Annotated in this window: 53 protein-coding genes and 2 pseudogenes (2 of these 55 only partly in view); 31 read left to right on the forward strand and 24 right to left on the reverse strand. The window is 46.6% G+C overall.

The window, feature by feature from the left end; genetic code table 11:
• From ACH5Y9_RS01510 to ACH5Y9_RS01605, 20 genes are all read left to right on the forward strand, one after another.
• A protein-coding gene (locus ACH5Y9_RS01510; protein ID WP_445368262.1) for an XrtA-associated tyrosine autokinase crosses the window boundary here: on the forward strand, positions 1 to 877 show its 3' portion. Its footprint begins 23 nt before the window's first position; 877 of the gene's 900 nt are visible here — the last part of the coding sequence; its start codon lies off the left edge, out of view; the stop codon is at positions 875 to 877.
• Entirely contained in the window at positions 864 to 2534 is a 1671-nt protein-coding gene (locus ACH5Y9_RS01515; RefSeq protein WP_445368263.1) for a TIGR03016 family PEP-CTERM system-associated outer membrane protein, read from the forward strand. The genes ACH5Y9_RS01510 and ACH5Y9_RS01515 overlap by 14 nt, the downstream gene beginning before the upstream one ends.
• A gap of 11 nt (positions 2535 to 2545) precedes the next feature.
• The gene (locus ACH5Y9_RS01520) at positions 2546 to 3580 is read left to right on the forward strand and encodes an XrtA/PEP-CTERM system-associated ATPase (protein WP_033155687.1); all 1035 of its coding nucleotides are present in this window, start codon (positions 2546 to 2548) and stop codon (positions 3578 to 3580) included.
• A 3-nt stretch (positions 3581 to 3583) separates the two neighbouring features.
• The gene (gene wecB / locus ACH5Y9_RS01525; protein WP_445368264.1) at positions 3584 to 4711 is read left to right on the forward strand and encodes a non-hydrolyzing UDP-N-acetylglucosamine 2-epimerase; all 1128 of its coding nucleotides are present in this window, start codon (positions 3584 to 3586) and stop codon (positions 4709 to 4711) included.
• 33 nt (positions 4712 to 4744) lie between these two features.
• Entirely contained in the window at positions 4745 to 5587 is an 843-nt protein-coding gene (locus ACH5Y9_RS01530) for an XrtA system polysaccharide deacetylase (protein WP_445369865.1), read from the forward strand.
• Positions 5584 to 6603 carry a FemAB family XrtA/PEP-CTERM system-associated protein gene (locus ACH5Y9_RS01535; RefSeq protein ID WP_445368265.1) on the forward strand — a complete coding sequence of 340 codons (1020 nt, stop codon included), beginning with the start codon at positions 5584 to 5586 and terminating at the stop codon, positions 6601 to 6603. The genes ACH5Y9_RS01530 and ACH5Y9_RS01535 overlap by 4 nt, the downstream gene beginning before the upstream one ends.
• The gene (locus ACH5Y9_RS01540) at positions 6603 to 7808 is read left to right on the forward strand and encodes a TIGR03087 family PEP-CTERM/XrtA system glycosyltransferase (RefSeq protein WP_445368266.1); all 1206 of its coding nucleotides are present in this window, start codon (positions 6603 to 6605) and stop codon (positions 7806 to 7808) included. Before ACH5Y9_RS01535 ends, ACH5Y9_RS01540 begins: the two co-directional genes overlap by 1 nt.
• A complete protein-coding gene (locus ACH5Y9_RS01545; protein ID WP_445368267.1) occupies positions 7809 to 8945 on the forward strand; it encodes a TIGR03088 family PEP-CTERM/XrtA system glycosyltransferase in 1137 nt (378 codons plus the stop codon). It begins immediately after the preceding gene.
• A 20-nt stretch (positions 8946 to 8965) separates the two neighbouring features.
• Positions 8966 to 10849: an XrtA/PEP-CTERM system amidotransferase gene (locus tag ACH5Y9_RS01550; RefSeq protein WP_445368268.1), complete on the forward strand. Its 1884-nt coding sequence runs from the start codon at positions 8966 to 8968 to the stop codon at positions 10847 to 10849.
• A 106-nt stretch (positions 10850 to 10955) separates the two neighbouring features.
• Complete coding sequence (locus ACH5Y9_RS01555) at positions 10956 to 11744, forward strand: hypothetical protein (protein WP_445368269.1); 789 nt, start codon at positions 10956 to 10958, stop codon at positions 11742 to 11744.
• A gap of 3 nt (positions 11745 to 11747) precedes the next feature.
• The gene (locus ACH5Y9_RS01560; RefSeq protein ID WP_445368270.1) at positions 11748 to 12017 is read left to right on the forward strand and encodes a hypothetical protein; all 270 of its coding nucleotides are present in this window, start codon (positions 11748 to 11750) and stop codon (positions 12015 to 12017) included.
• Positions 12018 to 12022: 5 nt separating this feature from the next.
• Positions 12023 to 12928 carry an HprK-related kinase A gene (locus ACH5Y9_RS01565; RefSeq protein WP_445368271.1) on the forward strand — a complete coding sequence of 302 codons (906 nt, stop codon included), beginning with the start codon at positions 12023 to 12025 and terminating at the stop codon, positions 12926 to 12928.
• Positions 12929 to 12936: 8 nt separating this feature from the next.
• On the forward strand, positions 12937 to 14016 hold the full coding sequence (locus ACH5Y9_RS01570; protein ID WP_445368272.1) for a nucleotidyltransferase domain-containing protein: 1080 nt from the start codon (positions 12937 to 12939) through the stop codon (positions 14014 to 14016).
• A gap of 64 nt (positions 14017 to 14080) precedes the next feature.
• Positions 14081 to 15298: a TIGR04063 family PEP-CTERM/XrtA system glycosyltransferase gene (locus tag ACH5Y9_RS01575; RefSeq protein WP_445368273.1), complete on the forward strand. Its 1218-nt coding sequence runs from the start codon at positions 14081 to 14083 to the stop codon at positions 15296 to 15298.
• A gap of 79 nt (positions 15299 to 15377) precedes the next feature.
• Positions 15378 to 16493, forward strand: coding sequence for a glycosyltransferase (locus ACH5Y9_RS01580; RefSeq protein ID WP_445368274.1), 1116 nt, complete (start codon positions 15378 to 15380; stop codon positions 16491 to 16493).
• Positions 16490 to 17839 carry a phenylacetate--CoA ligase family protein gene (locus ACH5Y9_RS01585; RefSeq protein ID WP_445368275.1) on the forward strand — a complete coding sequence of 450 codons (1350 nt, stop codon included), beginning with the start codon at positions 16490 to 16492 and terminating at the stop codon, positions 17837 to 17839. The genes ACH5Y9_RS01580 and ACH5Y9_RS01585 overlap by 4 nt, the downstream gene beginning before the upstream one ends.
• A 35-nt stretch (positions 17840 to 17874) precedes the next feature.
• Complete coding sequence (locus tag ACH5Y9_RS01590) at positions 17875 to 19638, forward strand: asparagine synthetase B family protein (protein ID WP_445368276.1); 1764 nt, start codon at positions 17875 to 17877, stop codon at positions 19636 to 19638.
• 259 nt (positions 19639 to 19897) lie between these two features.
• Positions 19898 to 20371, forward strand: a complete 474-nt coding sequence (locus ACH5Y9_RS01595; protein WP_051669704.1) for a pilin — start codon at positions 19898 to 19900, stop codon at positions 20369 to 20371.
• Between the two features lie 79 nt (positions 20372 to 20450).
• Positions 20451 to 22508: a hypothetical protein gene (locus ACH5Y9_RS01600; RefSeq protein WP_336643843.1), complete on the forward strand. Its 2058-nt coding sequence runs from the start codon at positions 20451 to 20453 to the stop codon at positions 22506 to 22508.
• A gap of 111 nt (positions 22509 to 22619) precedes the next feature.
• Complete coding sequence (locus ACH5Y9_RS01605; protein WP_445368277.1) at positions 22620 to 26066, forward strand: SbcC/MukB-like Walker B domain-containing protein; 3447 nt, start codon at positions 22620 to 22622, stop codon at positions 26064 to 26066.
• A 44-nt stretch (positions 26067 to 26110) separates the two neighbouring features.
• Here the strand turns inward: ACH5Y9_RS01605 and ACH5Y9_RS01610 are convergent, their stop codons facing one another.
• The 4 genes from ACH5Y9_RS01610 to ACH5Y9_RS01625 all read right to left on the reverse strand — a co-directional run bounded on the left by ACH5Y9_RS01610 (position 26111) and on the right by ACH5Y9_RS01625 (position 29746).
• Complete coding sequence (locus ACH5Y9_RS01610) at positions 26111 to 26491, reverse strand: exosortase system-associated protein, TIGR04073 family (protein ID WP_033155672.1); 381 nt, start codon at positions 26489 to 26491, stop codon at positions 26111 to 26113.
• Positions 26492 to 26594: 103 nt separating this feature from the next.
• A complete protein-coding gene (locus ACH5Y9_RS01615) occupies positions 26595 to 28871 on the reverse strand; it encodes a Tex family protein (protein WP_445368278.1) in 2277 nt (758 codons plus the stop codon).
• Between the two features lie 152 nt (positions 28872 to 29023).
• On the reverse strand, positions 29024 to 29221 hold the full coding sequence (locus tag ACH5Y9_RS01620) for a hypothetical protein (protein ID WP_033155670.1): 198 nt from the start codon (positions 29219 to 29221) through the stop codon (positions 29024 to 29026).
• Positions 29222 to 29344: 123 nt separating this feature from the next.
• Complete coding sequence (locus ACH5Y9_RS01625) at positions 29345 to 29746, reverse strand: hypothetical protein (RefSeq protein WP_445368279.1); 402 nt, start codon at positions 29744 to 29746, stop codon at positions 29345 to 29347.
• Between ACH5Y9_RS01625 and ACH5Y9_RS01630 the strand changes: the two genes are divergently transcribed.
• On the forward strand, positions 29745 to 30107 hold the full coding sequence (locus tag ACH5Y9_RS01630) for a SirB2 family protein (RefSeq protein ID WP_033155669.1): 363 nt from the start codon (positions 29745 to 29747) through the stop codon (positions 30105 to 30107). The two genes, ACH5Y9_RS01625 and ACH5Y9_RS01630, sit on opposite strands and share 2 nt — an antisense overlap.
• A gap of 187 nt (positions 30108 to 30294) precedes the next feature.
• Positions 30295 to 30699: a septal ring lytic transglycosylase RlpA family protein gene (locus ACH5Y9_RS01635; protein WP_033155668.1), complete on the forward strand. Its 405-nt coding sequence runs from the start codon at positions 30295 to 30297 to the stop codon at positions 30697 to 30699.
• Between the two features lie 80 nt (positions 30700 to 30779).
• Here the strand turns inward: ACH5Y9_RS01635 and purD are convergent, their stop codons facing one another.
• From purD to dusB, 4 genes and pseudogenes are all read right to left on the reverse strand, one after another.
• Positions 30780 to 32063, reverse strand: a complete 1284-nt coding sequence (purD, locus tag ACH5Y9_RS01640) for a phosphoribosylamine--glycine ligase (RefSeq protein WP_445368280.1) — start codon at positions 32061 to 32063, stop codon at positions 30780 to 30782.
• A 16-nt stretch (positions 32064 to 32079) separates the two neighbouring features.
• A pseudogene (gene purH / locus ACH5Y9_RS01645) lies at positions 32080 to 33661 on the reverse strand (bifunctional phosphoribosylaminoimidazolecarboxamide formyltransferase/IMP cyclohydrolase).
• Between the two features lie 37 nt (positions 33662 to 33698).
• Entirely contained in the window at positions 33699 to 33962 is a 264-nt protein-coding gene (locus ACH5Y9_RS01650) for a helix-turn-helix domain-containing protein (RefSeq protein WP_445368281.1), read from the reverse strand.
• Positions 33940 to 34941: a tRNA dihydrouridine synthase DusB gene (gene dusB, locus ACH5Y9_RS01655; protein ID WP_445368282.1), complete on the reverse strand. Its 1002-nt coding sequence runs from the start codon at positions 34939 to 34941 to the stop codon at positions 33940 to 33942. The genes ACH5Y9_RS01650 and dusB overlap by 23 nt, the downstream gene beginning before the upstream one ends.
• Before the next feature lie 282 nt (positions 34942 to 35223).
• Between dusB and cysC the strand changes: the two genes are divergently transcribed.
• The 5 genes from cysC to ACH5Y9_RS01680 all read left to right on the forward strand — a co-directional run bounded on the left by cysC (position 35224) and on the right by ACH5Y9_RS01680 (position 40146).
• Entirely contained in the window at positions 35224 to 35847 is a 624-nt protein-coding gene (gene cysC, locus ACH5Y9_RS01660; RefSeq protein WP_445368283.1) for an adenylyl-sulfate kinase, read from the forward strand.
• 1 nt (position 35848) lies between these two features.
• Positions 35849 to 36802 carry a DHH family phosphoesterase gene (locus tag ACH5Y9_RS01665; RefSeq protein ID WP_445368284.1) on the forward strand — a complete coding sequence of 318 codons (954 nt, stop codon included), beginning with the start codon at positions 35849 to 35851 and terminating at the stop codon, positions 36800 to 36802.
• 12 nt (positions 36803 to 36814) lie between these two features.
• Positions 36815 to 38116 carry a VanZ family protein gene (locus ACH5Y9_RS01670; protein WP_445368285.1) on the forward strand — a complete coding sequence of 434 codons (1302 nt, stop codon included), beginning with the start codon at positions 36815 to 36817 and terminating at the stop codon, positions 38114 to 38116.
• A gap of 10 nt (positions 38117 to 38126) precedes the next feature.
• Positions 38127 to 39194, forward strand: coding sequence for a hypothetical protein (locus ACH5Y9_RS01675; protein WP_445368286.1), 1068 nt, complete (start codon positions 38127 to 38129; stop codon positions 39192 to 39194).
• A 73-nt stretch (positions 39195 to 39267) separates the two neighbouring features.
• A complete protein-coding gene (locus ACH5Y9_RS01680; protein ID WP_445368287.1) occupies positions 39268 to 40146 on the forward strand; it encodes a hypothetical protein in 879 nt (292 codons plus the stop codon).
• A 35-nt stretch (positions 40147 to 40181) separates the two neighbouring features.
• Here ACH5Y9_RS01680 and ACH5Y9_RS01685 read toward each other — a convergent pair whose 3' ends face one another.
• On the reverse strand, positions 40182 to 41531 hold the full coding sequence (locus ACH5Y9_RS01685; RefSeq protein WP_445368288.1) for an ISAzo13 family transposase: 1350 nt from the start codon (positions 41529 to 41531) through the stop codon (positions 40182 to 40184).
• Positions 41532 to 41682: 151 nt separating this feature from the next.
• Here ACH5Y9_RS01685 and ACH5Y9_RS01690 point away from each other — a divergent pair.
• Positions 41683 to 42071 (forward strand): annotated as a pseudogene (locus ACH5Y9_RS01690) (IS5 family transposase); the annotation flags it as partial.
• Positions 42072 to 42089: 18 nt separating this feature from the next.
• Here the strand turns inward: ACH5Y9_RS01690 and ACH5Y9_RS01695 are convergent.
• The 7 genes from ACH5Y9_RS01695 to ACH5Y9_RS01725 form a co-directional block, all read right to left on the reverse strand.
• Positions 42090 to 42884, reverse strand: coding sequence for a hypothetical protein (locus ACH5Y9_RS01695; protein ID WP_445368289.1), 795 nt, complete (start codon positions 42882 to 42884; stop codon positions 42090 to 42092).
• Positions 42885 to 43091: 207 nt separating this feature from the next.
• Positions 43092 to 43841, reverse strand: a complete 750-nt coding sequence (locus ACH5Y9_RS01700; protein WP_445368290.1) for a PEP-CTERM sorting domain-containing protein — start codon at positions 43839 to 43841, stop codon at positions 43092 to 43094.
• Between the two features lie 498 nt (positions 43842 to 44339).
• On the reverse strand, positions 44340 to 44579 hold the full coding sequence (locus tag ACH5Y9_RS01705) for an integrase core domain-containing protein (protein WP_445368291.1): 240 nt from the start codon (positions 44577 to 44579) through the stop codon (positions 44340 to 44342).
• Between the two features lie 5 nt (positions 44580 to 44584).
• Positions 44585 to 44728, reverse strand: a complete 144-nt coding sequence (locus ACH5Y9_RS01710; RefSeq protein ID WP_445368292.1) for a hypothetical protein — start codon at positions 44726 to 44728, stop codon at positions 44585 to 44587.
• Positions 44729 to 44833: 105 nt separating this feature from the next.
• A complete protein-coding gene (locus tag ACH5Y9_RS01715) occupies positions 44834 to 45874 on the reverse strand; it encodes an IS481 family transposase (RefSeq protein WP_445367679.1) in 1041 nt (346 codons plus the stop codon).
• A 96-nt stretch (positions 45875 to 45970) separates the two neighbouring features.
• Positions 45971 to 46354: an IS3 family transposase gene (locus ACH5Y9_RS01720; RefSeq protein ID WP_445368293.1), complete on the reverse strand. Its 384-nt coding sequence runs from the start codon at positions 46352 to 46354 to the stop codon at positions 45971 to 45973.
• Positions 46299 to 46745 carry a transposase gene (locus ACH5Y9_RS01725; RefSeq protein ID WP_445368294.1) on the reverse strand — a complete coding sequence of 149 codons (447 nt, stop codon included), beginning with the start codon at positions 46743 to 46745 and terminating at the stop codon, positions 46299 to 46301. Before ACH5Y9_RS01725 ends, ACH5Y9_RS01720 begins: the two co-directional genes overlap by 56 nt.
• A 422-nt stretch (positions 46746 to 47167) precedes the next feature.
• Between ACH5Y9_RS01725 and ACH5Y9_RS01730 the strand changes: the two genes are divergently transcribed.
• Positions 47168 to 48775 (forward strand): FAD-binding oxidoreductase, encoded by a 1608-nt coding sequence (locus ACH5Y9_RS01730; RefSeq protein WP_445368295.1) that lies wholly within the window; start codon positions 47168 to 47170, stop codon positions 48773 to 48775.
• Between the two features lie 58 nt (positions 48776 to 48833).
• Here the strand turns inward: ACH5Y9_RS01730 and ACH5Y9_RS01735 are convergent, their stop codons facing one another.
• From ACH5Y9_RS01735 to ACH5Y9_RS01760, 6 genes are all read right to left on the reverse strand, one after another.
• On the reverse strand, positions 48834 to 49826 hold the full coding sequence (locus tag ACH5Y9_RS01735) for an SGNH/GDSL hydrolase family protein (RefSeq protein WP_205451131.1): 993 nt from the start codon (positions 49824 to 49826) through the stop codon (positions 48834 to 48836).
• A gap of 73 nt (positions 49827 to 49899) precedes the next feature.
• Positions 49900 to 51288, reverse strand: coding sequence for a TIGR03013 family XrtA/PEP-CTERM system glycosyltransferase (locus ACH5Y9_RS01740; RefSeq protein ID WP_171694537.1), 1389 nt, complete (start codon positions 51286 to 51288; stop codon positions 49900 to 49902).
• Positions 51289 to 51319: 31 nt separating this feature from the next.
• Positions 51320 to 52096, reverse strand: coding sequence for a S1 family peptidase (locus tag ACH5Y9_RS01745; RefSeq protein WP_033155655.1), 777 nt, complete (start codon positions 52094 to 52096; stop codon positions 51320 to 51322).
• A 342-nt stretch (positions 52097 to 52438) separates the two neighbouring features.
• Positions 52439 to 52687 (reverse strand): hypothetical protein, encoded by a 249-nt coding sequence (locus ACH5Y9_RS01750; RefSeq protein WP_445368296.1) that lies wholly within the window; start codon positions 52685 to 52687, stop codon positions 52439 to 52441.
• Positions 52668 to 53165, reverse strand: coding sequence for a UDP-2,3-diacylglucosamine diphosphatase (gene lpxH / locus ACH5Y9_RS01755; RefSeq protein ID WP_445368297.1), 498 nt, complete (start codon positions 53163 to 53165; stop codon positions 52668 to 52670). Before lpxH ends, ACH5Y9_RS01750 begins: the two co-directional genes overlap by 20 nt.
• Positions 53166 to 53214: 49 nt before the next feature.
• On the reverse strand, positions 53215 to 53796 hold the full coding sequence (locus tag ACH5Y9_RS01760; RefSeq protein WP_171694539.1) for a peptidylprolyl isomerase: 582 nt from the start codon (positions 53794 to 53796) through the stop codon (positions 53215 to 53217).
• A 114-nt stretch (positions 53797 to 53910) separates the two neighbouring features.
• On the opposite strand from ACH5Y9_RS01760, the gene cysS reads away from it, so the two are divergent.
• Both cysS and fchA read left to right on the forward strand, forming a co-directional pair.
• Positions 53911 to 55284 (forward strand): cysteine--tRNA ligase, encoded by a 1374-nt coding sequence (gene cysS / locus ACH5Y9_RS01765; protein ID WP_445369866.1) that lies wholly within the window; start codon positions 53911 to 53913, stop codon positions 55282 to 55284.
• A gap of 9 nt (positions 55285 to 55293) precedes the next feature.
• Entirely contained in the window at positions 55294 to 55923 is a 630-nt protein-coding gene (gene fchA, locus ACH5Y9_RS01770; RefSeq protein WP_445368298.1) for a methenyltetrahydrofolate cyclohydrolase, read from the forward strand.
• Positions 55924 to 55987: 64 nt separating this feature from the next.
• Here the strand turns inward: fchA and nifA are convergent, their stop codons facing one another.
• A complete protein-coding gene (gene nifA, locus ACH5Y9_RS01775) occupies positions 55988 to 57514 on the reverse strand; it encodes a nif-specific transcriptional activator NifA (RefSeq protein ID WP_171694541.1) in 1527 nt (508 codons plus the stop codon).
• On the reverse strand, positions 57507 to 57671 hold the 3' portion of the coding sequence (gene nifL, locus ACH5Y9_RS01780; RefSeq protein ID WP_445368299.1) for a nitrogen fixation negative regulator NifL. It continues 1473 nt past the right edge of the window; the window shows 165 of its 1638 coding nt (coding positions 1474–1638); its start codon lies beyond the right edge, outside the window — the gene reads right to left on this strand; it ends in the stop codon at positions 57507 to 57509. The genes nifA and nifL overlap by 8 nt, the downstream gene beginning before the upstream one ends.

Genomic DNA, 57671 nt, shown 5'->3' on the forward strand with positions numbered 1-57671 from the left:
GAAAAAGGCAGGGAGCCAAGGGTTAGTTGTGGAAAATAATAGTCAAGAGTCGGCTACCACAGCTAAACCTGATAGGGGTTTCAGTGAAACCAATTTAGAATCGACTGGGTTGCGAGAATCTTCCGGGGCATTTTCGCCCGAACAACAGGTTGTTGTTGATTGGGCTGGTTTGGCGGAAAACGGTTTTATAGATAATAATAATGCAAAATCTCAGCTAGCTGAAGAATTTAGAGTTATTAAGAGGCCTTTGGTAAACAATATACAGGGCGCAGAAAATAATGGAATTAATCGTTCTAATTTAATTCTTATTTGCAGTAGTTTGCCTGGGGAAGGTAAGACATTTGTTTCAATTAATTTGGCTTTGAGTATTGCTAACGAAAGAGATAAAAAAGTTTTGCTTATAGATGCTGATGTGGAAAAGCCAAGTATATCAAAACAATTAGGGATTAATAGCCCTCGAGGCTTAATAGAGTATTTAGAAGATGATAAAGTAACTTTTTCAGATATTTTGTTAAAAACAGATCTTCCAAATCTTAGTTTAATTACAGCGGGTAAAAGACATAAATACTCAACAGAGTTGTTATCAAGTCAACGGATGTATTTGTTCGCGGAAGAAGTGAGTCGGCGATACAAAGATCGAATTGTGATTTTTGATTCACCTCCGTTGTTAGTTGCTACTCAAGCCCAAATACTTGCGGAACTTGTAGGTCAAGTAGTGCTGGTGATTGCGGCGGAAGTAACCCCTCAGAGCGTGGTTAATGAGTCGGTTGCGAAGCTTAGTAATTGCGATGTTGTTATGACCCTTCTGAATAAAACAAGAAAAGAGATAGATATATACGGTCACAATTATAGTTATGGGAAATATGGACATTTGTGACAGTAATCGTCTTTCCGGTTTATCTCTAGCTACCTTGCTTTCTGGTTTAAGTGTCGGCATGGTTTTACATTCTGGCGTCGCAATGGCGCTTGATTGGAGATTTAGTCCGAGTTTATCGGCGAGTGAAATATTTTCTGATAATTTGGCGCTTTCTGAAAATAACAAAAAGAGCGGTTTTGTAACCGAGATTAGTCCTGGAGTTTCGTTGTATGGGAATTCTCCGTGGAGTAATTTCAATTTAAATTATCGTATGCAAGGTCTCTATAATGCGGGTGGTAGAGATGCTATAGATATAAATCATCAGCTTAATATGAATTCTTTGTATCAAGCTGTTCGTAATACTCTTTTTCTGGAAACTGCAAGCTCAATTAGTCAGCAAAATATTAGTAATTCCTTTGTTACGACTGATAATATTTCTGGGAACGGAGGGCGGACTGAAGTAAAGACATTTAGTATTTCACCCTATTGGACGCCTCGTTTTGGCCAGTTTGCAACGGGTTTAGCTAAAGTCGGTTATAGTAAGTCTTCCTTTGAGAATTTAAATGGATCTGCGGTCACTCCGCAGTTGTCGAGTTTAGTGTCTGATTCAGATACTATTACGCGCCAGGCTAGATTGTCCAGCGGCAGTTATTTTAATAGAATTAATTGGGGATTAAATTATTCTTCGCAAGAACAGAGTAGGGTTGTCGGGCAAGATGTTCGATTTGAACAATATCAAGGTAATGCCCGGTATTATATCAATCACAAATTCAACCTTTTCGGGCAAGCGGGGTTTGAAAATAACGATTTTCAGACCTCGGCCAACAGCATAAGTAATGGTTTTTTTTATACTGTAGGTGGTCAATGGACGCCAAGCAAGTGGTATTCGCTTGAGGTCGGTATTGGTAATAACAAGCATGCTACGTTGCAATTTAATCCATCGGAAAATCTTAGTTCGACTATTACGTATCGTAATAAAGATGTTGGGTTAAACACTGGCGATTCCTGGGATGCAAACTTTAATTATCGAGCTAAGCAGGCCACTATTGCATTCAATTATTCCCAGGAGACAACTACACAGCAGCAATTGTTTGCTGAGCAGGGTTTTTTTCTTCGGGATGCATCGGGTAGTTTGACTCAGGTGGTTAATACTCAAGATTTAATTGCTCAGGGATTTCTCACGCCGGGCCCTACTGATCCTGTGACTGGAAGATCATCTTTAATTCGAGGCCCCAATTTTAACAATACTCAATTAGTTTTCAATCCGTTTGATTTGGTCAACGACGTGATTATTAGAAAACGTGGAAATCTTTCTTTCTCGTACCAAACGGGCAAGAGCAGTTATACCGCTTCGGTATTTAACGAACGTAGAACATATGAGGTTCGTTCTGGAGAAGACATGTCATATGGTGTTACGGGTAGTTGGCAATGGCAATTTGCTTCTAGAATGGATCTTTATTTGCGGCCGTCTTGGCAGCACACCGATGGAGAGTTGACCAGCAATTCTCGATATGATGTTGCTTTGGGGGTTAGTAGGGGGATTCCGATTAATCTTGGGAGGCCCTTATTAATGGATACTCGGCTCGAGTTTCGACATATCAATCAAATATCTGATTCGTCTCAATTTAACGGTTATGTTGAAAACAGGGCGACAGCCAATTTTAACGTACGATTCTAAATAGAAACTACATGTACGACGGATTTTATAATCTCACCCAAAAGCCTTTTCAGTTAAGCGCCGACCCAGATTTCTTTTTCCAGAGCTCCGTGCATAAGCGTGCTTTAGCTTATATGCATTACGGCTTGACGCAAGGTGAAGGCTTTGTGCTCGTTATCGGCTCACCTGGCACAGGTAAAACTATGCTGGTAAAGAGTTTGATAAAAAATTTGAATAAGGAGAAATTGTTAATTGGTGTGATGATGACTTCTCAAGTCGGTCCCGAAGACACCTTGCGGATGGCTGCATCGACATTTGGTTTTTCATTTTCCCTAACGGATAAAGCTAGTTTATTATCGGGATTCGAAAAATTTATCGCTGAAAAAGCCAGAGAGGGAAGGCGATTATTGTTAATCGTAGATGAAGCACAAAATTTGCCTAAACAGTCCTTGGAAGAGTTGCGCATGCTTACCAATTTGGATGTTAACGGCAATCCCGTTTTTCAGGTGTTTCTGGTTGGGCAAACCGAATTGAAACGTACTATATACTCCGCGGATATGGAGCAGCTGAAACAACGGATTGTATCCACATTTCAACTTGATCCATTGGATTTGGAAGAGACTAAAGAATATATACTTTTTAGGTTGCAAACTGCCGGTTGGACGGGAACTCCCGAGTTTACGCCCAGTGTTTTCGAGGTGATTCATGAGTTTAGCGGCGGTATTCCTAGGCGCATTAATTCCTTGTGTGATCGTCTGCTATTGTTCGGTTATTTGGAGGAGTTGAAGCTGCTGGATGAGCAGGCGGTCACCAAAGTGATTGTCGAGGTTAAGGAAGAAATGTTACTCGAAGCTGCTGACGAGGAGTATGAGAATTCCATGCCGCCTTTACATCGTTTCAGTGGTGTTGACTCAGAATCTCTTGAGCATCGGATTGCCAGACTAGAAGAAGTTGTCACCAATCTTCGAAACAGTCTGAATAAAGAAAAAGCGTTACTTAGAAAAGCTATTCTGCTGCAATTGGATATGGATGCCGTATATAGCGATACAACAACCTCCCTGGATTAAAAAATGTTCCCTAAAGTCTTGGTTTGCGTGGTTGGCGCGCGACCTAATTTCATGAAAATGGCGCCCATTATTAGGCAGTTGCAAGCGGTTAGGCATTTGATAATACCTTATCTGGTGCATACCGGTCAGCATTACGACCAAGCCATGAAAGATACTTTTTTCCAACAGCTCGGTATTCCGGAGCCGGACAAAGATTTGGGGGTCGGATCTGGTAGTCATGCCGTGCAGACTGCAAATGTCATGTTGCGCTTTGAGCCGGTTTTGGATGAGGTTAAGCCTTTTGCGGTATTGGTTGTCGGCGACGTCAATTCCACCATCGCCTGCGGGTTGGTCGCAGTGAAAAAGAACATCCCACTGATTCATGTTGAAGCCGGTTTAAGAAGTTATGATCGGCAAATGCCGGAAGAGATTAACCGGATTTTGACCGACCAGCTCTCTGACTTGCTATTCACTACGGAACGTGCGGCGGCGGATAATTTGACAAGGGAGGGGATTGCAGAACAGCGGATATGCTTTACTGGGAACGTGATGATCGACACACTTTTGGCTAACTGCCAGCAAGCCTCTTCTTTGGCGGAAACATTGCAGCGATACGGTTCTAAGCAGGTTGTTTCGGAAAAAGCTTACGCCTTATTAACATTACACCGACCTTCTAATGTTGACGACCCCGAAACACTGGAGCGCTTGGTTCGGGTAGTGGGTGATATTAGTGAAAAACTCCCTGTGATATTCCCGGTTCACCCACGCACACAGCAAAAAATTGCGGAAGCGGGTTTGCTGCAATTATTGCCGCAACAGCGAGTGATTATGTTGCCGCCGGTGGCATATCTGGAAATGCTTGGTTTGATGCAAGCTGCCCAATTGGTTTTGACTGATTCCGGTGGTTTACAGGAAGAAACCACCGCATTGGGTGTGCCTTGTGTGACTTTGCGGGAAAATACCGAAAGGCCGATTACGATCACCGAGGGCACGAATACTATTGTGGGAACCGATCCGGCCAAAATCATGCAATGTGTTGATGATATTTTGCACACTGGCGGTAAGAGTGGTCGAGTCCCGGAATATTGGGACGGTAAAGCGGCTGATCGCATCGTCGATGAAATTCTGCGTCGTTATGAGTTGGCAAGGTAAAAGTGTATGAATTTGCCTGTGCGGGTTAATGCCATGACAGTCGATGTCGAGGATTATTTTCAGGTCTCGGCTTTCGAGGCGAATATTCAGCGTGACCAGTGGGATAGATTGCCGCACCGGGTAGAGCGGAACACCCATAGAATTTTGGATTTGTTTGCTCAACATCAAGTAAAAGCAACGTTTTTTACCTTGGGCTGGGTGGCTGAGCGTTACCCGCAGTTGGTTACGCGGATTGTCGATGATGGGCATGAACTCGCATCGCATGGTTATCAACACACCCGGGTAACCGAACAAACACCGGAGCAATTCCGCCAAGACCTTAAAATTAGCCGGCAGATTCTTGAGGATATTGGTGGTAAGCCAATTGTGGGTTATCGGGCGGCTAGTTATTCAATTGGCGCCAAAAATCTTTGGGCCTTAGAAGTCCTTGAGGATGAAGGCTTTCACTACAGTTCCAGTATTTACCCGGTCAAGCATGATTTATACGGTATGCCTGGAGCTCCTCGCTTCGCCTATCGGCCCGACAACGCGCCGAAACTGTTGGAAATTCCGATTACTACATTGAAAATTCTGAATCGTAATATCCCCTGTGGTGGTGGTGGGTTTTTTCGATTATATCCGTATCAATTTTCAAAGTGGGCTTACCTCCACCTCAATAAATACGAAAACCAGTCTGGCATTTTTTATTTTCACCCTTGGGAAATAGATCCAGAGCAACCGCGGCAGCATGACCTGTCATTTAAAACCCGCTTTAGACATTATCTGAATCTGGGTCGAATGGAAAATCGCCTTAACAGCTTACTTGCTGATTTTGCTTGGGACACCATGCAGAGCGTGTTTCTAAGCAAACAGACACATCATCATAGTCAGTCATGATCAAATTACTTGAGCCTTCCCAAAGAGAGCGTTGGGATCACTATGTCATGGCTTCGGCCGATGGCAGCTTTTTTCATTTATCGGCCTGGCAGCAAGTGATAAAGCAGGCTTTCGGACATAACACCTATTATTACTATACAGAGCAAGATGGCGAAATTACCGGTATTTTGCCCTTGACCCATGTCAATAGTTTGCTATTTGGCAATTCTTTGGTTTCAAACGCGTTTTGCGTCTATGGCGGAATTATTGCCAGCAATGATGAAGCCTTCGTAGCGTTACAAAGCAAAGCGCAACAACTGGCTAGGGAATTGGGTGTGGATAGCCTGGAGATGAGAAGTCGACAACAGAATCACCCCGATTGGCCGCACAAAGAACTCTATGTCACCTTTAGAAAAGAACTCGATCCAGACGTTGAAAAAAATCTAAATGCGATTCCACGCAAGCAGCGGGCAATGGTCCGGGCTGGCATCAAAGCCGGTCTTACCAGTGTCATCGACGATAATGTCGAACGTTTGTATCGCGCCTATTCCGAAAGTGTCCGGAATCTAGGCACCCCCGTATTTCCGAAAAGATATTTTCAAATTTTGCAGGATGTATTTGGTGAGAGTTGCGAGGTGCTCACGATAGAGCACGAAGGTCAATTAGTGGCCAGCGTAATGAGTTTTTATTTCAAGGACGAGGTTTTGCCGTATTACGGCGGCGGCACCGACGCAGCCCGTGATTTGAAAGGCAACGATTTCATGTATTGGGAAGTGATGCGGCGTGCGGTGGAAAAGGGCTGCAAGATTTTCGATTATGGTCGCAGTAAAGTTGGCACGGGCTCTTATCGCTTTAAAAAGCACTGGGGTTTTGAACCGGAACCGCTCTATTACGAGGTTGATCTGGTTAAAGCCAAACAAATACCCGAAATCAATCCGCTAAATCCTAAATACCGCTTGTTTATTGCGGCTTGGAAGCGTTTGCCTTTGCCGCTTAGTCAGCTAATTGGCCCTTGGCTTGCCAAGGACTTAGGCTAATGGAAAAGCCTAAATTACTTTACTTGGTCCATCGTATTCCTTATCCGCCCAACAAGGGCGATAAGATTCGTTCATTTCATTTTTTGCAGGCGTTAGCCGCCGAATACCGGATATTCCTCGGTACCTTTATCGATGATCCTGATGACAGGTGGCATCTCGACGCCTTAAAGTCTTTCTGTGCGGATACTTGCTGTATCGAATTAAATCCCAAGATCGGTAAAATTAAAAGCTTGGCGGGCTTGTTGAGTGGCGAAGCCTTGAGTTTGCCGTATTATCGAAACCGTGGGTTGCAAGAGTGGGTGGATAAGACTATTCACGAACAGGGTATTGAGCGGGCGATGATTTTTTCATCGCCGATGGCGCAATACGTGGAGAAATATACCAACTTGTATTGTGTGGCCGATTTTGTCGATGTCGATTCCGATAAATGGCAGCAATATGCCTTCAGCAAGCGCTGGCCAGCCAATTGGGTTTACCGGCGTGAAGCCGAAAAGCTTTTGGCCTATGAGCGACGTATCGCAGCATGGGCTGATGCGACAATATTCGTATCCGAACAAGAAGCAGGTTTGTTCAAAGCTTTGGCGCCTGAATGGGCAAGCAAAATTGGTTTTGTGAACAACGGTGTGGATACGGATAGTTTCGATCCGGATTTGTCTTGGCAAACGCCCTTTCCGGCCAAGCAGCACGCTATAGTTTTCACGGGAGCGATGGATTATTGGGCCAATGTCGATGCGGTCAAATGGTTTGCCGAGCAGGTTTTTCCAATTATTAAAAGCCGCGTCCCCGACATACATTTTTACATAGTGGGTTCCAAGCCTGCCAAAGAAGTGTCGCAACTGGCGGGTAAAGACTCAGGCGTCATTGTGACCGGTCGGGTTGACGATGTCAGGCCCTATTTAGCTTATGCTGACGTTGTCGTCGCACCCTTGCGAATTGCCAGAGGGATTCAAAACAAGGTGTTGGAAGCGATGGCGATGGCGAAGCCGATAGTGGCTACTACGGCGGCTATGGAAGGTATACCTGGTGGGGCGGATCTGCAGGTGGCGATAACCGACGCTCCCGAAGACTTTGCCTGCCAAGTTTTACGGTTTTTGAGTCAGCCGGTCGAATCAGCTAACATCAATCGCCGCTATGTGGAAAGCGATTTCAGTTGGGAGCAGAACGGCCAACGCTTGTGCCGATTGATAGCGGGCGAGTCTGCATAAATGTCCAAGCCGTTACCGCCGTTAATCGTGCACATCATTTATCGGTTAGGAATTGGCGGTCTGGAGAACGGCCTGGTCAATATCATCAACAACCTACCTGAACACAGTTACCGGCATGCCATTATCTGTTTGGCGGATAGTACCGAATTCAGCCAACGTATCAAACGGCAAGATGTGATCGTTCACCAGTTGCATAAACGGCCAGGGCAGGATTGGGAGTCGTTTTATACAGTTTATCGCTTGTTGAAACAATTGCAGCCCGCTATCGTGCATACCCGTAATTTAGCGGCAATCGAATATCAGGTTTGCGCGTTGTTAGCTGGTGTGTCTTATCGCGTACATGGCGAGCATGGCTGGGATGTCTTCGATCCGGATGGCAGTAATGTCAAATATCAATGGCTAAGGCGGGGTTTAGGTTTAATCATTCATCGCTTCATTCCTTTGTCGCAGCATTTACAGGATTATCTGCTGAATCGAGTGGGCATTTCTTCAGATAAAATCACGCGAATCTGTAACGGTGTCGATACCAAAACGTTTTATCCTCGTGCCGGAAGTAGACAAATACCGGACGGTTGCTCACTGAATTTGCATGAAAAGCTGGTGATCGGTACGGTCGGGCGCATGCACGGCGTGAAAGATCAATTGACGCTGGTTAGGGGGTTTATCGATGCTTGTCAAAAATCCCCAGAATTTGCCCAAATAACCCGATTGTTTTTGATTGGTGACGGGCCTTTGCGAGCCGAAGCGCTTGAGTTATTGAGTGCCGCCAGCCTTACAGATAAAGCCTGGTTGCCCGGCGAACGTAACGACATCGCCGAAATCCTGCGTAGTCTGGATATTTTTGTATTGCCGTCAAAAGCCGAAGGTATTTCCAATACCATATTGGAAGCGATGGCTAGCGGTTTGCCGGTTATAGCGACTCGTGTAGGCGGTAACCCCGAGTTGGTGTTGGATGGAAAGACTGGATGTCTGGTAGAAAAAGAGGATGTAGCGGGATTGTCATTCGCGATGCGTGATTTGGCGCTGGATGATAGCAAACGGCAGCAACGGGGCGCAGCTTCGCTGAGGCGGGTTCAGGCGGAATTTTCAATCGATAGCATGGTGAATCGCTATCGGCAGGTTTATGACAAACAGTAAATGATCCAGAGAGAACTCATATGTGCGGCATAGTCGGTATTTTCGATATTACAGGTGCTAGTGAAATAGACCGCAACTTGTTGTCGCGGATGAACGAATCCCAGTTTCACCGGGGGCCCGACGAAGGCGGTTTGCATACCGAGCCTGGTTTGGGTTTTGGGCACCGCAGACTGTCTATTATTGACTTGTCCAGCGGTCAACAACCCATGCATAGTCAGGATGGCAATGTAGTGTTGACTTATAACGGCGAGGTCTACAATTTTCCGGAATTGCGAGAAGAATTGGAGGCATTGGGCTTTAGTTTCAGGACGCATTGCGATACAGAAGTCATTCTCTATGCTTGGCAGGCTTGGGGTGAGTTGTGCGTGGAACGCTTGCGCGGCATGTTTGCATTTGGAATTTGGGATAGGCCGCGGCAGACCTTATTTTTGGCTAGAGATCGTCTCGGCGTAAAACCGCTGTTTTATGCTGAATTAAGTAACGGTCAGTTCATTTTCGGTTCCGAACTGAAAGCATTAAAACAACACCCTTTACTGCCAAAAAATGTTGACCCTACTGCGGTAGAGGACTATTTCGGCTTTGGCTATATTCCCGATCCAAAAACCATATATAAAGGTGTTTACAAGCTTGAGCCTGGATATTGTTTAACGATTAAACGAGGACAGAACGGTTTTCGACCTAAACAATATTGGGATGTTAAATTTCAGACGGCCTCTGTGGGCAACGCAGTAGAAGCCGGTGAAGAGTTAATCGAGCGCTTGCGCGAGGCTGTGAAAATTAGAATGGTCGCTGACGTGCCATTGGGGGCATTTCTGTCTGGCGGCGTCGATTCCAGTGGTGTCGTGGCATTGATGGCTGGACTATCCAAAGATCCGGTCAATACTTGTTCGATTTCCTTTGGCGATCCTAAATTTAACGAAGCGCAATTCGCCGCTCAGGTTGCGGACCGCTATCACACTGCACATAGAGTCGAACAAGTCGATCCCGAAGACTTTAGTTTGATTGATCAATTGTCCGGTTTGTATGACGAACCCTATGCCGACAGTTCTGCGTTACCTACTTACCGGGTTTGCGAATTGGCCAAGAAGCAGGTGACCGTGGTGTTATCTGGCGACGGCGGCGACGAGAATCTGGCTGGTTACAGGCGCTATCGCTGGCACACCTATGAAGAGAGGATGAGGGCGTTATTGCCTGATGCGTTGCGGATGCCTTTGTTCTCTGCCTTGGGCAAGGTATATCCAAAGCTGGATTGGGCGCCCAAGGTATTAAGGGCAAAAACAACATTCGAGTCTATTGGTAGAGATTCGATGGCAGGTTATTTTCACAGTGTCTCGGTGCTCTCCAACGGCATGCGCAGCCAATTATTTAGCGATAGTCTAAAGAGCGAGTTGCAGGGTTATCAAGCTATTGAAGTATTCCGTCGGTATAGTCAGCAAGCCCCTGATCATCCATTGTCAATGGTGCAATATTTGGATTTGAAAACTTATTTGGCTGGAGATATTCTGACTAAGGTTGATCGGGCTAGTATGGCCCATGCCTTGGAGGTTCGGGTGCCGTTGCTAGATCACAAGTTAGTGGAATGGATGGCAACCTTGCCACCTAATTTAAAATTGCATGGGCGAGAAGGTAAATATCTATTCAAGAAGGCATTGGAACCTTATCTACCTAATGATATTCTTTATCGTCCCAAAATGGGTTTTGCGGTGCCATTAAGTAACTGGTTTAGAGGGCCATTAAAGGGGCGTGTGCAGCAGGCATTGCTGGGGGAAACTCTGAAAAGCACAGGGTGGTTCGATGACGCTTATTTGCATCATTTGGTTACTCAGCATCAGTCCGGGCTGCGCGATTACAGCGCGTCAATTTGGTCATTGCTGATGTTTGAAGCGTTTATTCGAAATAGTTAAATGATCTACTTTCAAATTCTGGATCTGTACCTGTGTGCAATAGACAGATACAAGGTATTTTGCTAGAGTGCGAACCAATTCAAAGTTTAATTTAAGAGGGTTCCAGATGAACAGAATAGATGAACACAAACGTACTGCAGAAGAATCCCAGAACGTTGGTAGGTCACTTGATAAATCCAGAAGGTCTTTCGCGAAAGCAGGTGTGATCGCGCCGGTTTTAATGACACTCACCAGTAAGACCGCTTTAGGCAGTGTTTATCAATGTACCATCTCAGGAGTGCAATCAGGCAATGTGTCGAGTCATTCCGAGGATATGTCGGTTTGTAGGGCTGGACATACAGCATTGGCCTGGAGTGGTAATGTCGACACCGTTGACGTAAATACCCAATCTGGCACCCGTCCGAATATCAACGACTGGATCACCGCGAGAATCAATCCTTTTTTGGTGAGTAAATCGTGGCCGAAAAACACCACAAACTATACTTACAAGTATTACAAATCTAATAGTTGGGTAAACGCTTCAACATCTGCCCAAATTAAGATGTGTCAACTGATAGTCAATAACTTTCCTAAGACAAGCACCAATGTAGATAGCTCAGGAAAGACCACAGAAACGTATGGTGCAACTACTTTTTCATCCGTATTTGGTTCTGCGTCGGCTACAACCACGTTTTTTGAAACATTGCTTTATAGTCCTAGTGTGGACATCCGCGGAGCCGCTAGTGTTGATTATCTCAACGCTATTTTAGGGTTAATACCTGATGTTAGCGCCGAAGACATCAAAAAACTTTACCTTCTGGGAATTAATTCAGCAAACACTTTTTATGACGGGAGTTTGTTAGTTTCTAATTCTGAAGCGGCTAAGGAGTTACTTAGAAGTCTGGTTCCTCTTTAATTTGTGGCTTGGACTCTTTCCTCAAGTTTTCCTGTTCAGATAGCATTGCTTGATAAGCAGGCCATAGTTTTTCATCACGGTAGTGGAGAAACTCATCGTTTAGATGAGGAGGCGAGCTTAATATTATTGACAATTATGCATTCTCAAGCACCGATTAGTGAATCAGCCTTGCTAGGTATGGCTATTGATGCAGGGCTGCAGAGAGTTGATCAGCAATCTTTAGCGAGCATATTAGGCGTGTTGCAGAGCATTCAAGTTGTTGAAAATATATAAATATTTTGCGCGGACCTAATTCCACTTCATCTTTGATAGCGTCTGGGCAGTTTGTTATCAGGATTGGCCCTTTCTCCATTAGAATTCATTCTGCTATACCGTCAGTTCAGCAGGGTATCTTTGAGCTTTACTCTGCCTATCCGATATTACCCCCAGATACTTTTTGCGACTTTTATGTCCGCTTAATTCAGCCTGCGGGCGTAAGACGTTTCTTTCGCAAACAGGTACTATTTGCCTTTGATCAATTTATTCCTTTCAAGCCTTTGCCGTATGCGCAGGCATTTCCATTCTTTGAATGGGGGTTGAACTGGTGTATATCCGGTTACTCACACCGGTTTCTAATTGTTCACGCCGCCGTGGTGGAACGAAACGGTAAAGCATTAATTTTACCTGGTGCTCCGGGGTCAGGTAAGAGCACATTGTGCGCAGCATTAATCAACAACGGTTGGCGACTATTATCTGATGAATTAGCTTTGGTGAATCGAGCAACCGGGTATGTTGCTCCGGTGCCGCGTCCAGTTAGTTTGAAAAACGAATCTATATCGGTGATCGCGGATACTTTTCCATTTTGCCAATTCAGTCCAGTTGTTCACGATACTTTGAAAGGATCGGTTTGTTTGATGAAGCCGCCCTCCGAATCGGTGTCAAAAGCTGACCAAACCGCCCTGCCATGCTTGGTTGTATTTCCGAAGTATCGAGCGGAATCATCCTTGAGTTTATCTGCGGTGCCAAAGGCTGAGGCGTTCATGCGGCTGGCGGACCTTTCATTCAATTACAGTGTACTAGGTGCGCAGGGTTTTGAGACCATGTTGGGTCTGGTAAACAGCTGTCAGGCGTATGATTTCATTTACGATGGCGATTTTAACCATGCGTCTGATTTATTTGTGCAATTATTGGATGATGTACGCTAGAGAGTCGTATGATGCCTGATTTGTTGAATGAATACTTGATGCTCAAGGCGAAAGATAGTATTGACTCGAATTCCGATTGGGAGCTGTTGTTAAGGCAAGCAAGGAGCGCTGGAGTATTGGCCAGACTGGCATTTTTCCAGAAAAAATTTCTACTATTCAACCCGCCACAGCATTTTGCATATCACCTCGATTCAGCCGAGACTTATTGGTTGTCTCAAAAGCGCATCGTCAATTGGGAGCTGCATAACCTGTTGCAGGTCTTTAAGCTTTTGAATATTCGGTTGATTTTGTTGAAGGGCACCGCTTATTCGGCATCCGGATTGAATGCTGGTTTGGGGCGCGTATTCAGCGATATTGATATACTGGTGCCGAAGACTCAGTTGAAACAGGTCAAAGATGCGTTGAAATGGCATGGATGGCTTCCTGAACCGATGGATAATTACGATCAGCGCTATTACGAGCAGTGGATGCATGAATTGCCGCCGCTTAGGCATATCAAGCGTGGGACTTCGCTGGATATTCACCACAATATACTTCCGCAAACCTGTAATTTATACCCTGATGCCGAGTTGTTGCTAAAAGCCGCTGTCAAGATAACCGATACCGATTATTGGGTTTTGGCCCCTGAAGATATGGTTCTCCATAGCGCCAGCCATTTATTCTGGGGCGGAGAGTTTGAAAATGGTTTGCGCGATTTGAGCGATATAGATTTGCTTCTCCGCGAGTTTAGTGGCAACGATCCGGGTTTTTGGGACAACCTGCATAATCGAGCAGAAATGTTGGGATTGGGTAAGCCCTTGTTTTACGCCCTCCGCTACGCCACTAAAATATTGGGAACCCCGATTCCTGATAGTGCCATTGAGGCTTCTACTATCTATGCGGGGCGCGGAAAAAACCGAGTTATGGACTATCTTTTCTTGCAAGCCCTAAAGCCACACCATCGTAGCTGCGCGGATAGCCTGACCGGCTTTGCTCGTTGGCTGTTGTTTCTTCGCTCGCATTGGTTAAAAATGCCCTTGCATATACTAGTGCCGCATTTAATCAGAAAGGCTTGGTTTCGGCTGGCCGACAATACTAAAAAAACATAAATTATGGCAATCATGTCGAACCAGGCAAGTTGCCAATAGGAACATTCCTTAACCCGTTCTTGACATGAAGATATTACATATACTGGATCACTCCATTCCTTTGCACAGCGGATACACCTTCCGTACTCGTGCGATTCTCGAACAACAACGCAAACTGGGATGGGAGACGTTTCACGTCACATCCGCCAAACATCAAGTCGCGGAAGCTCCTGTAGAAACCATTGATGGACTGACCTTTTATCGATCTGTTATCCCGCAAGGTTTGGCAGCGAAATTGCCGGTTTTAAATCAGTGGACCATCGTACAGTCGTTGGCGGAGCGGTTGGATGAAATTATTCCGCAGATCAAGCCGGACATTCTGCACGCCCATTCGCCCGCGTTGAACGGGCTTGCGGCATTCAAAGTAGCTCAGAAATATGGGCTGCCGTTGGTCTACGAATGCCGGGCATTTTGGGAAGATGCGGCCGTCGATCATGGCACCACCCGAGAAGGTAGTTTACGTTACCGATTGACTAAGGCTTTGGAGACGCATGTTTTTAAGCATGCCGATGCGGTGACGACTATTTGCGAGGGTCTGCGCCGGGATATTATCGGGCGCGGAGTCGCGGCGGACAAAATTACCGTGATTCCCAACGCCGTCGATATAGAGAAATTTACCTACGGCGAGGCCGCCGAGCCAGATTTGCAAGCAGAGTTGGGTTTGAACGGCAAAATTGTGCTCGGTTTTATCGGTTCTTTTTATGCTTATGAGGGGTTATTGCTATTGCTGGATGCATTGCCGGCGATTATTCAACAACAGCCTGATGTGCGCTTGTTGTTAGTGGGCGGAGGGCCGCAACAGCAACAAATCTTGCAGAAAATTGAGACGCTGGGCTTGCAGGATTGGGTCATTCTGCCCGGACGTGTCGCTCATGATCAAGTGCAGCGCTATTACAATCTGGTCGATATCTTTGTTTATCCGCGCTTGGCGATGCGCTTAACGGATTTGGTCACCCCTTTAAAACCTCTGGAAGCGATGGCGCAAGGCCGATTGTTGGTGGCGTCGGATGTTGGTGGGCATCATGAGTTAATTCGAGACAGGGAAACTGGCTATCTCTTCAAAGCTGGAGATAAAGCAGCTTTGGCGCAAGCGGTGTTGGCGGTCCTCGATCAGCAAGATCAATGGGAGCAAGTTCGGCGAGCCGGCAGGCGCTATGTCGAAGAAGAGCGTAATTGGCAGCGAAGTGTCAGTCATTATCAGGCTGTTTACGGCAGGATAATGGCGGGTAACGATGGCAGATAACTCGCCAAGGCTGATTGTTTTCAGTTCTTTGTATCCCAGCCGTGTCAGACCTAACGCTGGCGTTTTTATTCGCGAGCGTATGTCCAAAGTGGCCCATCATTGTTCTTTGATTGTCATTTCCCCGGTGCCTTGGTTTCCACTGCAAAGCCTGATTCAATGGTTTAAACCGAATTACCGGCCGCAACCGGATAAGTACGAAAATCAAGACGGTATTTCTGTCTATTTTCCGCGCTTTTTGTCGATACCCGGAATCGGACGTTCTTGGGACGGTTTTTTTATGGCGCTGTGTAGTTTGGTGATTTGTCGTCAGTTAAAAAAGAGCTTCGCATTTAATTTGATCGATGCACACTTCGCATACCCTGACGGGTATGCTGCCACGTTACTCGGTAAATGGTTTAAGGTGCCGGTCACCATCACTTTACGCGGCACAGAAGTGCCTTTGTCTAACATTCCCAGTCGCCGCCAACGATTGTTGAGAGCCCTTAATGATGCCGCCCGAGTATTTTCGGTATCGGATTCTTTAAAGCGACACGTAGTGAATTTAGGCGCCGACGCGCGGAAAATACGGGTGGTGGGCAACGGTATCGATACCGCAAAATTTTTTCCTGTCGATAAGAAACAGGCGCGACACGCTTGGCAAATTCCTGAAGACGTTCAGGTCTTGATTTCGGTCGGCGGATTGGTTGATAGAAAAGGCTTCCATCGGGTGATCGAAATTTTGCCGGCATTAATCGAAAAATATCCGAGATTGCTATACTTGATCGTTGGAGGCGCTAGTCCGGAAGGCGATATTCGTAATCGCCTGGAGCAGCAGGTTGAAACGCTTAATCTTCGTCAGCATGTTCGTTTTCTGGGGGCGATGCCTGCCGAACAATTGCATGGTCCCTTATCGGCGGCTGACATATTCGTGCTAGCGACCGCTAACGAAGGTTGGGCAAACGTGTTTCTGGAAGCCATGGCTTGCGGTTTGCCGGTGGTTAGCACCGATGTTGGCGGCAATCGCGAGGTGGTTGCTGATGAAACGCTGGGCACTATCGTGCCGTTTGGGGATGCAGACGCATTATTGTTAGCGCTTGATGATGCTCTGCAGCGGCAATGGGACCGGCAAGCTATTGTAAAGTATGCGGCTGATAACTCTTGGGATAAGCGGGTGGATATTTTGTTGGCGGAATTTAAAAAACTGGTGGAATCATGAGCTTTTACACGTCTTTTTGTTCAACGGTGATTTTTCCGCTTCACGAAGCCTTAAAAAAGCACACTACCGTCGAGGTTAGGAGCGGCATGGAGCGCAGTCAGTGGCTAAAACCCGACGAGATTAGACAGTTGCAATTGCAACATTTACGCGCTTATCTGCAAGACGTACAAATTCATGTACCTTACTACAGGCAGTTGTTCGCTAACTTGGGGTTTGAGCCGGCGAACATCGATAGTGTGCAAAAATTAGCCGAGCTACCGTTGTTGAGTAAGCCGGAAATCAGGCAACATCTTGATGAAATGAAAGCCGACGATGCTCTAAGGCTCGCGCGTTTCAACACTGGCGGTTCCAGTGGAGAGCCATTGATTTTTTACATCGGTAGCCGCCGAGTTAGTCACGATGTCGCAGCAAAATGGCGAGCCACTCGTTGGTGGGGTGTCGATATAGGCGATCCGGAAGCTGTAATCTGGGGGTCTCCAATTGAACTAGGTGCGCAGGATAAAATTCGCCTGTTACGCGATAAATTGTTGCGTACGCATCTGATTCCAGCGTTCGAAATGTCGTCGGAAAAGTTGGATGGCTTTGTTCGACAAATCCAGCAGATTCGCCCGAAAATGTTATTTGGTTATCCTTCTGCATTGGCTCATATTGCCAGTCATGCTGAGAAGAGGGGCGTGGCATTGAATAATTTGGGGATTAAAGTGGCTTTCGTGACATCGGAACGGCTTTACGATCACCAGCGGACAAAAATAGAAAGCGTGTTTGCTTGTCCGGTCGCGAATGGTTACGGTGGGCGTGATGCCGGCTTTATCGCGCATCAGTGTCCCGAAGGCAGTATGCATATTACCGCTGAAGACATTGTCGTCGAGATTGTAGACAAACAAGGCCAGCTTTTACCTAATGGGGAGCTCGGTGAAATTGTGGTTACGCATATGGCGACCAGAGATTTTCCATTTATTCGGTATCGTACCGGCGATATGGGAATATTGTCGGATAAAATTTGTGCCTGCGGGCGCGGACTACCAGTACTGGAGGATATTCAAGGTCGAACCACCGACTTTGTAGTTGCTCAGGATGGAACGGTATTACATGGCTTGGCATTGATTTATGTGCTGCGCGATTTAGAAGGTGTTGATTCATTTAAAATCACCCAGGATAGTTTGGATAAAACCACCGTGCAAATTGTTAAAACCCTTAAATATCAAGCTGCTTACGAACAAAAAATCATCGACGAATTTAAAAAACGTTTGGGACAAGCAGTTACTATCAAGATCGAATACACTGATTACATTCCCAAGGAACGCTCAGGAAAGTTCCGTTATGTGATCAGTCACGTCAAGGCTTAATTACACCTACCACTATGACAAAATTTGCGGGATGGATGGGGAGCGGTCTCCAGAAAGATGAATCTATCGCCTTGCTGGGGCAAATGACGGCGGCAGATTCGACATTTAGTGTTCGGCATGGTCAGAACTATGCCTTTTCAAACACCGCCACCGATATTGCGGACCGTAATGGGACGTTGTTGCTTGCCCCGCAATCCGGTTCGCGATTAGGTTGCTCACAGGGTTTGTTGGATGCCTATTTAAGTCGCGGCGTCGATTTTTTAGTCGGTTTGCCGGAAGCTGATACCTTGCTGCTTATTGATACCAATCAGCAGCTACTGATGTTGGCTACCGATCCGATCGGTCTCAGTAACATCTATTACGCAGAAATTGCCGACGGCCTAATATTTGGCTCAAGTGCTGATTTTGTAGTTCGTCATCCTCAGGTCAGTAACGGCATTGCGCCGCAAGCGGTATTTGATTACATCTATCTCAACCATTGTCCCAGCCCCACAACGATTTATCGGCAGGTTAAAAAGCTGGAAGGCGGGCAATGCCTGGTTTATCACAACGGACGAATCAGCTTAAAACGCTACTGGCTACCGGTATTTCATGAGCAATCCTGCGATTTGCAGCAAGCCGGCCTGGAATTGCAGCAGCAGTTGATCGAAGCGGTTAGAGGTATGGCCGATACCGAAGACAACACCGGTGCGTTTCTGAGTGGCGGGCTAGATAGTTCCAGTGTTGCGGGAGCCTTAGCTAAGGTATTTCCAGGCAAGGCGAAAACCTTTTCGATGGGTTTTGACGCTGACGGCTATGATGAAATCGAGTACGCCAATATTGCAGTGCAACGTTTCAATACGCGGCAACACCAGTATTACGTCACTCCCGAGGATACCGTTAATGCCGTGCCGGCAATAGCGGCTTACTACGATGAGCCGTTTGGGAATGCGTCGGCCTTGGCAGCGTATTATTGCGCGAAGTTGGCTAAGGATCATGGTGTTGACCGTTTGCTCGCGGGGGATGGGGGGGACGAGATTTTTGCGGGTAACGAGCGCTATGCCAAGCAAATGTTATTCGAGAGTTATCATCGCCTGCCAAAATTCCTCAGCGCTGGCCTCGAAGCAACATTAAATAACTTGCCGGATATAATAGCCAAACAGAAACTACTGTTTAAGGCAAAACGCTATATCGATCAAGCGAACGCAGCGATGCCAGACCGCTTACAGGACTACAATTTTTTGCATAGGCATGCTGCGGCAGACATTTTTCAAGCTGATTTTTTAGTGGAAATTGATGCTTCTGCGCCCTTACGCCAGTTTAGGGAAGACTATTGGCGGCCGGAGTCTGCTAGTACCTTGAACCGTATGTTGTATCTGGATTGGAAAAATACGCTCCACGATAACGATTTGGTCAAAGTCAATAGAATGTGCGAAATGGCAGGCGTTGAAGTCTGCTACCCCTTGTTGGATAGACGCATTCTCGACTTGTCTTGCCGAATTCCTTCGAATGACAAGTTGCGAGGGCAAAAGCTGCGCTGGTTTTACAAGCAGGCTATGACGGATTTCCTTCCGGAGCGGATTATCAACAAGCCCAAGCATGGCTTTGGGTTGCCTTTCGGCGTTTGGCTGAAGGACCATCAGCCGCTTAAGCAACTGGCTTATGGAGCAATAAATGATTTGAAGCGGCGCGAGTTTTTTAAACCGGATTTTTTGGATCATGCTATCGAGATGCATCAAAGTGTGCATGCCGCCTATTACGGTGATTTAGTGTGGATGTTGATGATGCTGGAGCTTTGGTTTGTCGGTAAGAGTTTGTAGTCAACCATCCCTGAATTATTTAGCGATTTATAGGGGTGACAAAAAACGTCAGTTATGAACAAAAACTACTTTTTTGATAAGGTTGTGGCTACAGGAATATTGCCTAATTTTATTTGTAAGAGCGTTGTGTAAGGCTTTGAAATGTATGTGGAACAAGCTTAATTTTATCGTTTTATTTTGTTCGAAAGATAATTGGCATTCTAATTGCTAATAAGCCTGAGAGTTTTAAGTTCCGTTCATCATAAAAAAGAAGGTGGTTATGAATAAGCAAATGCAAAAAGTACAACAAGGTTTTACCTTGATCGAGTTAATGATTGTGGTAGCCATTATCGGTATCTTGGCTGCCATCGCGATTCCGGCATATCAAGATTACACCGTTAAATCCAAAGTATCGGAAGGTCCAAGTTTGGCCTCTCCTGCTATGACCGCTGGTGGCGTATCTTGCAGTGAGCAGAGTTTGTGGGTCAGTGGGGCAACACTAACGAATGGGTATTTTGGCATCCTCCCAAAAGCTCAAATCGTCGGTAACTATGTTAAGTCCGTTGAGATTACCTCAGCTAGTCCCTCAACTGCCAGGGTGACCATTGCCTATAAAACCATTGGTACATCGGTTAATGCTGATCAAACCATGACGTTTCAGGGTACCTGCACCGTTGGTGTGGGTATGAAGTGGGCTGTATTGGCTAGTGGCGCAGGAAGCTCATTACCCCAAAAATATCTGCCTAAACAGTAGAAACTTTATTCAAATGGATTGCAAAAGGGGCTTAGGCCCCTTTTGTTTTTAAGCGTCTTTATGTGTCTTAACTACTCCTATGATTTTGATGAGAAGCCCGAAGGAAACATCTTGGCATTTGTACCTTTCTATAGGACTTCTAGCGATAGCAATATTTATTGTTTATTTCCCTGGGAGCCACGGGCCTTTCTTAGCTGACGATTACCCTAACATCGTTGACAACGCTGGTGTTTCGCTTAACACACTCTCTGTCCAGGAGTTGGCGGCGGCTTGGAGTGCCAATACAAGCGGTCCAGCCAAGCGACCTCTTGCCAGTCTAAGTTTTGCGCTAAATTATTTTTACGCGGGACAGCAATTTGACCCAGTCCCATTCAAGTTGGCCAATATTGGGATCCACGTCATCAATAGCTTTTTAGTTTTCTTGCTAAGTTGCCAACTGTTTCAGATTGCCTCACCTAATTCTCCTGTTCGAAAACTAGCTTTTCTTTCCGCGCTAATTTGGGCGGTACACCCGTTACAACTGACTTCTGTGCTGTATGTCGTCCAGCGTATGAACAGCATGGCCTGCATGTTTATGTTGAGCGGATTTTTAGTGTTTTTAAAAGGTAGGTTACAGCTAGAAAAGCCTGCTGGCCTGCTGTTTATGGTGCTGGGCTGTGTGCTTGGTACAGGCTTAGGGGTTTTATCCAAGGAAAATGCGTTGCTTTTGCCGCTATTGATTTTTGTCAGTGAAGTAACCTTGTTACCGCCGATCCCAATAGCGTCCCGCTTTAAAGTGTACAGCTATTACCTTGTCACCGTCATATTGCCGGTATTGTTTGGCTTGGCGTACTTGCTGACTCATCCGGAATATGTGCTGGGCGGTTATTTGACGCGCGAATTTACGCTGGCAGAGCGTTTAATGTCCGAAGCCAGAATACTGTTTTACTATCTGGGATTGCTGTTCTATCCGGATAATACCCAGCTCAGTTTGGCGCACGATGATTTTGTTTTGAGCAAGGGCCCGTTTCAGCCTTTTGGTACAGTGCTGTCGATTGCCGGTATTGTAGTGTTGATAGTGGTAGCAATCTATAGCACTTGTCAAAACAAAACTCGTTTTTTGAATTTTGCGGTTCTTTGGTTTTTTGTCGGACACGCTATGGAGTCCACTATATTTCCTTTGGAATTGATATACGAGCATCGCAATTATCTGCCCAGTATCGGGATTGTTTTAGCGCTAGTGGCTTTGTTGTACGAGCTACTAACGAAGCAAATCAGCAGTAGGCTACTCAATGGATTGTATGTCTGTATCATTGGCAGTCTGGCTTTGGCTACGCATACCCGTGCCGCAATCTGGTCAAATCTCGACAGTTTTAGTTACTTTGAGGTGCGTAATCATCCCGGCTCCGTGCGGGCCAATAGCGCTTATGCCAACAATCTCGAACTCAAACGCGGTCCCAACGCAGAAACCTATCAGTATTATCTGACAGCCTCCAAACTAAACATTTTTGAAGTGTCAACCTTGATTGAGATGTTTATGGAACTCAACAGATTGATAAATTTTCAAGGTGTAGCTAAAGATCAAAAATACGCTGCGTTACCTGTGCGATACGATGAACCCTTGGTTCTTGATGTTAAGTATATGGAAACGTTGAGAGATTTGGTGCACAAGGAAGTCCTGCATAGAATATCGGATAAGTCTCATCCGTTGCGTACCATGGATTCGATACGGACTGCTGCTACTTGTTTGATCAATGGGGATTATGAATGCAAAACGATTGCAGCAAATGTTTTGGAATGGTCAGACGCTGCGTTGATGCAGCCAAACTTCACCGATAAACCGATGATGCATCTTATCAAAGCAAAGGTCTATTTCACTCAGGGGCAAACAGAAAGCACATTTGAGGAAATGGATAGAGCTATTGCGCTGGATCCAAATAGAATGTATTTCCGTGCCGAAAAAGCCTACTTGTTTATCGAGTTAAAGGAATACGACAAGGCGGAGGATGTAATCCGTGAAGCTGAATTGCTGGGTGTGGCAAATGGTTTTGATGCGAAGGAATTTCAAAAACTCAGAGATGCGATTGTTTATAAAAAAGCTATCGCTCAGACTCCAAAAGCCATAATTTCGCCCTCCGATATTATTCAGCATCCCTAGGTCAAATTCACTAAAATACACGCATAGATTTTCAATCTGATTTGCTTGCATTAGCTTAATGCTATTCGAGTTTGAGCAAATTGCCACCAACAGCCCTCAAAGCCTGGGATTATGCGGATACTCAATATAGTCTTCAAAAATATCAATTCACTGGAAGGCGAAGGCCGAGTCGATTTCGAGCAAGGACCTATCGCCGACAGCGGTGTGTTTGCTATCACTGGTCCCAACGGTTCCGGCAAGACCAGTATCCTTGATGTCATCACGCTAGGCCTATACGGTGAGACTTTTCGTTTCGACAAGCCTGCCGAGCATGTAATCACCAAGCAGGCAAACGATAGCTTCGCACAGGTTGAATTTGCTTTAGATGGCGAGAGGTTTCGTTCCTCATGGCAGGTAAAACGGCCTGCTGACGCAAATCAAGATCAGGTTTTACAGCCGGAAATGAGCTTGACTAAGTTAAACGATGATTCGGAGTTACTCGCCAGGACACCAAATACAGTACGGACCAAAATTGCCGAGTTGACGGGCATGGACTTTCATAAATTCAGCAAATCCATGGTTTTGCCGCAGGGCGACTTTGCGGCTTTTCTAAATGCGCTGGATAGCGAGCGCATGGACATTCTGGAAAAAATCAGCGGTACCCAGATCTATGTTGAGTATCGGCAGCGGACTGAAGGTAACTTTCATACATCGCTCAGTCGTTTAACGCAACTACAACAGGATATTGATCTGATTCCTTTACTCAGTCCGGAAGCCTTGCAAGCCGGTGAGCAAGACTTACAGGATTTCAAGGATCAAGTTGCTGAGTTAAAAAACCAACAAAAACAGTTGCAACAGCAACTATTTACAATCGAAAACATTCACTCACTAGAAGGACGCCAAAGACAACTTCTCGAACAGTCAAAGAAAGTTGATGCGCAAATTAAGCTGTTACAAGACGATTTACAGAAAATTGCCGATTGTCGGCAAGCGACGCAGTTTCGCGAAGAAGTAATTTTATTGGACGGTAAGCAGGGACAGATTGTCCAGAGTCAGGCGACCTTGGATGCTTATCGTCAGGAGCTGAATGCGCTACAGCGCCAACTTGGCGAAGACGTCAGTAACGCAATCGTCCCAAGCCTGAATGGTAAAAGCGTAGAGGAGCAAAAACAGGCTATTGACGCGCTGAAATTGAAAGTGGGGGATCTGAAGCTTGAGTTGCCGCGTGAAGCCGAACTGGTGCAGACGCTGCAACAACAATTGGACGAAAGAAAGGCCAGTCTTGCGGAAATAGACGGCTGGTTGCAAGATCATCAGGTGGATGCTAGTTTGCAGTCTGACTTTCCCGACGTGGTGCAGTTACGTAATCTCCGGACAGAATTGGCGGAGCTGGCCGGTAAGCAGAAGACACAAGCAAATTGGACTAAAAACACGACTGCGGCGCTGAAAAAAAACCAGACTGCTTTGCGCGATACTAAAACGGCGGTTGCCGATTTGAATGAGCGTATTGAAGCTGCACGTAAAACCCTACTGGAGTTGGCGCAAGGTAAAAGTTTCGAGGAGTTGAAGGAGTTACTGGTAGAGCAGCAAGCACGAGTCAATGATTTTCAGGAGCTGCACTCGCTGGCTGCGGTTAACGCCAAATTTACCAAAAAAAGTTTTTTTAGTTGGTTCTCTCGTAATAAAGTGCCGGAACTGCCCGATGAGACCCGCTTGCAAGCCAGGCTGGATGCGCTGCGAGACGAGATGGATCGTGAAGAAAATATCGGCAAAGCCTTGGAGCAAGCTGTGCTTAATGAGGCATTGCTGAAAAAATTTAGCGGTGATCGCGGCAAGTTAGTTGATGGTAAACCGTGTTTTTTATGTGGCTCCTTAGATCATCCCTATGTTTCTAAACCGCCAATCCAAACCAACTCTAAAAAAGCCTTAGTCGATCAGCGCGGCAAGATGCAGGCCTTAAAAGCGGCTATCGATAGTGTCTCCGGGCAGTTGGCAGTGGCAAAAAAGCAAGGTAGTCAATTGTCAGCTCGGCAGCAAAGATTGCAGCAAATGCGCTCGCAATGGTTGGTTTTGAGCAACCGTTTAAATGCCGTCAGTGCAGAGTTGGACATCAACAATTTGTCTTTGCAAAAACGCTTGTGGGACGCAGAAGCCCAGGAGTTGGAGAAAATCAAAAACCTGGTCAATGATCACGCGCAGTTACAGCGTAATGTGGCTAAGTGGACGGCCGAGCTAGAAGCCAAGCAGGCATTGGTAGAAAAATTAACGGCGTCGGTGGAGCAACTTGATGCCACTTGGCGTAACCGGCCGCAGGAATACATCGAATCGGAACAGCTTTTCGCTAGTCGTACGGCGGAACAAAAGGTGCTTGTTGATAAACTGGAAAAGCAGTTGGCTTTATTGGGTGAGAAGCTACCTGGAAAAGGCAAAGAAAATATAGTCTTCGATAAGCTCAATACCCGGCGCCAGGATTACCAAATCCGCGAGTTACGTCAGAAGGGCTTGCTGGAGGAAGTTGCTAGCTTGCAAGATAGACTGCACGCTAGTCAGGCAAAAATAGCCAGTTATCAGGAGCAGATGGCAGACGCTTTGACTAGCTTGCAAACGGAAGAATCGCTGGGTTTGCATCTAGTTATCCTGGAGAAGCAAAAACTCATCGTCGAATTGGAGCGGCAAATAGCCACCCAGCAACTTGAACTAGATGCAATGCGGCGAGTATTAGCTAATAAAATTGCGGGTGGCGTTTTTACTGATGTCGATAGTTTGCGGTCGGCTTTAGAGCTGATCGATAGGCGGGCTGAAATTGAGCAAAAGCTGGAACAGCAAAATACGCAATTGGCAGCAATCGACGAAGAACTGGCTAAACTGTCAGCCGATTTACAAAAGGAATTGGCGGTTATGCCGTCCGATTTAAACGAAGCCGATCTTTTGGCAATCCAACGCCAGCTATCCCAGAAAATCGATATTGCCGAACAAGAAGTGGCTACGTTGGAAACTAAGCTGGATAAACAGTCAGCTTATCAAGAAAAATATCAGAGCCTTCAGGCGCTTTTGGCTGAGCAAAGGGTGATACATGCACAAGCCGAAGCGGAAATGAAGTTGATTAACGACGAGCAGGGTGGTTTCCGGCGGCGTATTCAACAGTTGTTGGTGGATAATTTGTTGTCGCAAGCCAACCGGATTTTGGAAAAACTAAGCGGACGTTACTATATTCGCAGTTTGGCCAGTGATAATGGCTTGGCGCTAGAGGTTGAAGATACCAAACAAAAAAATCTACGGCGATTGCCGAAAACCTTGTCTGGTGGCGAGAGCTTTGTGGTGAGTTTGGCCTTGGCTTTGGCGCTAGCCGAGATTGCCAACAACGGTAAGGCGATCGATTCACTGTTTCTGGATGAGGGCTTTGGTAATTTAGATGCGGAAGCCCTGTATTTGGCAATGAGTGCCTTAGAAGGCTTGAAGACTCAAGGGAAAACGGTCGGTGTAATTTCCCACGTCGAAGGGGTAAAAAAGCGCATTAAAACGCAGATTGAATTGGTAAAAAAAGCCAACGGTATGAGCGAGTTGAAGATGGTTGCTTGATCTGACGGTGGAGTAGGTGAACGCTCCACCACAAAATTAAGTAATTAATTGCTGGGGCGGAAGGCTTTGCCGTAGGTGGTTTCCGCGTTGAAATTGTCCCAAACATATAAAGGATAGACGATGGGCTGCGTAGGGATTGGCGAGGAAACCAAATCCAGCACGCCGACGCCGATTCTTCCTCCCATATTCAATAACCCTTTAAAAGTACCGCCGATAAAGCCGTAAATAACATTGCTTTGATTATTGATTAAAATAATGTTTTTTGGTATTTCCAGGGAAGATGTGGTGATGTTGGCGAGGCCGGTAGTCAGTTTTCGCCCGAAGGTTTCGCCATAGGTTTCGGCCTCTTCCGCTAGGCTTGGCAAGCTGGTCATTAGAAAAGCTGCGAATAAAACAGTGGTCAGGGCGCGAGTATTTCGATTCATAACTGATCCTGTATATGAGAATGGATTTGAGAATCTGTTGGTCGAGTCGGATTTACCGCTTCGACCGACAATCGCTCGAAAGTATAGCAGAGCCCTGAACTGTTTACTTTTTCAACGCCTTGGCAAATGCACTGCTCATGCTGTTCTGTAGCGCGGGTTGTTGTTTGGGTTTATGAGCAGTTTTTTGCGGTTTTTCTTTTGGAATAATCTCACCGGCATCCACGTTTTTTCGCATGCTTAGAGAAATACGCTGGCGTGCTACATCCACTTCCAGTACACGTACTTTTACCATATCGCCGGTTTTTACGACGCTACGCGGATCTTTAACAAAGTCGTCCGCTAGGTGAGAAATATGCACCAAACCGTCTTGATGTACGCCAATATCAACAAAAGCACCGAAATTGGCGACGTTGGTCACGACGCCGTCTAAAGTCATACCGGGTTCAAGATCAGTAATTTTCTCCACGCCATCCTTGAATTGCACGCTTTTAAACTCCGGACGCGGGTCGCGGCCGGGTTTTTCCAGTTCCTGCAATATATCCGAGACGGTGGGAACGCCAAAATTGGCGTTGGCATAGTTTGCCGGATTCAGGCCGCGTAAAAACTGGCTTTGGCCGATCAAGTCGCGGATTGATTTGCCCGTATCATCAAGAATTGCATTGACTACCGGGTAGGCTTCAGGATGTACGGCAGATGCGTCTAGCGGGTTGTCGCCGTTCATGACTCTGAGAAAGCCGGCGGCTTGTTCGAACGCTTTATCGCCTAGGCGCGGCACTTTTTTCAATTGATTGCGGTTCGCAAACGGGCCATTCGCATCGCGAAACGCAACGATGTTTTCGCTGATGCTGCTGCTAAGTCCAGATACTTGTTTCAGCAAAGCTACCGAAGCTGTGTTTACGTCTACGCCGACCGCGTTCACGCAATCCTCTACCACGGTATCGAGCATTCGAGCCAATTGCACTTGGTTAACATCATGTTGATATTGACCAACGCCTATCGATTTTGGATCGATTTTCACCAGTTCCGCCAGTGGGTCTTGTAGCCGGCGGGCTATCGATACTGCGCCGCGTAATGAGACGTCGAGGTCTGGAAACTCCTTAGCAGCCAGTTCCGATGCCGAATATACCGACGCGCCGGCTTCGGAAACTGTGATTTTTTGAAAATTAAGGTCTTTATGTTGCTTCATCAAGTCTGCAACCAATTGATCAGTTTCCCGAGAAGCGGTGCCGTTACCGATACTCACCAGTTGTACTTGGTGCTGCTTGATCAATTTAGCCAGAACTGCTATCGATTGATCCCACTGGTTCTTAGGTTGATGTGGGTAAATGGTTTCTGTGGTCAACAGCTTGCCGGTTGCGTCAACCACAGCAACTTTGACACCTGTGCGAATGCCGGGGTCCAGGCCCATGGTCGCTTTGGGACCTGCTGGCGCCGCCAGCATCAAGTCGCGCAAATTGCTGGCAAACACTCTAATGGCTTCTTGCTCGGCGGCTTCGCGCAGTCTCAGCTTTAGATCCATATCGATACGGGTAAATAATTTGATTTTCCAGGCAAAGCGGGCGGTTTCGGCCAACCAGGCATCGGCGGGTTTTTCTGTGTCTTTAACTTGCAGGCGTTGACTAACGAATTGTGAACATAACTGATGTTCTTCTTGATCCAGTTCCGCCGGTTTTAGGGTTAAGGACAGTAAATCCTCGTTACGACCGCGGAACAAGGCCAAGGCACGGTGCGACGGAATCTTATTGATCGCTTCGCTATAGTCGAAATAATCCTTGAATTTGGCTGCCTCTGCTTCCTTGCTGGTCACGACGCTAGCGTGCAGAATGCCCTTGTTCCAAACACGTTCGCGCAATTCAGCAAGTAGTTCGGCATCTTCGGAAATACGCTCCATGATGATCTGACGGGCGCCCTCCAGGGCCGCCGCGACATCCGCGATACCTTTTTCAGCATCGATATAGCTAGCTGCGATTTGTTCGGGGATTAGGTCGCGATTATCCAGGATGGCGTCGGCTAATGGTTCAAGACCGGCTTCGCGAGCAATTTGCGCTTTGGTGCGGCGTTTAGGCTTGTAGGGCAGGTATAGGTCTTCCAGAAGCGTTTTGGTGTCGGCGTCGAGTATTGCTAGTTCCAGTTCCGGGGTGAGCTTTCCTTGCGAGCGAATGGTGTCGAGAATTGAGTCGCGGCGGCTGTTAAGTTCCCGCAAATAAATCAATCTTTCCTCAAGATTTCGCAATTGCGTATCGTCCAGGCCACCGGTTACTTCTTTGCGATAGCGGGCTATGAAGGGCACCGTGGCGCCATCGTCCAATAGGGCGGCTGCGGCGGCGACTTGTTGCGGCTTAACTGAAAGTTCTTCGGCAATGCGTTGGATAACGTCCATCTGTAGCTTAAATAAAATTGGTATAAAGGCCCAATTCTACATTAGCGTGGGTTCTTGAAAAAGCGAACTATCAGAAATGGAGTGAGAAACTTGCGGGCACAAAAAAGGCGCCAGCTGAATTCTCAGCTGGCGCCTAGATTGCTAAGCAAAAATTATTTTGCTTGGCTTAAAACGTCGTTATTAAAATCTTTATGCTTTGCCAAAACTTGGGCTTCAGCTTGGGCAGAAGTTTCGCCGCTGTATTTGAGATGTTTGGTTTCATCCGCTTTCAGCAAAACGACGCCAGCAATAGCAATTGCAGTAACAACAGCAACTACAGTAAAGGTATTGTCTTTTTCTTGTTCAGCCATTTTTATAATCCTCATCTTGTTGTTGTAATAATTAGCCCTAAAACGGGGCAACTCGAGTTGTATGTCGAAATTAGTATTATTGTTGGTCGACGGTGCATTTTTTACACTCAAAACTGTTTTGTGTCAAAACAATATTTTTGCGATTATTCGTTTTGACTGATAGGTGTTTTGTTTTTCTAATAAAATCAACTTATTATGGGCTTTTCTTTTGGCTGAAAAGTATCCGGTTTTGATGTGATGCTGTTGCTGCGTATCTGTTTCGGCGTGGCTTGCTATGCATTTATGCCGTATGCCCGAAGCCTGCATTGCGGCGGCAAGTCGAGAAATATTGCGGGAAATTCCTATCGTTTGTCGAGTGTTCTGCGGGGCGATGAAGGGAAAGGAGGTATGGTTAACCTCGGTCATCGTGCAGGTTGCATGATAGGATTGGAATTTGAATCTGGCAGTCTGTTTGTTCTTACGGCGTTGTGTTGTTCGAATGGAGGCGGCTCGAAAATAATCTTTAGCTAAATTTGGGGTACTCATGCTTAAACACATACATCTTCTTTTCGTGGTAGTTTTGGTGGTCAGCTTTATTGGGCGAGTGGTGCTTGCCGAGCTAAAGCCAGCCCTGTTGGAGCAGAAATGGCTAAAAATTGGTCCGCATGTTATTGCGAGTTTGGTCTTGTTGACCGGATTTGTCTTGGTTTTTCAAGGAGGTTGGTTATCAGCAGAATTTGCTTGGATCGTAGCCAAGCTATTGATGTTGTTAGTTTACATTGGCTTGGGGATTGTGGCGATTCGCCAATCGGGACGTTCGCGATGGTTGGCTTTTGGTGGCGCATTGATTTGTTTGTATTACATCTCCAAGGTTGCTGTGACTAAGCAGGTTTTTTTCTTTTTTTAAGTGTTGTTCTATGCGTTGGAGTTTGCCCGCGAGGTCTTGTGTTTCTTAGAGAGTAGATAAATTTGGCTTGCGAAAAATAGTTATTGACAGATGGTGAAATTTGTATACTAACGAAAAAAGCTTGTCAAAGCGTTTTTATTCGGATAACCTCAAACCTCCTGTCAATACTCAACGTAAGGAGGGTAGGATGCGAAAAACGAAATTGACGGCAATATTATTGCTTTCAGCGAGTCTAGCGTCTTTTAGCTCTGTAGGTTTAGCGAAAACAGAAAGGAACGGTTTTCTTTCCCTTGAACAAAGCGGCGTCGCATCGTATTACAGCGACAAATTGCATGGTCAGCGGACAGCAAACGGTGAATTTTATGATAAAAACGCATTAACTGCGGCTCACGCTAGCTTGCCGTTTGGTTCTTTGGTGCGTGTCGTTAATCTTAGTAATAATCGTAGTGTCGAGTTGCGGATAAATAGCCGCGCTCATAAAGCCAATAAGCGGCTGCTTGATGTGTCCAAAAGGGCGGCCAGCGAGCTTGGTTTCATCCAAGCAGGCTTGGCGAAAGTCAAACTTGAAGTTCTGCGCGTAGGCGACGCCTAAGTTGCCTGTAGTGATGTAATTCGGTCTACGGGCCGGATTACATCGTACTCGCTTATTCTGAAATCTCTCAAACTTACTTGTTAAGCGGTTTCTTTAATCGCTTTAAAACCGATGTCTGTTCGGAAATACACATCCTGCCAGTTGATTTGTCTGCATAGCTCGTAGGCTTTTTCTTGGGCTTGGGCGATGCTGTCGCCCAATGCACACGCGCATAATACTCGGCCTCCAGCTGTGACTACTTGGCCTGCAACTTGTTTGGTGCCGGCGTGAAACACCTTAAAATCTTCACCAATATTGCCCGGTAATCCGCTGATTGGATGGCCTTTGGCGTAATCGTCGGGGTAACCACCGGCTGCGAGTACGACACCCAATGAAGGGCGTTCGTCCCACTCCGTAGTCGTATGATCAAGTTGTTTATCTATGGCCGCCAGACAAAGTTCAACCAAATCGCTTTTTAAACGCATCATGATCGGTTGGGTTTCCGGATCGCCAAAGCGGCAGTTGTATTCCAACACTTTGATACTACCGTTTTTGCCTATCATTAATCCGGCATAGAGAAAGCCGGTATATTCGTTACCGTCTTCACGCATACCTTGCAGAGTGGGCAAAATTACCTCATTCATGACACGTTGGTGAATCTCCGGCGTCACCACAGGTGCGGGAGAATAGGCCCCCATGCCGCCGGTGTTGGGGCCTTGATCGCCGTTGTCGCGGGCCTTGTGATCTTGAGAGGTGGCCATGGCCAAGGCATGCAAGCCGTCGGCGATAACGATAAAACTGGCTTCTTCGCCATCCAAAAATTCTTCAATCACCACCCGGTGCCCGGCCGTGCCAAACGTATTGCCGGCTAACATGTCTTGAACCGCGGCAATTGCCTCTTGTTCGGATTGGGCGACGACTACGCCTTTACCGGCTGCCAAACCATCGGCTTTGACAACGATGGGTGCGCCATTTTCGCGAATATAAGCGATTGCCGGTTCAACTTCTGTAAAACTTTCGTATGCGGCTGTGGGGATGCCGTGGCGGATCATAAAATCCTTACAGAAGGATTTGGAGCCTTCCAACTGCGCGGCTTGAGCAGTCGGCCCGAAGCACTTCAAACCAGCGGCGGAAAATCGGTCAACGATGCCTTTGACTAAGGGTACCTCCGGTCCAATTATGGTGAGCTCTATGTCTCGGGCTTGAGCGAAGTTTAGCAAACCTTCAATATCGTCGGCTTGAATGTCGGCATTGTCAATGCCGTGTTCCAGGGCAGTGCCAGCGTTACCAGGCGCAACGTAAACGTTGCCGGCTTTTGCGGATTGCCTGACTTTCCAGGCCAAGGCGTGTTCTCGGCCGCCACTACCTACGATCAAAATGTTCATATAAGGTTGTCCCGTATTAATGTCTGAAATGCCGCATGCCGGTCAATACCATTGCGATATTGTGTTCGTCGGCGGCGGCAATCACTTCTGCATCGCGCATCGAGACCGCCTGGATGAATAACTGCGGTTATGCCGGCCGCCGCTGCTGCGTCGATGCCGTCGCGGAACGGAAAAAAGGCGTCTGAGGCCATGACCGAGCCGGGCACGGTTAATCCTTCGTCGGCGGCCTTGATGCCGGCGATTTTTGCCGAATAAACTCGACTCATTTGTCCGGCGCCAATGCCGATGGTCTGGCCGTTTTTGCCGTAAACGATGGCATTGGATTTAACAAATTTAGCGACTTTCCAGACGAATAATAGGTCCGCCAATTCTTGTTCAGTTGGTGCGCGTTTGCTGACTACTTTCAAATCGGCAGCGCTGATCTTGCCGGTATCCTTGTCCTGAGCTAATAAGCCGCCTGTGATGCGTTTAAAATCTAAAGCTGATTCATGGGTATTTGTCCAATAGCCGGTTTCCAGCACCCGGACGTTCTGCTTTTTAGCCAACGCCGCTTGCGCACCCGCTGATATGGCCGGCGCGATGATCACTTCGACGAACTGGCGTCCTGCGATTTCTGCAGCAGTCTTTTCGTCCAATTCACGGTTGAAAGCGATGATGCCGCCAAAAGCGGAAGTCGGGTCGGTCGCGTACGCCAGATTGTAGGCGTCGAAAATGTCACCGCTTACCGCAACGCCGCAAGGATTGGCGTGTTTGACGATCACGCAGGTTGGTTGGTCGTTAAACGCTTTGACACATTCCAATGCCGCATCGGCGTCAGCAATATTGTTGTAAGACAATGCCTTGCCTTGTAACTGTTTGGCAGCGGCTATGCTGCCGGCGGGTGGATTTTTTTCACCATAAAAAGCCGCGTTTTGATGGGGGTTTTCGCCGTAACGCATGCTCTGCAGGCGGTGGAATTGCAGATTTAGGGTTTCCGGGAAATCGCCGCTATCGACGACTTTGCTCAGGTAAGCGGCAATCATCGTGTCGTAACGCGCGGTATGCTCGAAACTCTTTAGCGCCAATTTAAAACGGGTGTCGTGGCTTAGGGCGCTGGCATTAGCTTGTAACTCGGCCAAAATTTTCGGGTAATCGACCGGATCGACAACGATAGCCACGTCACTATGGTTCTTGGCTGCGCCCCGGATCATGCTTGGGCCGCCAATGTCGATATTTTCAATCGCGGTTTCCAGATCGCAATCGGGTTTTGCGACAGTTTGTTCGAAGGGGTACAAGTTGACCACCACCATATCGATAGCTTTGATGCCGTTCTCGGCCATCACGGCGTCATCAATGCCGCGTCGACCCAGAATGCCGCCGTGAACTTTGGGATGTAGGGTTTTAACGCGGCCGTCCATCATTTCCGGGAAGCCGGTGTAGTCGGAGACTTCGGTAACGGCAATATCATTGTCGGCCAGCAGTTTAGCCGTGCCGCCGGTAGATAGTAGCTCGATGCCCAGGTGGTTTAGTTCTCGGCAAAACTCCAGAATACCGGTTTTGTCGGAAACGCTGACCAAGGCGCGGGTCACTTTTTTATTTATGCCCAAAGTGGGATTCATGCAAACCTCAAGAAAGGGTAAAGAGAAGGGTTGGAAATTAACCTATGCCGTAATGTTCAAGCTTTTTGCGTAAGGTGCTGCGGCTGAGACCGAGGATAATCGCGGCTTTGCTTTGATTGTAATCGCAGTGTTTCAGCGTGGTTTCCAGTAGGGGTCTTTCCACCTCTGCTAAAACCAAATGGTATAAACCGCTGGAATCGTGCCCGTTTAGGTGGGTGAAATAGTCTTCGACGCAATGACGGACATGGTCAGACAGCGTTTGCTCGCTGCCGGTGACTTTATGAGTAAGATGTTTTCCCATCTAGGCGGTCTCGTGGTGTCAGCAAATTGAAAGAGGCGTTGACGAGCGCGAGTTGCCGCGCAGCGTGTTGGGCTTGGTTAATTGCAGTCTTTTGGTCGGCAGGCAGAGTGCCGAGATGATCGAAATACCAGCCGATGTGCTTGCGGGCGATTCTAACACCACTGTCGTTGCCATAAAAACTGTATAAATTTTCCAGGTGCCGGTTGATAACGGCTTTGATGTCGGTCAAGCTAAGTGGTGAATATGTCGTGTTGCTGAGATGGGCGACTAGGTCATTAAATATCCAGGGTTTGCCTTGCGCCGCTCGCCCTATCATCACCGCGTCGGCTCCCGTATATGCCAATACCTCACTGGCTTTAGCGGGGCTATCGATATCGCCGTTTGCGATAATCGGAATACTGATACTTTGTTTGACCTGTTTGATGGTGTCGTACTCAGCATGTCCGGAAAATTTACAGGCTCGGCTGCGCCCGTGGATGGTGAGCGCTTGAATGCCGCAGTTCTCAGCAATTTTGGCGATGCTTGGCGCGTTTCTATTAGCTAAGTCCCAGCCCGTACGAATCTTGAGGGTTACCGGGATTTCCACGGCATTGATTACCGCGTCTAAAATTTTAGCCACTAATGACTCATTTTTCATTAGCGCTGAACCCGCCGCCACCGAGCACACTTTTTTTGCCGGGCAGCCCATGTTAATGTCGATAATCTGGGCGCCTCGGTCCTGATTCAATTTGGCCGCTTCAGCCATTTGCCGAGGGTCGGTACCCAAAATTTGCACCGAGCGCAGGCTAATGTCGCCGTTGTAATCGAGCTTTTTCAGGGTGCGCGGGTGGTGCTGCAAGCTGCGATTTGAAATCACCATTTCCGACACAGTGAGGCCCGCTCCAAATTCGCTGCAGATTTGCCGAAACGGCGCGTCTGTAATGCCCGCCATAGGCGCTAGTAATACTGGGTTGGGAAGTTCGTAAGGGCCAATTCGCATGAAAAGCCAAGCTAGTCGAAAAAGGCGGCAAATGATACCCGAAAACGCGCGGATTAACGATGGCTGAAAGAAAGTTCTTGAAAATCGTTGTTAGCGTTGATTTGGGAGTAAGTCCTGAGTATTAGTTTGGCGTTTAAATCTCCTGTGACCATTATCGCCGCGAAATCCACGGATGAAGTAGAAGCGTAAGCAATCGGCGAGATTTCCGGATTTGTTGAAGAGGATTGCATCGTTTGCCCGCGATGAAGTAGTCTTGGCCGAACAATTATGGAGTTAGATTCAATGGATAAACAAAGCTCAAATACTGTTTGGCATCATGCCACCGTAACACGTAGCCGCCGAGAGATTTTAAACGGGCACAAATCGGCCATTCTGTGGTTTACCGGTTTATCCGGGGCAGGCAAGTCAACTTTGGCTCATGCCGTCGAGGAGCGGTTGTACCAATTAAAGTGTCGAACGTTTGTGTTGGATGGCGATAACGTTCGCCAAGGCTTATGTGGCGATCTGGGGTTTAGTCATCAAGACCGGCAGGAGAATATCCGTAGAATTGCCGAAGTCGCCAAATTAATGCTGGAGGCCGGTACGATAGCGTTAACTGCCTTTATTTCGCCCTTCCGGGCTGAACGGCAATATGCGCGAAATTTGGTACCGCACGGCGATTTTATTGAAATTTACTGCAACTGCGATTTGTCCGTGTGTGAACAGCGGGATGTAAAAGGTCTATATAAAAAAGCGCGGCAAGGCGATATTAAGCTATTCACCGGCATATCTTCTCCTTATGAAGTGCCGGAAAACCCCGAGATGATAGTAGGTACCGGAACGTATGAGTTGGAAGCCTGTGTAGACCAAGTCATGAGCATGCTCGAGCAGCGCGGTGTTATCGCCTCTACTAAAAGCGAAATGTAAAGTGAATATCGACGTATTTAATGGCGATGCAGATGGTATTTGTGCGTTGCTACAGTTGCGATTGGCTTTTCCCAAGGAGTCTGTGCTTGTTACTGGGGTCAAGCGCGACATTGGTTTATTAAGTCGAGTTTGCGCTGAGGCAGGCGATCAGATAGTTGTGCTCGACATCTCTCTGGATAAGAATCGCGTACCGCTATGCGAGCTTCTTAATAAAGGTGTCAGTATTTTTTACATGGATCACCATTATTCAGGTGAAATTCCAGTTCACCAAGGTCTGACCTCTTTGATAAGCACTGATGCCAACGTTTGCACAAGTTTATTGATGAATATTTATTTGAAGCAACGCTTTGCCGAATGGGCTGTGACAGGGGCTTTTGGCGATAATTTGGATGCTTCGGCAAGAGAAGCCGCTAAGTTACTTAATTTAACGGCCCAAGAATTGCTTCAACTACAGCAACTGGGAATCGCTATCAATTACAACGCTTACGGTACGAGTATCGATGATCTATATTTTGCTCCGGATGAGCTCTATAGGCAGCTGGAAGGTTTTATATCGCCGTTTGACTTTATCCGGGATAAGGCGGAAATTTGTCAGCAATTATTTAATGGTTATAACGAGGATATGAGTCTAGCGGCGCAAGTTGATGCTGAATATCAGACCGACAGTATCTCGGTAGTTATTTTGCCTGATGAAAAGTGGGCAAGGCGGGTATCTGGTGTATGGGGAAATCAACTGGCTAATCAATATCCGGATAGGGCTCATGCAATCGTTAGCAACAATCAAAGAGGAGGCTATCAAATTAGCGTTAGAGCCCCGATAAATAATAAAGTTGGTGCCGATGTGTTATGTGCCTTATTTTCGGGTGGCGGCCGTAAGGCTGCGGCAGGTATTAATCATATTCCATACCAGCAGTTGACCAATTTTGTAGCGGCTTTTCAAAGCCAATATCAATGAGCCAAGTTTTTTGTGAAAAATAGCTTATTAATTGCTTGTGTTGTTTATACGATTTTTGTCGTTTACGGCAGTTTGGTGCCATGGCAATTTAATAGTATTTCGTTAAGCGATGCTTGGTTTCGTTTTCAGAATATTGAATATTTGACCCTGGGTATTGCGTCAAGAGCAGATTGGGTTGCCAATATTCTGCTATTTATACCGCTTGCCTTTCTTTGGCTGGGTACGCTTTCCCTAAAGCAACAATTTGTTGGTAGGTGTGTGTCATCAGTTTTTGTATTGATAGTCAGTTTTTTGCTTTGTTCGACTATCGAATTTACTCAGTTATTTTTTCCTCCCAGAACGGTGTCGTTAAACGACATAATAGCCGAAACTTTGGGAGCCGCCATTGGTGTTTTTGCTTGGTGGGTTTTTGGTGAAAGATTTGCCAATTGGTTTGAAAATTGGCAAATAAATAAAACCAATTCAGTCCCCTATTTGCAAATCTATTTGGGGTGTATGTTTTTTTACAGCGTCATGCCGCTGGATTTAACCCTAAGTCCTGTTGAGTTTTATCATAAATGGCATGAAGGGCGCGTTATTCTACTGCCATTTTATGGGTTAAAGGGAGAAGCTTTTCGAGATATATATGACTGCTTGTCTGATGTCATATTATGGATGCCAATTCCTTGGCTATGGTATAAGCTGAAACCTTTGAGTAAAGTTGATCTATTAAAAAGAGTTTTTTTCTCGGCAACTATAATTGAGTTTTTTCAGCTGTTTGTATATAGCAGGGTTACCGATGTTACGGATATTTTGCTTGCGTTGGTGGGTGGTTTTATTGGCGTGCAATTGATAACGTTAGGTTCAAATGGGCTTGCTTTGGTCGGAAGTGCTAGTGATTTGAAAAGTTATCATAGGTTCACTGTTTTGTATGCGTGTTTAGCGTATTTTTTATGGGTATTAGTTGTAGGATTTGTATTTTTGTACCCTTATGATTTTGAGTGGAGTTATATAAGACTTTCAACTTGGAGTGATAAGTTTCTTAGAGTGCCTTTTTATGCATATTATTATGGTACCGAATATAGGGCTATTACAGAGGTTTTTCATAAAATTTTATTTTTTATGCCTTTTGGTTTGATAGGGTATTCTTTTCAGTATTTTAATAGTCGCAATCAAGCAAGTATCATTATTTTGGCTGTAATAGTGATGACGGCTCTGAGTATTGAATTTGCACAATTGTTTTTGCCAAATAAAAATGTTGATATAACAGATGTTATTTTAGAATCTTTTGGAGGGTATCTCGGTTATTCGGTGGTCAGAGCTGCTGCAACTTAATAGACTTGCTTTGCCGGAGCCTAAAAACAAGCTGGGAAATGAGGTTTTGTTTGCGATTTCAAGGGGGCAGGCTAATTTTGCTGAAGGCTCGGCTTCCGTGAGTCGTCCAAGAAATATTACGAGCTATACAAGTGGGATTCCCCTATTTTTGCTGGCAGTGGGGTCTGTATTTGTGACTTTGGGTGTGCTGATATTTGTCAGTGGCTCTGAGGCTATGCCTTACAATGTGAGGGAGTTATTTTCGAAAGAATACCGAATCATCAGTGCTTTAGGCATAGCTGTATTGATTTATTGGTGCTTTGCATATCCGCTATTCTCTTTGATGAATATTTCGAAAAACGGTAGGGGAGAAGTTTTTTTTTATGCTCGTTTTTTAGCGGTACATACTCTGATAGCGTGGATGTTGGTAAGGGTTATTGTTCCCCTTGAAAGTATACATGATGTGTTGGGCTCTCCAATTTTGAGTATCCCCGCAGAGCTAGAGCTAGCGTTGCGGTTTTTAGGTTTGTTTGGTGTATATTCATTAATCGCATTGACAGCCACTCATGCGGCGCTTTTTTGGGTGGTTTCAACTCGGCAGTTGGTGCGGCTTTTCGTTTTAGGCTTCTTTTGGATATTATCGTTACTGCCGTTTGGGTATTGGGTCGTGGTTATTGAAGCTGCGACGGACAATCTAACAGAGTTAATGATCAATAGTGGCTATTCTTTCGCGGTCATCTGTATTGGTATTTATTTTTTTCTGGTCGTCTGGCTAGGTTCGTCCATTTTATTTTTAACGGTTTTTAATAATCGGCGCATTATTGTTGTAGGATTTTTATTTATAATTTCTTTTCCATTAGGCTATCAGTTGTTAAGTTGGGGGACGGAGCAGTTTATTCTAAAGTATGATGCTGTTTTTTCGGCTATGCAATTTTTGCTAAGTACTGATAGAAGTCATTTAATTTCAGGCGATATATTAATGGCGCGTTTTTTTGTGGCGCACTTTGGACTGGTTTTATTGGTTTTTATGGCTCAAGCCCCGCTGTGTATGATTTTTCGTAAAGTGGTTACGTCAAAATATTCAGCGAAACCCATGTGAAGTACTTAGTGGTGTTTTAGTTTTTATTATGTTTTTTAAATTGATACGTATTTATGCTCTTGGGTAGTCTTGCATGATATTTAGAGGTTTTCCATTCGCAATTGTGCTGACGGCATTATTGAGCATGTTCTTTACTAATGTGGTTGCGATGGGTGTCCAGGCTGAGCTTGTCGTAGATGATGTTAAAGTGAGAGACGACAAGGAGAAGCTTCAAACAACTCCAGATGGTGTTAAAGATATTCTAAGTTCGGTTGATCTTAAAAAGGATATTGCTAAAATTCATAATCATGAAATAGCGGTGCAAAATATCAGAGCCAAGGTTTCTCTGGACGAATTCGCTGTTGATGATTCTTCGGTCTCACGACCTATATTTCGACAGCAGGAAAACATTAATAAACCTGCGCAATTTTCCTTCTTTGTTCCAGATTTTTCTGATGCCGATTTGGTTAGAGGGATGGGTGGCTATAATTACTCCGATGATGTATTTTTCTCTAAAAAACTCCTGGACGAACTACGGGATAGTCTTGGGGAAGGAATATATAGCAAATTAGTTTGGACCTATTACGATCTTAAAGACCTTGACAGCAGAATATATGCGAGCATGGTCGGGTATGATTTAAGTGGAAGTAATTTGTTGGGAAAATTACAACAATTCATTGGGGTGGATGAGAATCTGAATGCTATGATAGTTTTCAAGAGCAGTATTGGGATAACTGCTAAACCTGAGAGTGCTGATGATAGGAAAAATCAAGATTCTGGCAGAAATTCTAAGGTTATACTTGACTTCTCTCAACGTAATTTCGCCAGAAAAGAAGATGTCGATACTGGACGATTTCAATATATTTTAAGGTACTTGACTATAAAAAATATTATATACGGTTTATTGGGGGTGATGGGGTTTGGTTCGGTTTGGAGGATGTTCAGATTTTTTGTTAAGCAAGATCTAAATTGATTGCTAGTGCGTTCTTGCCCATAAAGAAAGTATTGTCACTCATTAGTCAATTCGGGGGGGGCTTGGGTAACAGGAAAATGATGTGTCAAAACCTTTCCGAACACACAACTAAGGATCCCGCCAAAAATAACTTCCTGAAATGAGTTGGTTTGAGGAATAGCCCGATAGTTCCAGCGCGGTAGATGTTCGTCGAAAACGATCCGCATGTTTTCAATGAAATCTGCAGCGCATTTTTTCCCGATCTCGTAGACAGTTGTCAAAATATCCACAGTCACTTTCAATCCCGTGGATGTCTTCGCCTTGGCCATCAATTGCTTGGCAATGTCGACCGTATGAAACACCACGCCCTGGCAGGCGCGAGTGATGTGCGGAAACAGGCGATGTTCAATTGGGTTGTGTTTTGAGCAATAAGGCGGATAGTGCGCGATTCGAATAGCCAGTCCCAAACCATCGGCCAAGGCCTGCAGAGCTTCCTTGAATACATGGCGATTGGCGGCATTGCCGCCGCCGCCATCACAGAGGATTAATACGCGGCGGACGTTGGGATAATGGTGTTGGCCATGTTGCTGCCACCAGCGTGCGATGCTGTCGCAACATAATTCGCTGGTATCGTGGCTCATATTGAGGTGCATAGTGCCTTCATTCCGGGCTACATCATAGATGCCATGCGGAATGAGTTTGCCTTGGCTGGCGCTGGGAAAGTCGTGATCCAAGGTTTCGACGGGTATTTGCGTATGGGTATGACCTTCGCGGGCAAAGTCGCCGATCAGTTCTTTCTTTTTGGTATCGATGCTGATCACGGGATCGCCGGCGGTCAGATATTCCGCTTTGAGTCGCGCTATGTTTTCAACTTGGGCATTGCGGTCGGGATGGGCGCCCATCGACTTTTTCTTGCGTGCCTTGCGCTGGCCCAAGCCCTGTTGCTTCAGCAGTTTACGCACCGTTAGCCGACTGGCCGGTGTGCCCATTTCCCGTAACCGACGACTGATCTCGCAGCGCGATAGATTGGTCCACAACACGCCTTCCCGCATCGGATCGCCAGCGGTGAATTCTGCCAGTAGCGCCAAAAAGTTAACCAGCAGTTGCGGTTGCCGTTCAAGTGCCGTTTTCCGCCCCGCACCTTTTTTTCGGACCCGATCCGATGCCGGATCATCGTTCAGGTCTAATTCCACAAGCCCACGGCGAACTGTCTTCGGGTCAATGCCGAATAACGTCGAAATATACTCTGTGCCACCATGCCTCAGTTTGGCCGCTTCTATACCGGCATAGCGACGCCTATCTTTCTCGGACAAGGTGGTAAAGAGTCGCTGCATTTTGATTTCTATCGCGGGTTCGTAGCCAGTCACTTTTTCATCTTCCACGGTTCGAGTCGTTGTATTCTCCATTACAAATCCAGTTAGGGACAGTATCAATACAGGGAAGTTATTTTTGGCGAAATCCTAAGCAGCTTTGAGCTGCAATTCGTAGTCAGCGGGCGACAGGTAACCATTGAGAGAGATAGTCAAATCTGGTGTACACCAGATTTGACTATCTCCCACAAAAATCCATATGGCCATTGATGCCTGCGGGTTGCCTATTCATTTCTCGGTCACCAGTGGCGAGCTCCATCACTGCAAGGAAGCGCCGGAATTAGTAGCTAAACTGCCTTTGGCTCACTACACGGTCGTTGACAAAAGCTACAACGGTGAACCCTTACGGATTCAGATTCGCGAGAAAGGGCGTGTCCCTATCATTCCTCGAAAACAGTATTCAACCGTTGGGAATGACGGAATGGATGGGCGCCTCTATAAATACCGCCACCTCGTTGAAAATGTCTTTGCAAGACTGAAGCATTTCAGAGTCATCGCTCGCGATATGACAAATTGAAACGCAATTTTGACAGCCTTGTCGCTTTGGCATGCGCTTTTATTTTATTACCTATGTAAAACGGCAACAGCCCCTAATCAATTAACCTTATTTTTTTGCATATATCCCACCATATAAGTTATCCCTATAGGTAATATACCAAAGCGCTGTAAACCGATATCCCATTTATAATAGGGAGCAGAAATTGAATTAACCATGGTTTTTAGTTCTTCAGGTGTATATGTGCGTAGGCATGAAACGATGCCATCAAACATTACTATAAAGGGAATCAAAGGGACTATATAAGTATAAAATACTCTATTCCAACGCCATGGGCGAATAAATGGAGTATTAAGCCAAACCAAAAAAGGCGTAAGCAGCATATAAAGCAACAGCAAAGGATGGCGTTGTGTGCTTTCAAAAATTGCAATGCCGGTTTTTGCATCTACAGCGTCTCGCAAAACGGCTTTAGCCTCCTCAGGTTTCAAATGATGAAATGATGAAAAAAAAGTGCGAAAACCTTTTATCTCTCTGGGTACCTGCGTCGCATTTATTGACTCGGTACAGAAAACGATACCGATATTTTGTGTATGCGCTGCTCGAAAGGCGTCCAAGTTTGGGTACAAATCGGTCAGCGTAACAGATAAAATTCGGTTATCGGACTGTTGAAGTACATCTTTCCACAGTGATAACCAAGGACCTGCACCACCTGAGCAAAGATCAACAATCAAATTTTGTCCACTTTGATCTAAAGCCTTGACCAAGCGCTGAGTGATGGGCTGATATAAATGGTAAGACTGAACAATGTGTTGTAAGAAATCGGTCACGCCATCTCGCAATACTTTTGGGCACCAGTGTTGATCTTCAATTTCAAAAAAATGGATCCGGTTCATCGTGGTTTGCTCTCAAATAAAAATGCCCTCCGTAGAGGGCATATTACAATTGATAAATCTAATTGGCAGTTTGCAGGCTTACGCTACTACGCGATTCTCTATGAAAGACTCATGCATTCACATTATGCAAGCTTCCTTCTTAAATTTTTTCAAGAATAATGCCGACCGTTTTCTATTAAGAATAAAAGCCGGCATTTAAAAGCAGATTTAGATTGAACGTTTTTTTCTAGCGGAAAAAGCCAACATGCCTAAACCTAACAGCGACAAAGAACCTGGTTCAGGAATTGTAGCGCTGGCACCAAGGTCTCCAGAGCCAGTCGAGTAATAAGTTGTAACGCCTCCAGATGTTGATGTGACTGTGTTTCCGGCTAATATGCTGGAGCCCCATGAAAAATCGGCAAATTCGCCAGTAGTTGGTACAAGCTTGGTATTTGTATCAAAAATATCAGTTCCCAAACCGGCGAGCAACAAATCAAAGAATGCGGTACCGCCGCCGCCGCCCAAAACGTTTATAGTGCCCAGGAAAGTATCTCCGATAGCATTCAGGTCTTTTCCTAAAATAGTCATCCACACAGTGCCGTCTTCTGCTGAAGCTTGATTGGTAGGATCATAGGCTGTTAGGTTGTCAAGATAGAATGTGATAACGCCCCCGGTAAATAATGTATCACCTGGAATATTTATTTGGTTTGTGGTGTAGTCAGTTGTAACGGAATAGGTTAATTGACCACCAGGAAAAACATCGTAAGCAATATTGTTAAATCCTGTTACCTCGCCCCAAGCAGTAAATGAACCTGAGCCATCAGCGTTTTTTGTGACTATTTGCGCGAAACTGCCACTATCGAATTCGGTGATAGTTTCAGGCGTTATAACGCCATCGATACTTGCTGCGTTAGCCGCGAAACCTGCGCTGACAAGACTCAGAGCAGCAATGCTCCGTATAACATTAAATTTTTTCATGACTATTCCTTAAAGGGTTATAAAAAAGTTAGCGATCAGTATCCCAGATGTAGATCTTTTGCAAACCAAAATGAATTGCAGTATTTCAATATGCACATAAGTGCAATGTCTCATAATTTTGTGAAGGCGAACTTCACTTTCAGATTCGATCATGAAGACAAACTTCAAATAAAAAACAGCAGAAATTGTGCCAAAATAATAAGCTGTTGTTTTATATATAATTTATAAGCCGGCTGCAATGGCTTGTTTGATTGGTTGTAAAGTTATCTGACACTTTACCAGGGTTAGGATTCGCACTTTTTTGCTTTTAATCAGTCTTTCGCCGATTCTGGGTTGAAAATGAATGACGGGCTAGAAAATTCATAACAAAGACTGGCAGTGAAAGCCTGTCCATGCAAATTTCTGGGAAGGGCGCCGTCGGGAGAAATAGTCAAATCTGGTGTACAGACGAACTGAATCAGGCGGCGATGTAATGGTCAACAAAACCCGGACACCAAATCAGGCAGATTTTTTATAGAATTCCCGCTCAAAGTCGATTGGGGATTGACAACCCAATGTTGAGTGCGATCGCCGGCCATTGTAAAAAGCCAAATAATCGATCACGCTCAGTTTCGCCGCTTCTTGGGTTTTGAATTTTTCGTAGTTGAGCTGTTCGTACTTTAAACTGCGAAAAAAGCGTTCGGTTGGGGAATTATCCCAGCAATTGCCTTTTCGGCTCATACTCTGCTCCATCTTCATGACGGTCAAATGTTGACGATATTCTCGGCTCGCATATTGGCTACCTCAATCGGAATGATGCAATAAGCCGGGCGGAGGCTTACGCCGCCACTTGTGCCCTGTGGGTAGAAGGCCATTTGCAAGGCATTGACGCAAAGCGATGTGCGCATGTGATCGTCAATCGCCCAGCCAACGACTTGGCGGGAAAAGAGATCAATGATGTATTAGCTCAGACCTGATCTGACAGTTACCGTTTTTGCGGGGTGTCTGTCAGATTAGATTTGGTTCAGATTTTTTTGAGCCCAAATCTGTTTTCCATCCAGCAAGGTATCCATCGGCGTTCTGCCGTTGCACATTTTGCCCTGATGAGTTCGGTCATTGTTGTAATAAACCAGCCATTCGTCCAGATCTTTTTGGAGTTCATCCAGGTCGCTATAGAGCTTTTTGCGGAACGTGACCTGATAGAACTCCTGCAAGATGGTCTTGTGGAAGCGTTCGCAAATCCCATTGGTTTGCGGCGACATGGCCTTGGTTTTGGTATGGTCGATGTCGTTGATCGCCAGGTATAGCTGATAATCATGCTGTTCGACCTTGCCACAATATTCTGTGCCGCGATCCGTCAGAATGCGTAGAACGGGTAATGCGTTGGCTTCGTAGAACGGCAATACTTTGTCATTCAGGATATCCGCTGCGGTAATGGGCGTTTTGGTTGTATACAACTTGCAGTGTGCGACTTTGCTATAAGTGTCCACGTAAGTCTGCTGGTATATCCGCCCAACCCCTTTGAGGTTGCCGACGTAAAAAGTATCCTGCGAACCCAGGTAACCGGGATGGGCTGTTTCGATTTCGCCGCAGGCTTGATCATCCTGCTGCTTTTTCTCCAACGCCGCAATCTGCGCATCGCTCAGCATTAACCCTTCGGCGGCTACCTTGGCTTCCAGTGCTTTAAGCCTCTTTTTAAAGTTCTCCAGGTCATGCCGTAACCAGATGGAGCGAACGCCGCTGCCGGATACGAATACTCCTTGTTTACGCAGTTCATTACTGGTTCGATGCTGTCCATGCGCTGGCCACTCAACCGCATAGGCTTTCACTGCCAGCTCAATGCTTTCATCGACGCGATTCTTCAGATTCGGAGACCGGCGGTTTTTGTCGATTAAGGCATCGATACCACCTTCAGCTACCAGCTCTTGATAACGATAAAACGTATCGCGCGAGACACCCATCACCTTGCAGGCTCTGGAGACGTTATTCAGTTCTTGGGCTAAATTTAACAGCCCCGCTTTGTGTTTAATGATCGGATTGTTTGTATGGATCATGAGAGTTACCTTTTGTGTTTTGTGTAAGGATTCGACACCCCTATCAAAACCGGTAACTCTCATCTTTTCAAGTCGATGTGTCAGATCAAGTCGTGACTAATACACGTAAAGCCAACCCTGCAGCGTCCACACATAGGTGATATCGGTCGTCCACACCTGATTAGGCTTGGCTACTTGAAATTGCCGATCCAATCGATTGGGTGAAATAGCCTCATTGTGGTTGCTGTCGGTCGTCGCTTTAAATCGCTTGGGATAACGTACCTGCAATCTCAAGTCTCGCATGAGTCGCCGGGTTTTAAAGCGACCCGCAGCAAATCCCTGTTTTTGCAAGCGATCGGCTAGGCGACGCGAACCAAAGCACTGCTTATTGTCGACAAAAATCTGCCTGGCTGTTTCGGCCATTTTTCGATCTTGTTGCTCTTTATCAACGTCTTTCGGGGCTTTTAACCAATCGTAATAGGCGCTGGTACTCTCCTGCATCACTCGACACAGTACGGTCACTGGATACGTCTTCTCTTGCTCTCGAATAAACCCGTACTTTACTTGTGCCCTGTGGGTATTCGGCTTCTTTCGCAAAGAAGACGGCCGCCTTTTTTAATATTTCGCGCTCCATCCGCAACTGTTCATTTTCCTTGCGCAAGCGAATCAATTCGTCATGCTCTCCCAAGTTTACACTGTTTTTTTTCATCGTCGCGTCACTCGCCGAGGGCTTGCGTTCCGCCCGAACCCAGCGCCGCATCGCACTTAGCGATACGCCCAAATGATCGGCTGCTTGTTGCTGACTATAGCCTTTCTCCAAAACTAGCTTGGCGGCATCTTGCCTGAATTCCAAACTATATTTGGGTCGGTTGTGTTGTTTTTCGTTTGTCATGCTTACCTCTAATAACAGTATAAAGTCTGCTTTTAGAAGTGTCCGGCTTCATTAAACCATTTCAGATTTAGTTATAACTCGGGCGCCGTGTCCATCATTCTTATCAAACAACACTCAACTTTGGGGAATGATCACGTCGATGGAGTCTCGACGGGTTTGGGTATCTCTTGGAAAATGTGTTTGTAAGGCTAAAGTATCTCAGCGTCATCGCATCAGGATGCGGCAAATTGAAATGTAACTTTGAGAGTCTTATCGCTTCGTTTTGGGCCTTCATTTGGTTGCCCTGTAGAAATGGCAACAGCCCATTTCTGAACAGCTTATTATCTCTGCAAAAATTAATTTGCCGTCTGTAGGTATTTTGCGAGTTGGAGTCCCCCATTTAATCGACTATCCTTCTACTTAAACACTAACAGGAGATTCCCATGGACAGCCCTAATCTTGAGCAAGCACTTTCGGACTGGCGCGACCTTTTAGGTAACGATTCCGTTGTCACCTGTAAGGAGTTTTTGCAAGCGGCAGAAACCAATTGTACGGCGCTAAGGAATCAATCACCTGCTTTGCTCCGGCCTGATTTCACCTCAGCCGTTCAGCAAATAGTTCAGATTGCCGCGAAATATCAAATACCTCTTTATCCTTTCAGCACCGGTTGTAACTGGGGCTATGGCTCAAAAAACCCTGCTCAAGACCACTGTGTCTTGGTGGATTTATCACGGATGAATAAAATTCTGGACTTTGATAAGGAAACAGGTTTGCTCACTATCGAGCCTGGAGTTACCCAACGCCAGCTTGATGCTTATTTAAAGCAGCATGACCATCCTTATCTGATTCCGGTTACCGGGGTTGGGCCTGATTGTAGTCTGGTTGGAAATGCCTTAGAGCGAGGCTACGGCATCACCCCTTATGCTGATCACTTCGCCGCGGTAATGGGACTGGAAGCTGTGTTGCCCAACGGAGAAATTTATCGCTCCATGCTTTCAGGCTTGGGAGGTGAGGCGGTTGATAAGGCTTTTAAATGGGGGATGGGGCCCTACATGGACGGTCTTTTCTCGCAAAGTAATTTTGGGATTGTCACCAAGATGACGATCGCTTTGGCGCCAAAGCCGGAGCGAGTTGAAGCGTTTTTTTTCAGTGTAAAAAAAGCTGACGATCTAGGGTTGGCGGTTGAAAAAGTCCGGCAGGTGTTGCGTGAGGTGGGAACTGTGACGGGTTCTATCAACCTGATGAACAAACACCGGGTATTGTCGATGTCGGAGCCTTACCCAAAAGACCGCTTGGGCTCGGATGGGTTGATTCCGGAAGATGTGCTGCAACAGCTTATGAAGCGCAATCAGGTCATGGAATGGACCGGTGTGGGTGCTATTTATGGCAATAAGAAAGTTGTTGCTGCGGCGAGAGGGGAGATTCGAAGAATATTAAAGCCTGTCGCCAAACGGCTTGTTTTTTTTACCCCGGGTTTAGTGAAATTCATGCATGGCGCCGCGCAGGCTTTGCCAGTTATCCGCGACTTACATTTAGTTAATGTGTTGGGGACGTTGAATAAAACCATGCAATTGTTTGCGGGAGAGCCAAGCGAGATTGCCTTGCCTCTGGCCTACTGGCGGTCAGGTGCCATGCCGACTGATGGTACCTCGATGAATCCGGATAAGGACGGCTGTGGGCTTATTTGGTATTCGCCGCTTTTACCCATGAAGCCCGATTTAACTCGTGAATATGTCGAAATGGTGAAATCCATTTGTATCAAACACAGAATCGAGCCGTTGATCACGTTGACTAGTATTTCGGATCGCTGTTGGGACAGCACCATTCCAATTTTGTTTGATAGGCAAGACGCAAATGAGGTTGCCAGAGCGCATGCTTGTTATCATGAACTGTTAGATACGGGGCGAAAACATGGTTTTGTGCCTTATCGTCTCGGTATCCAGTCTATGGATTTGCCGGCTAAGGAACATGCCGTTCCTGATGTTTTGCGTTCTCTAAAGCAGGCTGTCGACCCAAACAATATTATTGCCCCGGGTCGTTATGGCTTATAGACAAACTGGGGGTCGCTGGGTTTGGCTAATAAAGCCAACCCAGCATCTAGCTGGCTTGCTAGTTTTTAATCGAATCTAGCATGGCTTCGGCGAAAACTTTGTGAACCTCTGTGGTTGGATGGATTTCATCCCAAAATATCAAACCGTTTCCTGCATCGAAAGGCACTATTGAACAATTGTCTTGAGTCAATACGGGACTATAGAGACATCCTGCCGCAGGTCCTGCTACAACCTGATCATCTCTAACGATCAAGGATTTGGTTATGGAGTAAATGTCGACTTTATAGATTTTGATTTTAGGTAGCTTTGCAAGTTCTCTCAATTCTATCCTTAGCCTGTTGTTGTGATCGATAGTTTGGAATGAAAGGAGGTCGAGAATTTCCGGATGAGGATTTGCGGGGTCTTGGTAAGCTATGAAATTAGCAATCGGTACTTCACTTAGGTCAGGGAGATTGGGCACTAGAAAACGGCGAATCCCTGAAGCATACAAGTTACGAATCGATTTGCTGATATTGTCGACAACTTGTTCTGTAGGAATCACGATTCCCTTGCCAAATTGATTGAGATAATCGTTTGCTCCACTCCAAACAAAAGCCAAAGAGTTTTCAACAAAGCTGTCATTTTTTATGACCTTGAACATGCCTACTTGCCCTAGTAGGCCGGTCACATTAAATTGTCCTAGTACCGAATTGCCGAAACTAGTTTCAGAGCCACCATAAGCAAAGCTTATGGCTAGGTTTTTATTTGGTTTCAGCGTAAGTTTTTCTGGAGAGAGCGCCAATATAGGTTTTACTTTAGACGAGTTGCCGAGTGACTTCCAGAATTGTTCAGCGGCATTTGGACCGTTCGAAAATCTACCGTTGAAATATCGCTTTTGGGGAGGGACGGGTATGGGAAGTCCTGAGGCGGATGTCTGTATATAAACGTTGCCGGTGTCCGATAAGCTATCACCGAAAACATAAAGATTCCGGTTGTTCTCCGCCAAGGCTGAGTTGCTGAGTTGCAACGATATTAAGGTAAATAAAATAAATCGTAGCATTGAAGTTTTCATTTTTTCTTCTCCCTAATAGGGTGGCAGGATTAATGGTAAGTTATTGATCACTAAAGTTTTTATAAATATTTTTTTATCTCGCTCCCTTGCCCCACAAAATAACCTCCACCGTGCTCAGCATTATCGTCAAGTCCAGAAACAGGCTGTAGTTTTTGACGTAATACAAATCAAATTGCAGTTTTTGTCGGGTATCGTATTCGCTGGCGCCATAGGGGTAACATAGTTGCGCCCATCCGGTGATGCCGGGTTTAACCCTATGCCGTTCTTTATAATAAGGAATATTCTCTTCGAAGCCTTTTACGAATTCCGGTCTCTCAGGGCGCGGGCCGACAAAGCTCATATCGCCTTTTAGCACGTTTAGCAGTTGCGGCAGCTCGTCTATCCGATATTTACGAATCACTTTGCCGACGCGAGTTACGCGGTCATCGGTTTGGCTAGCCCATTGCGCGCCATTTTTTTCAGCGTCGATACGCATACTGCGAAATTTAATGACATCGAACGGAATGTCCCGATAGCCGACACGTTTTTGCCGATAGAAAACCGGTGCACCAAAGCCGCTTTCGATATAGATCGCCAACATGGTGAGGATCATTAGCCACCAACTGACGGAGAGTAGCAGCAGACTGGCTAGAATATCGAAGCTGCGTTTGACGATGGGGCGTAAACCGCCACTCACAAAACCATCGGAAAACATCAGCCAGCTTGGACTCAGCGCCTCCAGAAAAACCAGCCGTTGCTCTCTCTCATAGAAAGTTTGCAAGTCCATGATTTGCACGCCGGACATTTTGATGTCCAGCAGTTCCTCCACGGGTAGTTTTTTTCTACGATCATCGACAGCGATGACTATTTCATCGACGTTAGCGGCTTCGACAATATCGGTTAGCCTGATTTTTTCGTTGAGCGCAATCGCATGGGGTACGCTTATGGGTTCGTCCTCCAGCGTGATGTAACCGACTATTTCAAATCCTCTATAAATATAGCTGGAATTAACGACGCTGAGTTCTCCCGCTCTTTGCCCACAACCCACCACTAACACCCTGCGTTTTAAATTATCCAGATTGACGAAGCGATAAAATAAATAACGTGTTAACAGCAGGCCCACAAAAGAAAAAATAATTGCGGAAATCAGGACACTGCGTGCCAGCATCAAATCGGGAATGATGTAATAGATGAACGCCAGTATAAAAACCGCAACGGCAAAGCTAAAGCTAATGCGCTGGAGAATATTGTATTCTTCTTTATCCAGTGTTTTGCGGTACAAGCCCAAACCGGAACAGCTGGCGATAAACACCACTGCGTAAACCGCTGCTGCAGCAGCGAGTTCGGATTGGGAATACCAGGATGCTATATATAAAAATCTGAGGCCAGCGCCGCAATACATAGCCAGATAAAACACCAAAGATTCAACTATAAGTAACCAAAGGTAGGCGGTGGAAATGTAATGTCGAAAAATTCTTATCATGTGAAGGCTACCGCTAACTCCTGGATAATCACTATTTGACGATATTCTGTTTTAGAAGCGTCTTGATATGTTCAGCGGGAATAGCATAGGTGATGCCGCTGGGATTGGATATGGCATTTTCTTTGCTGCCCTGTACAAAGACTTTGTTAATGATACCAACAACTTTTCCGGAATTGATGTCGTACAAGGGGCTGCCGCTGTTGCCGGGGTAGGCGGTGGCGTCTAATTGGAACACATTGAAGGGCGTCTGTAGTCGTTTCAGCATGTTGACGTTTAACTGCCGAGTGGCGATTGCCGGTATGGCGTTGGGTGAAATAGCCGAAATAATGCTTCTGTGCGTGACCGGATACAAACCCAGCACCATGCCTATTGGGTAACCGGTGAATGCATATTGCTCGCCCTCCCGCACTATTAATGAGTCACCGATTTCCAGTGCGGGTAAAACTCCGCCGTCTACCTTTAGCAATGCCAGATCGTGATCTTCATCGGTTACGGTCAGTTCTGCAATTTGCATTTGTTCTTTTTGCTCGTGGCGATAAAAAACCGCATAACGTTCGAGGTGCTCTTCGTCTAGTTTTTTTGCGGTTACGTGAGCGTTGGTAACCACTTTTCTGCCGTCGGCAACGGCGAAGCCGGTGCCCAGGAATACCGCACGCGGGTTTCGTGTTGGCATATAAGTGCCGATGGCTACTATTCCGGGTTTGACTCGGGCAAGAATCTCGGGGAGGTTAACTTCATCGGCATGGCTGGTGGCGATGGCGGATAGTCCGATAAATAGCGCCAAGAGATAAAGTATTTGGTTTTTCATGGCTGGAGGAGTTAAGGGGCCTTAATTGGTAGAGCTTGGAAAGTTTAGTCTAACTTAGCATGAATGCGGGCGTCGTCGTGAATTAACAGTTGTTTACACTTTGGTAACAGTCAGGCACCGGCTTAGATAGCGCTTGATGTCCACCTGGAACAGCGCGCGTGGGCATTGACCCGGTAAAATTATATACCCAGTGAACTAGTTGGTTTCTTTTGAGTCTTATTTTTCGGAGATAGTAAGACAATTCCCGGTAGTGTCTGGCAGTGGTGTATCAGCGGGTTTGAGATTAAAAAACGCAGGTCGCTGGCCATCTGTTAAATCGCTACCGGTTTTTTTATGCTTATATCAGACCGATTCTGTTTGAAAATCGTTGTTCTTCCAACACAAAACCTCCGCGCCATCCGGTTTCCAATCCGCCAACACGTAGCGTTTGGCCGGCCGGCCATCCAGCATAAATTCGTGTAATTTCGGTCGATGCGTGTGTCCATGAATCAATGTACAGCAACCATACTTGCGCAGGCTTTCGGCCACCGTATCCTGGTTGACATCCATAATATCCAGGGTTTTGCCGCGTTTATGATAATAGCTGCGCAACCGATACCAACGTGCCGCTATCAGACCGCAGCCACAAAGGTTTGGACAACACATTTTGTTGCCATTCCGGGCTGTGCGATTTGCTGCGAAAAGCCTGGTAAGCCAAGTCGTCGCTACAGAGTAAATCGCCGTGGGTTAGTAAAATTCGCTGACCATTCAATTCGATAATCGCATATTCATCCAACAAACGGATACCGGTTTCCCGGCAGAAATCTTGACCCAGCAAAAAATCGCGGTTGCCCTGCAACAGAAAAATCTCGGTGCCGGCGTCGCTAAGTTGTTTGAGAGCGTTTTTGATGGACGGGATAGGCCGGGTATTGTCGTCGTCGCCGATCCAGGCGTCGAACAAATCGCCAAGGATATACAGCGATTTTGCCTCAATGGCGCGCTGCTGCAAAAAGCCCAAGAAACGCCGGGTGATCTCCGGTTTTTCCAAAGCCAGATGCAGGTCGGAGATGAAGAGTACGTCTTGTTTCACGTTAAGTAACAGCGGTTTCCGCCCAATTACCGGCGGAAACCGCTAATTATTATTCGATAACTTCGGCTTTTTCGATAACGATGTCCGTTTTTGGTACATCCTGATGCGGGCCGCGATTGCCGGTGGCTTGTTTGGCCATGGCATCGACGACATCCATGCCTTCGATCACTTCTCCGAATACTGCATAACCCCAACCGCTGGGGCTTGGGCTGGTGTGATCCAGAAAGGAATTGTCTTTATAATTGATAAAAAATTGCGCGGTTGCCGAATGCGGATCGTTAGTACGGGCCATTGCCAAGGTGCCGCGTTTGTTTTTCAGGCCATTGTCGGCTTCGTTCTTGATCGGAGCATTAGTTTCTTTTTGTTTGAATGAGGTATCGAAACCGCCGCCTTGGGCCATAAAACCTGGGATTACTCGGTGGAAAATGGTACCCGCATAAAAGCCCTGTTTCACATAGGCCAGAAAGTTGGCGGCGGAAACCGGTGCTTTTTCGTCTTCCAGTTGAATGACGACGTCGCCCAGTGAGGTGGTTAATTTGACTTTGCTATGTGTGTTTGACATTTTATTTTCTGTTGCAAATGAAAGGGTTGAGAATAAAAACAGCATCAGGTAAACCAGGGTGGTGCGCATTAAAAGCTCCTTAATCTCGCTGCAAGCCGCGAATTCTATGTGTTTTTATCTTGAAAGAGAAGCCGAAATCTTGATAGATTGCCAGATGTTTCGCTGCATCCATCTACCATCGACATGCTGAAAATCTACAACACGCTAACCCGAAGTAAACAAGAATTTATTCCCAAGCAGCCAGGTAAAGTCGGCATGTACGTCTGCGGCATGACGGTTTACGACTACTGTCATATCGGGCATGCGCGGGTCATGGTGGTGTTCGATACGGTTGCCCGTTATTTGCGCCATGCCGGTTATCAGCTTACCTACGTAAGAAATATTACCGACATCGACGACAAGATTATTCAGCGCGCCAATGAGAATGGCGAGGCGTTTACCGCATTGACCGAACGCTTTATCGATGCGATGCACGAAGACGAGCGCGCTTTGTCGGTGTTGCCGCCGGATATTGAACCAAAAGCCACGCAATCGATTGCCGACATCGTGAAGATGATTTCGACATTAATCGAGCGTGAGTTTGCCTACGTCGGTAGCAATGGTGACGTGTTTTATGCGGTAAACCGCTTTGACGGCTACGGCAAGCTGTCCGGTAAAAATATCGAAGACTTACAAGCCGGTGAGCGGGTGAATGTCGATACCGCCAAACGCGATCCGCTGGATTTTGTACTGTGGAAAATGGCCAAGCCAGGCGAACCTTATTGGGATTCGCCATGGGGGCAGGGCAGACCGGGCTGGCATATCGAATGCTCGGCAATGTCCACCTGCTGCCTGGGCAATCATTTCGATATTCACGGTGGTGGCATGGATCTGCAATTCCCGCATCACGAAAACGAGATTGCCCAGTCGGAAGGCGCCACCGGCGAACCCTTTGTGAATTACTGGATGCATAACGGGTTCGTGCGGGTCAACGAAGAAAAAATGTCCAAATCGCTGGGCAATTTTTTCACCGTGCGCGAGGTGTTGAAACAATATCGCCCGGAAGTGATCCGCTTCTTCATCCTCTCCAGCCATTATCGCAGCCCGCTGAATTATTCCGACGAACAGCTCGACGAGGCGGGTGTGGCTTTGGCTCGTTTGTATACAGCCTTGAGAGGTGTCGAAATTATCGATGTGGCTATCGATGCAGATTACTGCCAGCGTTTCGAACAGGCGATGGATGACGACTTTAATACACCAGTGGCTTTGGCTGTTCTATTTGATTTAGCGCGCGAATTAAACAAAGCCGAGGAAAAAAGCGTGCTGGCGGCAACATTAAAGCGACTGGCGGCCATTTTGGGCATATTGCAGGACGATCCGGACAGTTTTTTGAAGGGTGGGGCAGCGCCGGATGGCATGAGTGAAATGGAAATCGAGCAATTGATCGACGCCAGAAAAGCTGCCAAAACGGGCAAAGACTGGGCGCGCGCCGACCAAATCCGCGATCAATTGAAAGCACAAGGCATAGTTTTAGAGGATGTGGCCGGCGGCAACACCATTTGGCGCCGCGAAAGTTAAGGACTGTTAATGAACGAAATCAAAGATAAATCGGTAGAAACATTCCTGGACGAACTAGCCGGCAAGCAAGCCACGCCCGGCGGCGGTAGCGCGGCGGCAGTGATGGGTGCGCAAGCGGCGGCGTTGACTAGCATGGTCTGTAATTTGACCATCGGCAAACCCAAATACGCGGCGGTGGAAGAACAGATGCAGGCTTTGCTGATCGAGTCGGAAGCCTTGCGGCAAACCTTGATCGGCATGATCAAAGCCGATGTCGATGTATTTGACAAATTGATGGCCTGTTACGGCTTACCAAAAAGCACTGACGACGAGAAAGCCGTGCGCACCGAACAGATTCAAACGGTGCTCAGAGAGGCTACGCTAGTGCCGCTGGAATGCGCGAAAGCTTGCGCTAAGGCCATCGAATTGAGCCGGGTGGCTGCCGAACACGGTAATCTTGGTGTGATCAGCGATGCCGGGGTGGCGGTGATGGCGGGCTACGCCGGCTTGAATAGCGCGGCGCTGAATGTGCAAATCAACGCGGCTGGTTTGAAAGACCGGGCGTTCGCCGAAGCCCAACTTGCCGAATTGGATATTTTGTTGCAAACCGGCGAACAGGCCGCCGAGCAGATTTACCGTATCGTCAGGGAAAAGCTTTAAATCTTTCCTTAGGACGGGGCAATTTCAATCGCCCCCTCTCTGCTTAACTTGAGCGGCAGGTTTTCTAAATCTGCTTAACATTGATGTTCAAGGTCTGAATCCGATAAGCAATCTGCCTAGGCGTCATATCCAGTAGCCTGGCAGCCTTGGCTTGCACCCAGCCGCTTTGCTCCAATGCGGCAATCACCCGTTCCCGTTCGTCCATGTTTTCGTCGTGCAGATCGATGTGTTTGATCGACTGCGGAGTGCGGCTAATGCCTATTTCGTTTTCCAGTCCGGTGCTGGCAATCACGTCGCGGTCGATAATGCCTTCTTGGCTCATGATCGCCGCGCGTTCCAAACGGTTTTCCAATTCGCGGACGTTACCCGGCCAATCGTGTTTCATCAAAATGCGTATCGCACTTTCCTTGATTTCCAAAGGCCGGCCGCCTTGTTGGCGCGAGATACGGTTTAACAGAAAGCTGGCCAGTTCCGGAATGTCTTCGATACGCTCGCGCAGCGGCGGCATATTGATGGGCATCACATTCAAGCGGTAATACAAATCCTCTCGGAAATTGCCTTCGGCCACTTCCTGCTCCAGATTGCGGTTGGTGGCGGCAATGATGCGCACATTCACTTTTAAAGTGCGGACGCCGCCGACCCGCTCGAATTCGCCTTCTTGGAGCACGCGCAATAATTTGGCCTGAAACGACGCGGAGATCTCGCCAATTTCGTCGAGAAACAGCGTGCCGTTGTCTGCTAGTTCGAAGCGGCCCTTGCGTTGGCCGATTGCGCCGCTGAATGCACCTTTCTCATGGCCGAATAATTCCGATTCGAGCAAGGTGTCGGGCAAGGCGGCGCAGTTTAATTTTAGAAACGGGCCGTTGGCGCAGGCTGAGTTAAAGTGTATCGAGCTGGCCACCACTTCCTTACCGGTGCCGGATTCGCCGCGAATCAACACCGTGGTATGCCATTTGGCCACCTGGCGGATGATGTCGAACACTTTCAGCATCGGCTCGGAATGGCCGATGATGTTTTCGAAGCGGTAGTTTTTGACCAGTGTTTGTTTTAAATAGTCGCGTTCGCTAGCTAGTTCGTTTTGCTTGCGTTCCATGACACGCAACATGTTCACGCTTTGGGCGATCAGGTTGGCGACCATTTCCATGAAGCGGGCGCGTTCGCCCAAAAACGTCGAAGTACAAGGCTGCGCGGCCAAAATGCCGACCACTTCGCCTTGTTCGATGGCCAGCGGGGAGCCGATAAACGGTAAATCCGGGTTATACACGCCCAAGCGGCTTAAAAAACGCGGCTCGTCGGCAATGCGTTCCACCACAATCGTGCTGCCTTCGTCGAGGATAGCGCCGACCAGACCTTCGCCCGGTTGGTAACGCACCGAGCGGTCTATGCCTTCGCCGTAGATCTCGCAAATGCTCATGCTGTCGTCATCGACATCGCGTAGGGTAATCATGCCGAAATGCAGGCCGTTACGCTTGTGCAAAATCTCCAGGATGCCTTTCAGCTTGGTGCGCAAGTCATGCGTGCTATTCAGCAATTGACTGACCAGAAATAGCGTATCCAGTTCGGATTCAACCAGCAATAAACGATCACTCATGGATGTTCACCATCGCTAGGTTTTTTTGACAGGGAAAGCTAATTTTAAAACTACAGCCGTTTTTGTATTGCGGGTCGATTTCTATCATGCCGTTATGCTGATTGACGATTTCCTTGCTCATGACCAGTCCCATGCCGGCCTGGACGCCGGCGGTGCT

The sequence above is a fragment of the Methylomonas sp. BW4-1 genome, from assembly GCF_052474385.1.

Excerpts from the sequence above, each read along its gene's own strand:
- ACH5Y9_RS01515 (WP_445368263.1), top strand. The coding sequence starts at position 864 with ATGGACATTTGTGACAGTAATCGTCTTTCCGGTTTATCTCTAGCTACC.
- ACH5Y9_RS01520 (WP_033155687.1), top strand. The coding sequence starts at position 2,546 with ATGTACGACGGATTTTATAATCTCACCCAAAAGCCTTTTCAGTTAAGC.
- wecB (WP_445368264.1), top strand. The coding sequence starts at position 3,584 with ATGTTCCCTAAAGTCTTGGTTTGCGTGGTTGGCGCGCGACCTAATTTC.
- ACH5Y9_RS01530 (WP_445369865.1), top strand. The coding sequence starts at position 4,745 with ATGACAGTCGATGTCGAGGATTATTTTCAGGTCTCGGCTTTCGAGGCG.
- ACH5Y9_RS01535 (WP_445368265.1), top strand. The coding sequence starts at position 5,584 with ATGATCAAATTACTTGAGCCTTCCCAAAGAGAGCGTTGGGATCACTAT.
- ACH5Y9_RS01540 (WP_445368266.1), top strand. The coding sequence starts at position 6,603 with ATGGAAAAGCCTAAATTACTTTACTTGGTCCATCGTATTCCTTATCCG.
- ACH5Y9_RS01545 (WP_445368267.1), top strand. The coding sequence starts at position 7,809 with ATGTCCAAGCCGTTACCGCCGTTAATCGTGCACATCATTTATCGGTTA.
- ACH5Y9_RS01550 (WP_445368268.1), top strand. The coding sequence starts at position 8,966 with ATGTGCGGCATAGTCGGTATTTTCGATATTACAGGTGCTAGTGAAATA.
- ACH5Y9_RS01555 (WP_445368269.1), top strand. The coding sequence starts at position 10,956 with ATGAACAGAATAGATGAACACAAACGTACTGCAGAAGAATCCCAGAAC.
- ACH5Y9_RS01570 (WP_445368272.1), top strand. The coding sequence starts at position 12,937 with ATGATGCCTGATTTGTTGAATGAATACTTGATGCTCAAGGCGAAAGAT.
- ACH5Y9_RS01575 (WP_445368273.1), top strand. The coding sequence starts at position 14,081 with ATGAAGATATTACATATACTGGATCACTCCATTCCTTTGCACAGCGGA.
- ACH5Y9_RS01580 (WP_445368274.1), top strand. The coding sequence starts at position 15,378 with ATGTCCAAAGTGGCCCATCATTGTTCTTTGATTGTCATTTCCCCGGTG.
- ACH5Y9_RS01585 (WP_445368275.1), top strand. The coding sequence starts at position 16,490 with ATGAGCTTTTACACGTCTTTTTGTTCAACGGTGATTTTTCCGCTTCAC.
- ACH5Y9_RS01590 (WP_445368276.1), top strand. The coding sequence starts at position 17,875 with ATGGGGAGCGGTCTCCAGAAAGATGAATCTATCGCCTTGCTGGGGCAA.
- ACH5Y9_RS01595 (WP_051669704.1), top strand. The coding sequence starts at position 19,898 with ATGAATAAGCAAATGCAAAAAGTACAACAAGGTTTTACCTTGATCGAG.
- ACH5Y9_RS01600 (WP_336643843.1), top strand. The coding sequence starts at position 20,451 with ATGATTTTGATGAGAAGCCCGAAGGAAACATCTTGGCATTTGTACCTT.
- ACH5Y9_RS01605 (WP_445368277.1), top strand. The coding sequence starts at position 22,620 with ATGCGGATACTCAATATAGTCTTCAAAAATATCAATTCACTGGAAGGC.
- ACH5Y9_RS01610 (WP_033155672.1), bottom strand. The coding sequence starts at position 26,491 with ATGAATCGAAATACTCGCGCCCTGACCACTGTTTTATTCGCAGCTTTT.
- ACH5Y9_RS01615 (WP_445368278.1), bottom strand. The coding sequence starts at position 28,871 with ATGGACGTTATCCAACGCATTGCCGAAGAACTTTCAGTTAAGCCGCAA.
- ACH5Y9_RS01620 (WP_033155670.1), bottom strand. The coding sequence starts at position 29,221 with ATGGCTGAACAAGAAAAAGACAATACCTTTACTGTAGTTGCTGTTGTT.
- ACH5Y9_RS01630 (WP_033155669.1), top strand. The coding sequence starts at position 29,745 with ATGCTTAAACACATACATCTTCTTTTCGTGGTAGTTTTGGTGGTCAGC.
- ACH5Y9_RS01625 (WP_445368279.1), bottom strand. The coding sequence starts at position 29,746 with ATGAGTACCCCAAATTTAGCTAAAGATTATTTTCGAGCCGCCTCCATT.
- ACH5Y9_RS01635 (WP_033155668.1), top strand. The coding sequence starts at position 30,295 with ATGCGAAAAACGAAATTGACGGCAATATTATTGCTTTCAGCGAGTCTA.
- purD (WP_445368280.1), bottom strand. The coding sequence starts at position 32,063 with ATGAACATTTTGATCGTAGGTAGTGGCGGCCGAGAACACGCCTTGGCC.
- ACH5Y9_RS01650 (WP_445368281.1), bottom strand. The coding sequence starts at position 33,962 with ATGGGAAAACATCTTACTCATAAAGTCACCGGCAGCGAGCAAACGCTG.
- dusB (WP_445368282.1), bottom strand. The coding sequence starts at position 34,941 with ATGCGAATTGGCCCTTACGAACTTCCCAACCCAGTATTACTAGCGCCT.
- cysC (WP_445368283.1), top strand. The coding sequence starts at position 35,224 with ATGGATAAACAAAGCTCAAATACTGTTTGGCATCATGCCACCGTAACA.
- ACH5Y9_RS01680 (WP_445368287.1), top strand. The coding sequence starts at position 39,268 with ATGATATTTAGAGGTTTTCCATTCGCAATTGTGCTGACGGCATTATTG.
- ACH5Y9_RS01685 (WP_445368288.1), bottom strand. The coding sequence starts at position 41,531 with ATGGAGAATACAACGACTCGAACCGTGGAAGATGAAAAAGTGACTGGC.
- ACH5Y9_RS01695 (WP_445368289.1), bottom strand. The coding sequence starts at position 42,884 with ATGAACCGGATCCATTTTTTTGAAATTGAAGATCAACACTGGTGCCCA.
- ACH5Y9_RS01700 (WP_445368290.1), bottom strand. The coding sequence starts at position 43,841 with ATGAAAAAATTTAATGTTATACGGAGCATTGCTGCTCTGAGTCTTGTC.
- ACH5Y9_RS01705 (WP_445368291.1), bottom strand. The coding sequence starts at position 44,579 with ATGAAGATGGAGCAGAGTATGAGCCGAAAAGGCAATTGCTGGGATAAT.
- ACH5Y9_RS01710 (WP_445368292.1), bottom strand. The coding sequence starts at position 44,728 with ATGCGCACATCGCTTTGCGTCAATGCCTTGCAAATGGCCTTCTACCCA.
- ACH5Y9_RS01715 (WP_445367679.1), bottom strand. The coding sequence starts at position 45,874 with ATGATCCATACAAACAATCCGATCATTAAACACAAAGCGGGGCTGTTA.
- ACH5Y9_RS01720 (WP_445368293.1), bottom strand. The coding sequence starts at position 46,354 with ATGCAGGAGAGTACCAGCGCCTATTACGATTGGTTAAAAGCCCCGAAA.
- ACH5Y9_RS01725 (WP_445368294.1), bottom strand. The coding sequence starts at position 46,745 with ATGACAAACGAAAAACAACACAACCGACCCAAATATAGTTTGGAATTC.
- ACH5Y9_RS01730 (WP_445368295.1), top strand. The coding sequence starts at position 47,168 with ATGGACAGCCCTAATCTTGAGCAAGCACTTTCGGACTGGCGCGACCTT.
- ACH5Y9_RS01735 (WP_205451131.1), bottom strand. The coding sequence starts at position 49,826 with ATGAAAACTTCAATGCTACGATTTATTTTATTTACCTTAATATCGTTG.
- ACH5Y9_RS01740 (WP_171694537.1), bottom strand. The coding sequence starts at position 51,288 with ATGATAAGAATTTTTCGACATTACATTTCCACCGCCTACCTTTGGTTA.
- ACH5Y9_RS01745 (WP_033155655.1), bottom strand. The coding sequence starts at position 52,096 with ATGAAAAACCAAATACTTTATCTCTTGGCGCTATTTATCGGACTATCC.
- ACH5Y9_RS01760 (WP_171694539.1), bottom strand. The coding sequence starts at position 53,796 with ATGCGCACCACCCTGGTTTACCTGATGCTGTTTTTATTCTCAACCCTT.
- cysS (WP_445369866.1), top strand. The coding sequence starts at position 53,911 with ATGCTGAAAATCTACAACACGCTAACCCGAAGTAAACAAGAATTTATT.
- fchA (WP_445368298.1), top strand. The coding sequence starts at position 55,294 with ATGAACGAAATCAAAGATAAATCGGTAGAAACATTCCTGGACGAACTA.
- nifA (WP_171694541.1), bottom strand. The coding sequence starts at position 57,514 with ATGAGTGATCGTTTATTGCTGGTTGAATCCGAACTGGATACGCTATTT.